The organism is Paenibacillus nanchangensis, assembly GCF_046543445.1.
Classification (GTDB): Bacteria; Bacillota; Bacilli; order Paenibacillales; family Paenibacillaceae; genus Paenibacillus_AQ; species Paenibacillus_AQ nanchangensis.
In genome coordinates this window covers 1-57,671 of the sequence record NZ_JBHOFD010000031.1, presented here as the reverse complement: position 1 = coordinate 57,671, position 57,671 = coordinate 1, and the positions used below count along the sequence as shown (strand labels likewise).

Sequence of the window (57,671 nt, the reverse complement as noted above, 5' to 3'; positions counted from 1 at the left end):
CCGGCCTCCGTGTGCTGAATTCGACACAGCAGGCTGGAATTAACCCGTTTGTGCTGGCCTTCCCGCAAAAAACAATCGACGCTAAAGGGGAAGCGATCCGCAATATGTATGCGGCATATGATGAAGCTGTGGAATATATGAAATCGCATGACCAGTCGGAATACATCGATGTCATCATCAAGGAAGTCGGTTATCCCGAGGACATGAAGGACCAAATCCAAGTGCCTGCCTACGTTCCAGCTTATCAGGCGGACGCGAAGGAAGTGGAGAGCGCTTTTGCCTGGGCGAAGGAAAAAGGGCTGCTGACCAAACCGCTGACGGCAAAAGACGTGCTTTCGGATGTCGCATTCGGCAACTGACGGCCTGCGGATTAACGGCCTGACCGTACGGTACGGAGAGGAACGTCCGGCGCTGAACGGTTTTGGGCTGCAGGTGCCGCCGCATGGCCTGTGCGCTGTGATCGGTCCTTCGGGCTGCGGCAAGTCCACGCTGCTGCGCGCCGTCGCCGGACTGCTTCCCCGCTATGAGGGGGATATCCGGTTTGGCGGTGTTCCGCTTGCGGACAGCAAGGCCGTCATCGGACTTGTCCCGCAGAACTACGGCCTGCTGCCGTGGCGGACGGTTGCGTCCAACCTGCGGATCGCGCTGAAGCTGTCCGGCCGGGCGGCGGCCCGCGAGGAGCAGAACCGGCGCATCGGCGAATGGCTGGATGCCATGGGCATCGGCAAGCTGGCGCGGCGGTACCCGCTTTCCTTAAGCGGGGGGCAGCAGCAGCGGGCGGCGATTGCCCGCGCTTTTGCGCTGGACCCCGATATTCTGCTGCTCGATGAGCCGTTTTCCGCATTGGATGCTTTGACGCGGGAAGGCCTTCAGCAGCTGTTCCTAGAGAACTGGCGGAGCCGTCCCAAGACGGCGCTGTTCGTGACGCATGATGTGGAGGAAGCCATCCTGCTGGGACAAACGATCCTGGTCATGTCCGCGCGTCCGGACGAGCCTGCCGAGCTGCTGGACAACCCGGTGTTTGCGCTCCCTGATCAGGATAAACGCACCAGCGAGGTCTTCCACAAACAGAGCAACGAGATCAGAAAGGTGATGCAAAGGAAATGGTAAATTCGCGTTCGCTGCGTCCCCTTCTTCGCGTGCTGCTCGTTATTGCCGGTCTTCACGTCCTTTGGATAGCGGCGCATGCGCTGTGGCCGCAGCCGATTTTGCCCGGACCGGGCGCGGTCTATGCCGCGTTGTTCGGGCTGGACGCCCAGGAGCTGGGGCTAAATGTGGGGTACAGCCTGCTGCGGATCGCCGCGGGCGTGTCGCTGGCGCTGCTGCTTGGACTTGCCATCGGCTTGGCGATGGGGCGGTCGCCGCTGTGGAACAAGCTGCTCGACCCCATTGTATATTTGGCTTATCCCGTGCCGAAAATTGCGCTGCTGCCGGTAGCCATGCTGTTTTTTGGCCTGGGTGAAGCGTCCAAAATCATCATGATCATGCTGATCCTGCTGTTCCAGATCATCATTTCCGTGCGGGACGGAGTTAAGGCGATCCCGCCCGGCACCTACGATGTCCTGACCAGCCTTGGCGCGGGCGCTTTCCCCAAGTTCCTGTACATCACGCTCCCTGGCGCGCTTTCCGTTATCCTCAGCACAATCCGGGTGTCGCTTGGAACGGCGATTTCGGTACTTTTTTTCACGGAGATTTACGGTACGGAACACGGCATGGGCTATTTCATCATGGATGCGTGGCAGCGGATTAATTATCCGGAGATGTATGCGGGCATTCTGCTGTTCAGCCTGGTGGGGTTTGTGCTGTTCCTGCTGGTGGACGCGCTGGATTACCGTTTTATGAAATGGAGACGGACGAGCTAACAGTGCCTATTGCAAACGCGGCGAGCTCCTTTTGGTTTTCACGCTTGGACTGGCAAAGTTACCGGCATGGAAAAGGGCGAAGCCTGTGATGTACGGGTACGGGGCGGCGGGCGGATACTTACGCTGCCCCTTTGATGCTAAGCTTTTAGAGTGCCGCATCGTTGAACACCGGCACAGGAATCGGGTTAGCTGCCTCAGAGCATACGGCCCGCCGCTTTGGCCCAGCCCCATTGTTGAGCTTCCAGCATAGAAAGCAGTGGACGCATCCGGGCAGCTGCGATCGCACTCTTTGGGCCGGCGTCTTTGTTGAACTTCCAGCATAGGAAGCGGAGGCGATCCGGAGGCGATTTGGAACTGTAGGAGCGAACGCGTTCGCCTTTGTTTTCGGATTTCTACCGCAGACAGGCGGTTATAATTGAAGAAATCCGAAAACAACAGCGACCGGAAGTCCAAATGCGCCGCAGGAGCGCTGGAGCCCTTCCTGTGCATCACTTGGTTCAACTTTGCTTTGCTTCAAAATGAGACGGAGGTTCCCAATGAGCTTCCGTTTCTTTTTTGTGCAGCGCCCCAGGTCTGGAAGCCGATGTCAATCCTGTAACTGTCCAAATTATGGAAGACGAATTATAATAAAAGAGTATGTGCCTTGCCAAGACGCAGGATACAGGAAGGATGGGACTCTTAAATGAAATCCGATTACCGTGTACTCCGCCGTGCGGCTGCCGCCGCGTGTTCCTCAATGTTAGCGTTTTCGATACTACCGGTGCTGCCCGCGTCAGCCGAAATGGTGACCGCAGTGGCGCCAAGCCCGGCAGAACGGGCCGCACTGCAGGCAGCCTCAGGCGATCCGAGCCCTGCCGCGGTACAGAAGCCAAATTCGGCTAAGGCCAAAATCAGCAAGGAACAAGCGGTGGCCAAAGTTAAGTCGCTGTTCCCGATCCTGGATAAAGCGAAAAACGGTTCGGCCGAGCTGAGAACCGATATGGATACGGGACCCGTATGGGATATTCAATGGAGTATTGAAGGCATAAATTCATCCTATGGCTTCAACAGCCAGGTGGATGCCACAACCGGAGATTTGACGAATGTGTACATACCCGACAGCATGTTTACGGACAAAGCCTACTATCCGCCGAAGCTGTCCAGGGAAGAAGCGCGGACAGCAGCGGAGCAATTTGCCGCCAAAGCAGCACCAGCCTTAATGAAGAAGAACGGCAAGCTGGAAGAATCGGAAATAGGGGTTGCCTCGCTGCGGCCGTTATTCGGGCCGTATGGGTACACCTTTGCGTTTGCGCTTCGCCATAACGGCGTTCCGATAGCGGGAAATTCGATTTTTATCAGCGTGGATTCGGAAGGCCGGGTCACACAGTTTGGCTACCGGTCGGATCAGCTGGAATACCCCGATTCGAAGCCTTCGATATCTTTGGAGCAAGCTAACCGGAAGCTGGACGAGGAGTTCAAAATGGAGCTGGGTTACCGGCCGCTTTACCGGAACGGAGGAATTGAATCGTGGGTGCTTAGCTGGAGTCCTTCATCCAGCTCGCTGCTGCCAATTGATGCGAAAAGCGGGAAACGGATTGGATATGACGGCAGCCAGGAAGCGGCGGGAGCGACCCGGTATGCCGACGTGCCGAAGCTGGGCAATGCGTTCCAAGGAAATGCTGGCGGGGAGCTGCAAGGGGAAGCGGCTGCCGAGCGTGTGGAGCAGGCCGGGTTCATTCCCCAAGGCCGCAAACTGAGTTCGGAATCCCTGCAGCAGAGGGGGAATTCGGCATTTTCCGGTAAAGAGTGGATGCTGCGCTGGTCAGACCCCGCCCAAAATAAACCCATGGCCGGACCACCCTCCGAGTCGTACGCGCGAGTCGATGCGGCCAGCGGGCAGGTCTATGAATTCCGCAGCGAGTGGTATTCGTATGGCAGTGAGAACACCAAACCGGCCGGCGGCAGCAAGCTTACGCCGGAAGCCCTGAAAGAGAAGGCCATCAAGCTGGTGAATCAGCTGTATCCCGAGGCGGCAAGCAGACTGAAGCTGAGTCTTCAGGACGAGCAGCCTTTAGGACCGGTCAGGACAAACGGGGAGCGTTTTGTGTTTGTTCCTCACTACCAAGGCCTGCCGCTGGACGGCGGTATTGTTACGGTGGTTATGGACGAAACGGGAAAAATGCTGGAGTACAGCGCGGTGCCTTATCCAACACCGGAACAGATTCGCGGGGACAAAAAGACGGCAATTTCCGAGCAGAAGGCGAAGCAAGAGTATCAGGACAAATTTAACGCGGAGCTGCAGTACATGACCTTCGGAGGCGCCGAAGGAAACGGAACAGCCGGCGGACCGCAGGCGAAACTGGTGTATGCCTCTGTTCCGGAACCCAAACACATCAGTGCGCAGATGCTGACTGCGGCGGGCGAATGGGTTATGCAGTATGAAACCTTTTCCGAAAGCCAGACGGGAACGCTAAAAGATGTGGAAGGTCATCCGGCCGCCGAAGCGCTGCGGATTCTGGCGGAGCATCGTGTCATCACCCCCGACGCTCAAGGGAATGTACAGCCGAACCGGGAGATTTCCGCCGGAGACTGGCTCAAAATGCTGGGGATGGCGGCCTACCCGCAGGAAACCATCGGAGGGCAGTATATGAACTCTTCGGATGCCAAGGCGGTAGCCGGAGTGAAGCCGGAGGATCCCTATTATCAAGCGGTGCGTACCGGTGTGGAGTTCCGCTGGATTGGGGAGGAAGAACGGCGGGACTGGAGTGCAGCCTTGAATCGGGATGATCTGGCGGTAATGCTTGTTTCCGTGCTGAATTACGGCAAGCTGTCCGGCTTCCTTGGACTGGAGGACGGAACCGCCCGCTTTACGGACGCATCGGCCATTAAGCATCCTGGCGCCGCGGCCCTCGCTGTGAAGCTGGGCCTGCTGGAGGCCGAGGGAGGCGCGTTTAAGCCGGAAGCCAAAGTAACGCTGGGTGAAGCCGCCAAAGCGATCGTGAAACTGGCGGAGCTGCAGGGCAAGGTGGACACGCCGATTGTCAGAGAGCGCTAAGGGCTGAGGCGTCCGGTGAACGGCTGCGTCTGCTGAATCCATGCGCACAAACGCAGGATGGTTTGAAGAGGCTGGCGGCATATGGAGCCGCCCGGTCAGCAGGCTGAATTTGCAGTACCTGCATGCCGGATTCTGAAATAAAATAAGGATCACCCCATAGGGCCGATAACGGAAGGCGCCCGCTGCGGCGGTGGAGCCTTCCGTTTTTTTGTGTGAAACGGCAAGTCGCCTTTTTGCTATTGAAATAAGCTGTCTATATTGTTTATGATAAGATCAATGATGATCATTAAACCTTGAGTAGGTAGATTATGAATTTAAATGACAACATATTAATCAAGATTCGTGAAATGAGGGACAGTTTTACTCCGGTTGAACGGCTGGTTGGGGATTATATTCTGGAGAATAAAGAAGAGATCCCTCATCTATCCATTAAGGAATTGGCCCAATCAAGTAAAACAAGTGATGCCTCGGTCCTGCGGTTCTGTAAAACGATGGGCTACAGCGGATACCGCAATTTTATTGTGAGTATATCAGCTTCTTTGGGTTCCCGTGATGAGGATGCAAAGACCCAGTATACAGATATTCAGCCGGGCGATGATCTTTCGACCATTATTTCAAATATTTCATTGAATAACATGAAGTCCATTGAGGACACCCTCAGTGTCGTTGACCGGAAAGAAATCGCAAGGGCTGTAGATGTACTGTGTCATAGTAAGAGAATTGTTTTCTTTGGGATCGGAGCTTCAGGAATCGTAGGTATGGACGGGGAACAGAAATTCTCACGAATTAACAAGATGTGTCATGCCTATACGGATGGTCATAGCCAGCTCACTGCAGCAACCTTACTCGGGGAAGATGATGTTGCCATTTTCATCTCTAATTCTGGTGCAACCAGTGATATTATTGATGCCCTGATCATTGCCCAAAAGAACAAAGCAACTTGTATTGCGATTACGAGATACAATAAAAGTGAGCTTGCAGTTCGGGCGGATATTGTTCTTAGCATATCTACACCTGAAATCACCATTCGCAGTGGCGCTATGGGTTCGCGTATTGCCATGCTTACGATTGTCGACATTTTATTTGCCGGTGTCGCAAGTGCGGAATATGAGCAGGTAAAAACCTCCTTAACCAAAACCCATAATATATTAAAGAAAAAGCTCAGATATTAGGCTCTAATACAATGGCTTTAAAGGAAGCATTGATCGATCATCGATCAATGCTTTTTTCTGCTGTGAACCGTGTTTTATATTTCTTTGGACATGTCAGATTATCTACATAACAAAAATCCGTTGCATTTATCCAGTCAAATATTTCACTTGCCAAAAATCCTGCAAAATTAATAACGTAAGCGCTTAAAAAATGCCATCTGCATATTGTAAGCGCTTTACAGATGTGATATAACTGTTTATACAAGGATTTGAAATAAAAAATCGTAATAATGTTCATTAATAAAATTTTATTTCAAAATCTATTGACGCTTTGCAACGAATATATTAGTATAAAAATTAATAAATGTATGGTATTCTAACATACAACGTAATGTAAATGTTAGAATAAACTGACAAGAAGGAGGATGGACATGAATGATTATCTTGCGGGATTAACAACTGAGGCTGTGAATCCAGACACCTTGTTGATAGATGAATGTACCACAGAACAAATGGTTCAGTTAATGAATCAACAAGATGCTCTGGTCTCCGGGGCCGTCGCTAAGGAAATTCCGCAGATTGCAAGGGCGGTTGATGTTCTGCACCACAGATTGTCTGCTGGTGGAAGAATGTTTTATATAGGAGCCGGCACATCGGGAAGATTAGGGGTTTTGGATGCTTCCGAATGTCCGCCTACCTTTGGTACAGATCCCTCCTTGGTACAGGGATATATCGCTGGGGGTGATATTGCATTACGGAGTGCGGTTGAAGGCTGTGAAGACGATGTGGATGAAGGGGTCGCTTTAATCGAAAGCATCGGGGTGACAGACAAAGATGTAGTAGTTGGCATTTCGGCAAGCGGCAGTGCAAAGTTTGTTATTGCAGCTTTATTGAAGGCGAAAGAGCTTGGGGCAGCAACGATCGGTGTATGCAACAACAAAGGCTCAAAGTTTGAACCCATTGTAGATATTTGCATTTCGCCTGTTGTGGGGCCGGAGGTTATTAGCGGCTCGACCCGGTTAAAGGCAGGAACGGCTCAAAAGCTGGTGCTTAATATGCTGACAACATGCACCATGGTCAAGTTAGGGAAAACATATAACAACTTAATGGTGGATTTAAAGGCAAGTAATGTTAAGCTGGTGGACCGCTCCATCCGTATTATCATGAATACGACGGGTGCAGATCCTTCAACTGCCGCAGAAACACTTGAAAAAGCAGGAATGAATAGTAAGCTAGCGATCATGATGATTAAAACGGGGTTAGATGCAAAGGCAGCAGAAGAAGTGCTTGAGGCAAATGGCGGACGGCTGAAACAGGCAATCTTATCATTAAATTAACGGCCGGAAGTGAAATGACCGGATGGATGCTTTGAAAATAAAGGAGGCTGCTATCAATGAAAAAAAGAAAAGGTTTAACTCTGTTGTTGTCAGCAATCATGATGGTATCCCTGTTATCCGCTTGTGGAGGGAAAACAAATAACACTGCGGATTCTGCAAACTCCGGAAGTGCAGGCAACAACAGCGGCGGTGCAAAAAAAGATACGATCACCGCATTATTACCGCCGGTATCGGCTAATTACCAGGCGCGTTTTGCAGATATGGAAAAAGAATTTAATACAAAGCATCCGAATTTGACGCTGAAAATCGAACCGGCGAGCTGGGAAGATATGACGCAAAAGCTTGATACTCAAGTCAATGCGGGTTCCCCTCCGGATATTGCCTGGATCGGTGCATCCGGACTTTCAAAATATGCAGCGCTGAATGTACTGATTGACCTCAACCCCGTCCTGTCTGACGAAGTAAAGGCAGATTATGACGAAGTTCCCATGAAATATTTTCAATTAGGTGACGCTCAATACGGCCTGCCGGCCTATATGGAAATCCACACGATTGGCGGGAACAAACAATTCCTTGAAGAAGCCGGGATTGATTGGAAAAGCATTCAGAAAAACGGCTGGACCTATGAAGAGTTCCGGGATGCCATCGCAAAAGGCGTTGTGAAAAATGATAAAGGGGAAACTACCCGTTACGGTTTCGTGTTCGCCACATCCGGTGTAGCCTCTAAAGACTATCTGGCCATTCTTGCCAAAACTGCAGGTCTGCCCGATTACTTCGATAAAGACCTTAAATACACCTATACAAGCAAAAAATTCATGAGTCTGCTGACAGCGATCCGTGAAATGATCGACGACGGTTCCATGCCTAAAGAACTGAGCTCCATTGATGCCGGCAAACGCTGGAATATGTTCCTGACCGGTCAGACGATGATCACGGGTAAAGGTTTATCGGCATTTGAAAATTCCGCCCGTCTGAACAATGAAAAGATTAAAGCAAACGATGGCTCCGCTGTTGCGAATTCGATTGAAGTGGATTACATTTCTCTTCCTGTTCCGACCTTCAACGGTGCCGATTATGTCCCTACTTCCATAGTAGATGGCTATATCGCACTGCGTGGTAAAAAAGAGCCTTCAGAAGAACATATCAAAAATATTGCCCTGGCGATGAACTTCCTGTCTTCCGGCTCCATTGCTGCTAACTATAGCAACGAGCTGTTCTTAACACCAATTACCGAGTCTGCGCGTAATGCGGAAGTACTTGAACAATTTCCCCGCAACGAAGATAACGTTGCTGCGGGTAAAGCAATGATGGCCAAAGCGCTTCCGGCCCGTACAGATATCCCTACGGATAAGGCTGCAGAAGCCCTCAAAATTGAAACAGAAGTGATTATTCCAAAACTGCAGGCCTTACTTGCAGATGAGATTACCCCGCAAGAGATGTATGAGGCAGTTAAAGCAGCTGCCGTCAAATCCTTTGGTGAAGACGGTGTTGTAGTTGACTAGATTGTCTTAGACAGGCAGGCGAAAGCTGTACGTTCCAGCTACGTACAGCTTTCCTTTTGAATTTAGTCAGCAGCTGGTATTTTTTTGAAGAAGAGAGGTGCGACCCAATGAATCAAATGGTAACCAAAAGAAAAAAATTGAAGCTCGAAAGTGACTCTGGTTGGGGATACGCGTTTATCGCAGTAGCACTTATTGCGTTTTCTTTATTTACCGCCTATCCGGTAATCAATGCATTTATCATCAGCCTGCAGGAATATGGTCCATTGGGGTCCACTTATGTCGGTCTGGAGAACTTCGTTAACTCCTTTTCAGATGAACTGTTCTGGAAAGCACTAAAAAATACATTAGTTTATACGCTGTTAACCGTTCCGTTTAATATTTTTTTGTCATTCCTGATTGCCATTTTGATTATGCCTTTCAAGAAAAAAACACAAACGATCTTTAAAGCAGTATATTATTTGCCGGCTGTAGCATCAGGTGTATCGCTTGCTGTTGTATGGCTGTGGATTTTTGATCCGTTAAAATCGGGTATTGCCAATCAGGTGGTAGGCTTTTTCGGAATCAGTAATCAGAACTGGCTTGGCTCCAGTGCAACTGCCATGTTTTCGCTTGTGTTAATGTCCTGGCTGTCAAGTCACGGCACAGCCATTATTATCTATCTGGCTGCATTGCTCGGCATTGATAACAGCTATTATGAAGCTGCAGACATTGACGGCGCGACTTTTTTGCAAAAGCTGTGGTTTATCGTCATCCCTTTCCTTAAGCCAACAACGCTATTCCTGCTGGTTACAGGGGTCATCGGTTCCTTCCAGGTGTTCCAGAACGCTTATCTTATGACTGGCGGCGGACCAGACCATGCAACAACAATGGTGGGATTGTTGATTTTTAACAATGCGTTCACATATTTTAAGTTTGGTGAGGCAGCGGCCCAGTCCTTACTTCTGGCAGCGGTGATTGCTTTGTTCTCATTCCTTCAATTTAAGGTTTTAGGTAAAGATATAGAATACTAGGAGAGGGGCAGAAACCTATGGGTTTGTTCAACAATAACTTAAGAAGCAAAGGGTCTCTGTTTGCCCGTAATTGTCTGATCATTACATTCCTGCTCCTGTTTGCCGCAGCGACCATTTTCCCGATATACTTTATGATCATTTCCTCGTTCGGTGATCCGGTAGAAGCCGGTGCAATGAGCTATTCGCTCCTCCCGCCGAAAATTTCGTTTGAGTCTTATAAATTCTTTTTTAACTTTAGCGCCCATTCATGGGATTGGTTAATAAATTCCTTTATCGTTGCAGCCTGTATTACGGTGTCGAACGTATTTTTTGCTACCCTTGCAGGCTATGCTTTTGCAAAAATGAGATTTAAAGGAAAAGGGATTTTGTTTGCTATTCTGCTGGGGTCTATGATGATTCCGACTCAGGTAACCCAAGTTCCGCTGTATATTTTGATCGTTAATATTTTTGAATTGCAAAATACGTACACAGCGTTGATTATGCCAAGCTTAGTCACCGTCTATAACATTTTCCTGGTTAAGCAGTTCATGTCTTCCATTCCGGTTGAAATTATTGAGTCTGCGAAAATCGAAGGTTGTTCTCAACCTAAAATCTTTTGGTATATCATTATGCCTTTATCCAAAACAGTAATGGCGGTCCTGGCGATCCTGACGTTTATGGCGGCATGGAATGACTTCTTCTGGCCGTTCCTGGTCACCAATACAATGGATATGCAGACGATTCAGGTGGGCCTCAAAAACTTCCGTTTTGCAAACACAACTTATTTTGCGCCCATGATGGCCGGTGCCACCATTTCTGCAGTTCCGATGTTTATCTTGTTCTTCAGCCTGCAAAAGTATTTCCTTGAAGGGGTAACCGTCGGAGCGGTGAAAGGGTAATGGGAAACCTATCGAAAGCCGATGTTACCTACCTGGTTGGTTTGATGTCCGGCACCTCGGTAGACGGTATTGATGCGGCGGTAATTAAATTGTCCTCTATACCGGAAAAAGAGTATGGGATCGAGGCGGAATTGCTGGCTTTTGAAAACACTCCGTTTCCGGAGCAGGTCAGAAGTTCGATATTCGAGCTGTTTGATCCATCTAAGGCAACCGTTGATAAAATAGGCGCAATGAACATGTGGCTGGGCGAATTATACGCCCAAGCTGCCTTGTCGGTGATCGGTAAATGCGGTCTTGCGCCATCGCAAATAGTTGCGATAGGATCACATGGCCAAACGATTTACCATGCCCCGGAAAAGAAGGTTGTGGACGGCTATAACCTGCATTGTACGGTTCAAATTGGCGAAGGTGCAGTTATTGCGAACCGTACAGGCATTCCTTGCATCTCCGACTTTCGGGTCGCTGACATGGCAGTGGATGGCCAAGGGGCGCCGCTGGTGCCTTTTACAGAATATTTATTGTTTAACCATCCGGAGAAAACCTCTCTTCTGCAGAACATTGGAGGGATAGGGAATGTGACCGTACTTCCTGCCAATGCTTCTCCGGAAGAAGTATATGCTTTCGATACAGGGCCCGGAAATATGATCATCGATGGTCTTGTATCGCAGTTATTTCCGTCAATGATGATGGATGCCGGCGGTGAAATTGCAGCGGGCGGCCAAGTCCTTGATGAGCTGTTGCAATGGATGCAGCAGGATGAATATTATACGATGCCTTTGCCGAAATCGACGGGCAGAGAACGATTTGGAGCGCATTATGTTGCGCAAATCTTGGAGTTGATGAAGGCGAATAACTGGAAAGCTGAGGATGTTATTGCCACAGCTACACGTTTGACGGCATGGAGTATTGCCGACAGCTATGAACGGTATATTGCGCCGAAGCATCAAGCTCAGCAGTTGTTGATTGGCGGCGGCGGGAGTTATAACCAAACGTTACTGCGTGATTTGCGGCAATTATTTGCACCTTACGGAGTGCAGGTGCTGACACAGGAGGATATTGGCGGCAACAGTGATGCCAAAGAAGCCGTTGCTTTTGCGGTACTGGCTTACCATACGATGAAACGACTGCCGAATAATGTTCCACAAGTTACCGGAGCTTCCCGGCAGGTAGTCATGGGCAAAATTTCTTGGCCCTATCCGCTGGCCAGGGAGGTTGAATAATGCAAATCAGACCCTTCTCTATGGAAGATCTTTCTGCAGTTGTAGCGCTCTGGAACCGGGAGGCTACCCGCTATGATTACAAGCCGCTTACCGAGCAGGAGTTTCAGGACACCTTCATTCATCATTCCTATTTCGATGCGGAGTGTATATGGGTAGGCTGTAATGAAACAGGTGTGGCTGGTTTTGCAGCCGGCTGCAGCGGGGAGGACCTCCCGCTTGGCGATGTGGCCGGTTATATTACGAGCGTTATTATCGATTCCGAAGCCGCTTCTATGGAACTGTATGATGCTTTTGTGCGGCGTATGGAAACAAGATTCCGGCAGCTTGGGAAAAAACAGGCGGAAGTGCTGTTCTTTAATCCTGTTAAGCTGAAATGGACGATTCCAAGCGCACCGCAGCATGAACACAATAATGCTCCGGGTATTAGTAAAGACCAGCCATTATATGAGGCTTTAATCGCCAGAGGGTATGCAGACCGGGCGACACAATGCGGCATGTACCTGAAGCTGGGCAGCTTTAGTGTTCCTGAAGATATTACCGGCAAAGAAAGCAAAGCAAGCAAAGAAGACTATCAGGTTACTCTTTACGCCCCCGCTGTTCATAAAGGCCTTGAAGCAACGCTTGCGGCCCTGGAAAATCCGCAGTGGGAAAAGGATGTAGCCGCGCATGTAAAAAATGGCGAACCTCTCGTGGTGGCGGTGTATGGCAATGAGGTGGTTGGTTTTGCAGGACCCATTATTTTAGAACCGGATGGCCGGGCGTTTTTTTGCGGGATTGGGGTGCACCCGGAGTATGAGGGTCATGGGCTCGGCAGCATATTGTTTTTCCGGATGGTCGAAGCTTTTCAGAATGCAGGCGGTCAATATATCTCTTTATTCACTGGCAGTAATAACCCGGCGCTTAGAATTTATCAAAAAGCAGGATTTAATATTGAAAAAAAATTTTCCATATTGCGAAGGGAGCTGTAAGGATGAGCGGAAAGTTGACCGTATTAGCAATTGGAGCGCATGTTGGTGATGTGGAATTGGCATCCGGCGGTGTACTGGCCAGCCACAGCTTGAAGGGAGACCGTATTGTAACCCTGGCTTTAACGGCAGGGGAAAGAGGCGTGCCGGCAGGACAGGATATGAACGAGTACCGTCAGCAAAAAGTGAAAGAGGCGGAAGTTTTTGCCGATATGCTGGGCGGTGAGGCGGTTGTATTTGATTATTGTGACGGAGAGCTGCCTGACAATCAGCAGATTCGTATGGAGGTCTGCGATGTCATTCGCCGCGTGAAACCCAACATTATCATAACCCATTGGAAAAACAGCATGCATAAGGATCATGCGCTGACCCATCATATCGTCAATGATGCAAGGTTTTTTGCAAGCCTGTCCTCCTTTGAGCGTGAACTTCCTGCCCACTTTGCAGCGAAGCTGTACTATTCGGAGAACTGGGAAGATGCAGTGGACTATGTTCCTTACGTCTACGTGGATTTTGATCAGGCGGCCTATGATTTATGGATTGAGGCTTTAAGCCACCATTGGTTTGTGACAAACAGCAAATCTTTTAAATATATGGATTACTATAAAGCCTTGGCCGTTGTCCGGGGCTGTGAAGCAAGAAAAACGTATGCCGAAGCTTTTATGGTGCCTGCTGAGACGATGAAGATCAGACAGTCGGGTCTTGAGTAATATGGTGTTAAACGGGATCGACTCCATTTCAAAATATCTTCATCTGTTTGAAGGTAAACGTGTAGGGTTAATTACAGCCCCGACAGGGCTCACCAGAGATTTCAGATCAACCATTACGATATTGCATGAAAACTGTAATCTTACCGCGATGTTTTCGCCTGAACATGGGGTTCGCGGTGATTTGGATGCGGGAGCATTAGTAGAGACGTATACGGACCCTTATACCAACGTTCCGGTTTACAGCCTGTACCGGAAAGACTCCAAACGTTTAACAAAAGAAATGTTGGACGAAATTGATATCCTTGTGTACGATATCCAGGATGTTGGCGTACGGTATTACACCTTCATCTATACGATGCTGTATGCCCTTGAGGATTGTGCAAAGGCCGGCGTGGAGTTTGTTATCCTTGATCGTGTAAATCCGCTGAACGGGGTAGATGTTGAAGGGAATATAGTAAAGCCTGAATTTAAATCTTTTGTCGGGAATTATGAGCTGGCTGTCCGGTATGGACTGACAGCAGGTGAAGTGGCCGTGATGGCAAATGATCAAATGAACTGGAAGGCATCGCTTCATATCGTGCGTCTGGAAGGCTGGGAACGGAGTATGTCCTTCCCGGATACAGCCTTAACCTGGGTTCATCCTTCACTTGGAATCCCCCGGTATGAAACAGCGTTGTTATATACAGGCACATGTTTATTTGAAGGTACCAACTGCTCCGAAGGACGGGGGACCTCGTTCCCCTTTGAAATGATTGGGGCTCCCTTCATTCAGGCGCAGCAGCTGGCAGACGAGATGAATGCCCGGCGAATGCCGGGTGTGTATTTCCGTCCTGTTCATTTCAAGCCAACGTCATCCAAGCATTCGGGAGGGTTATGCGGCGGCGTACAACTATATATTACAGATATCCAGGTGATCAAGCCGCTGGAGGTTGGCGTAACTTTATTATTTGCGGTAAGGGATTTGTATGAGCAATTTGCCTTTTTGCCTCCCGTAAAAGAGGGCTCACGCCCTTTTATCGATTTGCTGGGCGGAAGCAGCGTCTATCGTACGGAAGGTATTCAAGCAAAGCAGCTGCTCGAACAGTTTGCAGAGGAAAGCCGGCAATTTGCAGAAATGAAGCGGCAATATCATTTATATCACTAGCGGATGGTGAGCAATGGATGAAAACGATAGAGCAAATGAGCTTGCGCGAGAAAATCGGGCAGATGTTCGTAACAGGGTTTCCTTCAACGGAAATTTCCCCCGAGCTGAAGGAAGTTATTGAGCAGTATAAAATCGGCAACATTATTTTATTTTCACATAATGTCGACAATAAACATCAATTGGGCGGGCTAGTAGCAGAGCTGCAGCAATGGTTCACCACCCATACAGGCATCCCGGGGTTTATAACTATTGATCAGGAGGGCGGGCGGGTTACCCGAATGCCCAAGGACGCGACAAATGTAGCCGGAGCCATGGCAATTGCCGCTTCAGGACGCCCTGAAAATGCTTATGCAGCAGGCCGAATAACCGCCAGAGAATTAAAAGCATTAGGCATTAATTTCAATCTTGCGCCCGTGATGGACGTGAGCAATAATGCTTTGAATCCGGTGATTAACGTCCGTTCTTACGGGGATTCTGTTGAGACCGTAGCGCAGTACGGGATTCAAATGATGAAAGGTTTGCTCGATGGAGGGGTAATGTCCTCGCTGAAGCATTTTCCGGGTCATGGGGATACCAGTGTCGATTCGCATATAGGCTTGCCTGTGATTAATAAAACGGTTGAGGAATTAGAGCAGCTTGAGCTGCTGCCGTTTAAGGCTGCAATTGCGCAAGGTGCCCAGGCCATCATGAGCGCACATATTTTGTTTCCGCAAATCGATAAGTCCGGTGTGCCGGGAACGATGTCTTATCCGATTATTACAGAGCTGCTCAAAGAGAAAATGGGATATAACGGGCTGGTGGTATCGGATTGCTTGGAAATGGATGCGATTAAACGTTATTACGGGACCGCTCAAGGAGCATTGGGAGCCATTAAAGCAGGTATTGATCTGGTGTTCATCAGTCACACGCCTGCAGCGGTTAAAGAAGCGGTTCATTTCATAGAAGAAGCTGTGGCGTCCGGCGATTTGGATGAAGCGGTTATTGATGCGGCGGTGGCCAAAATTTTAGCCTATAAAGCGCGGTATGCGGTTATTGAGGAGCCGGATTACGAGGTGGTTGGCTGCGGGGTTCACCGCCGGGCGAACGAGCTGATGCGTACGGAAACGATTTGCCGTATTAAAGGTGAAATCGAGCCTGTTCAAACAGGTACCAAGCAGGTGCTGTTTATGGGCTCCCATTCCTATCGGACCGATCTTGCCTCCAGCAGCGTAAATCAAGAACTTAGTTTTCCCCAATATATGGGTGAGTATTTTGATACAGCGTATGAGATGATCGGTATTGATCCGGACGAGGAGCAAATTAACGCTGTCCTGCAAAAGGTTGAAGGGTACAAGCATGTTATAATCGGGCTGTTTAATGCGCGTGAAAATACAGGCCAGCTGGCGCTTGTACAGAAGCTGTTGGCAGCAGGCTGTAAAGTGACGGCTATTACATTAGGCCGGCCTTATGATTTAGCTTTAATCGAAGGCGAGTTCTGCGGCATTGCAGCATTTGAATATTCCCTGGAGGCATTTAAATCCCTTATTCCCATCCTGAATGGTGAGATAACACCGGCTGCCAGCATTACGATTCAGCTTTAGGGGGCATAAGTATGGCGTTTATTGTAGGAATTGACGGGGGCGGCACCAAAACAGCTGTTACCGTTGCTCAAGATGATCGGGAAGACGTTTTATTAACCTTTACGGTAGGGCCTATTAATTATAACGGCGGTCACGCTGAGGCTATTGCAGCCTCCTTTAAGGAGATTTTTAACCGAACAAAGCGCTGCTGCACCAATTTAGAGGAAGTTACTCATGTCTGTATCGGAGCGGCAGGAGTAAGCAATCCGGCAGTAGCCCGTTTTTTGGAGAAGCAGGTGAGAGATAACGGTTATATGGGGCCTTTAACGATTACCGGTGATCAGGAAACAGCATTGTATGGAGCACAAAATGCGATGCAGGGCATTATTCTTATTGCCGGTACAGGCTCCATTTGCTTTGGGGTGAATGAAAAGGGAGAACGGCATCGCACGGGAGGCTTTGGCCATTTGATTGACGATGAGGGAAGCGGATATAGCATTGGGCGTGATCTCTTGTCCATCCTGGTTCAGGCAGAGGACGGAAGAAAAGCGGATACGATGATTCCGGCGCTGGTATACGAACAGCTTGGGCTTGCCAGTGTGCAAGAAATCATTGGTTTTGTCTATCACAAAAACACAACAAAAAAAGATATTGCAGCGCTCGCCCCGGTTATGACGAAGGCATGCGAGTTGGGGGACGCCCTGGCGCTAAAGCTTGCGGAGCAATGCGCAGCCAGTCTGTTTGAGCTTGCGGCGCCTGTTATTGAACGGCTGAAATTATATGAAATCCCAATTGCAACTGCCGGAAGTGTACTGCAAAAGTCCCGTTTTGTAAGAGATGCATTAGAGCGGAAGCTTGCCCAAAGCTACCCGCAGACCAAGCTGATTATGCCTGTTCATAATGCAGCTTATGGTGCTGTTTTGCTTGGGAAATCAAAAATGATGAACGGGGAATCACTGGCATAAAGCAAAAGAAGGGTGTGTCATAAGTCCGGCAGTTTTGGACTTACGGCACACCCCTTTTTTATAAATAAAGCAGCTGCCGGCCGAAATGAACCGGTTTAGAACTTGTCGGTTAAATAAAACACGGCCTGCTGTTTCGGGAACAGGGCTTGCAAAATACCGGCATGTTCGGCCACATCTTCAGCTGTGCCTTCCCCAGGATAACCGAATAAGATATAGGTGATCAGATTACGTTCATCCACTTCGATCGAGACATAGGAGCCGGCAGGAATATCCCCGGAAACGGAAAGCCGCTTGTGACGGTAATCCAGGCAGATCCGGTCCTCTCCGCATTGCAGCACTATAACCAGCTCTTGATTTGCCGTCAAATCATTACCGTTTAGGCGGCACTCCAGTTCTGGCTGAAGCTTGCGGAATGTAGAATGCAGATTGATCATTTTCCACATCGCCATATGGATTGGAACGGGCTTCGCCTGATGCTGCTGATAATAGGAATATAACTTATGATCCTCCGGCAGCATCGCTAGGATTTGCTTGGCATTCGGGCGAAGCCGGCATAATTCATGAAACAAGTATTCAATACCATCCGCTGCTTCATCCAAATAGAGGAATTCGTTGATAAACACCTGCTCGGTGTCCTTTTTTTCAATAATGCCATAAGCCACAATTTTATTATTTTGCCGAAGCAGCAGACAGTCCGCTTTTTTCCATTCCGGCCAGTGTATCAGATCATTCCAGTAGGCTTCACTACGGACTACGGTATAGGTGCGATTTTGATTAAATTGTTCATAGATATAGCGGATATCCTCAAGATAACGGGGCTCAAAAGGAATCATTTCGTAACCGTCCGGCTGCTCGCCGCCCGGCTGTTTCTCTACAGCGTAAGCAGTCTCGGGAATAAGTCTCCAGCCGGCTTTCTCATAAAATGCATGTTTACTGGCCAGAAGTAAACTTATATCATAACCGGTTTCTTTCATATACTCCGTTTGTGCGGCAAGAATTTTGTGAGTAAGTCCCATGCCGCGATAATTTGGATCCGCAGCGACGCTGCCCATTGCACCCGTCTGCAAAACCGCTTGGCCTGCTCTGATGGAAAGCGGAAAGATTTGAACATTGGCAGCGATTTTGCCGTCGACCGCCGCAAACCATGTAGTAGCCGGATCATAGGTGCTGTCGAGGTCTAATCTTTCCTGGAAAAAAGCCCGTCCTACGGAAAAACATTCCCCTAAAATATCGTAAATTTTTTCAAGCTGATCTCTGGTGGGCCGGTTCGTTACGATGATGTTTCTGCCTGAAGCTGTTGTCATCTTTCATTTCCTCCTGCGTCGCCGTGTTAGGACAAATTTTAATGAGACGGATAAACGGGTGCATTAGGTTGAAATTTTTTATCACATATAGATCTTAATATTGAAAATAATTTTCGTCAATAAACCTCTATAATACCTAATCAGATCGCCAATAAAACTAAATCATGGGGCACTCCAAGTTAAAAAAGAAATGACAACCTGCAAATGAAAAAGGAAGACATCCCACCCGCGGATGTCTTCCGTTTTTTGTTGGGAAATAAATCAGCGGGTATGTGGCCGGTGATTCTTACAAGATGTAGATATCGGAGTAACAAAAAGGATGAAAGGCATTTTTCCAATTCTTATCACTATGAAGCTTTAATGAGCTAAAATATTGATATAAAGTATCAAATAATATATAGTTCCATTATGTAGAGGGAAGGGGATTGAAAATGGATAAGTCTAGAAGTGTTCTTAGCTTTAGGGAAATGGTGCCGGAGGATTACAAGTTTGCGGGAGGCAAAGGGGCGATGCTTGCCCGTTTATATCAGCAGGGTTATCCGGTGCCGGAAGGATTTGTTGTATTTCCGGTGGCGTTTGAAGGAGAAAATGTAGCAGCTCTAGCGTGGGATAAAGTGGTTGTCAAGCTGCAAGCCATCCGCAAAAAGCACGCCGGAGCGCTATTTGCAGTCCGTTCTTCGGGTCTCAGTGAGGATTCAGCGGCCGCCTCGTATGCCGGAGAGTTCGAGACAGTGTTGAATGTAGAGACCGACGAAGAAGTACGCCAGGCGCTTGGCACAGTCATTCAGTCTGTGCATACGGAAAGAGTACAAGTGTACAGTTTAGTTCAAGGCATGGATGCGGCGCACCGGATGGCAATTGTCGTGCAGCTGATGGTTCCGTCCGAAATCTCGGGTGTGCTGTTTACCGCTGATCCCATTACAGGCAGCCGTGCGGTTTTGCCGGGGAATTACGTATTGGGATTGGGAGAACAGCTGGTATCCGGTGAAAGCAATGCCAGTTCGTTTACCCTGACAAGACCAGGAGGAAGGTATAACGGGCCCCGGGAATTTAGACGATATGCCGCGCGGCTGTACAAGTACGCCTCAAAAATTGAGAAGGAACTGGGGTCTCCCCAAGATATGGAGTGGGCTGTTGCCGGAGGGAAGGTTTACCTTCTGCAGACAAGGCCGATTACGACTTTAAGTCCGGGCAACCGGGAAGTGTACGCCGTCAACGACTCCTTAACCGGAGATTATGTATGGACAAATTATAATGTGGGCGAATCCATAGCCGATGTATGTACTCCCTTGACCTGGTCGCTGCTGCGGTCTTTGGATACGGAGCACGGTATTCTGCCGGGACAATACATGTTCTCCGGAAATATTTGCGGACGAGTATACGCGAATGTTAGTCTGTCAGTATCGATGTTCTCCGCTTTAGGGCTCAGCATTAAGCCTATTCTTAAAAAAATGAGCCGTGTGTTTGGTGTGATCCCGGAAGGAATGAACGTGCCGGTTTACCCTTACTCCAAGCGGGAACTACTGAAGACTGTTTTGCCTAAAATGGTGTACAGCATGAAACGGACCAGGGAAGCGGTCCGGACGCTGCCGCAGCATTTGAAGGAGACGCCCGAATGGTGCGGAACAATGGATACCAGGCTGCGGGAGGCCAGATCGGCGGATGATCTGCTGCGCTTATGGAACGAGGAGCTGTGGCCGCGTAATATGCGGGCTATGTGGTCCGGACTGGAGGCGCATGCGGCAAAAATGCAGCAATCTGAGAAGTTCCTCAAGAAACTGAGCCGGCTCGTTGGCGAAGAGGACGCGCATACTCTGCTGTCCAATGCCGGAGGCGGCACGGAACTGGAGAGTTTGGGGCCAATGACTGGAATTTCCAGAGTCGTCAAAGGGAAAATGAGCCGAAGCGAATATATGCTGAGATACGGTCACCGCGGTCCGCATGAATTCGAATTGTCCATTCCGGGTCCGGCTGAAGACGAGTTGTGGCTGGATCAGCAGATTGCCGAGTACTGCAAAGCGCCGCTGAATGCGGAAGAGCTTCTGCAGCAGCAAATGGCGCGCGCCAAAGAGGCCTGGGAAAGGTTGAAACGCCGGTATCCGCAGAGAATCAAAAGGCTGGCCGGACAAATAACCGATGCTGCGGAGGGGCCCCGCGTGCGGGAGGCGGTCCGCTCGGAATGGACAAGAACGTTCCGGCTCAACCGGACTTTTGCGCTTAAGGCAGGAGAGCTCGCGGGAGTTGGGGACGATGTTTTTTTTCTGTATCTGGATGAAATCCTGGGTTGGCTTGCCGGAGGACCTCTGCCTTACGCAAAGGATCTCTCCATGCGAAAAGAAATGGTGATTAAGTATAAAGGGCTGCCGCCGCTGCCTTCCGTCATCCGGGGACGGTTTGATCCATGGACATGGGTAAAAGATCCTAACCGCAGGCTCGATTATTACGATGCTTCTGTGAAAACGGACGTTCCGGATGGCGATACCCTAAAAGGGTTTGCCGGTGCTGCCGGGCGGATTGAAGGCAAGGTTCGCGTTCTGGCTTGTCCGGAGGAAGGCCACCAGTTGCTGCCGGGGGAAATTTTGGTCGCCTCGACAACGAATGTAGGGTGGACGCCGCTGTTTCCCAGATCGGCCGCCATTATTACCGACATTGGCGCACCGCTGTCCCATGCCGCGATTGTTGCCCGGGAACTGGGTATCCCCGCGGTTGTGGGTTGTGGCACGGCCACCTCCAGACTGAAGACAGGGGATCATGTGCTGGTTGACGGCGGGCAGGGTCTTGTGTTAATTAGAAAGGATTGACGTCGCCAGAGAGGGAATATCCAAGAGAAAGGGGAGAGCTAGCCGATGGCTTCAGAAGACCGGCCAAAGCTGGGGCTGCGTGAACGCAAAAAAGCCAAGACGATGGCGGAGGTGCAAAAACACGCCTTGCGGCTGTTTCGCGAGCAGGGGTACAAGGCGACTACTGTGGAGCAGATCGCCGAAGCCGCGGAGATTTCATACAGCACTTTTTTTCGTTACTTTGCCAGCAAAGAAGAAGTATTGACGCATGACAACTATGATGCGCTGCTGATCAACACCTTTGAGAAGGAACCTTCCGGGATCAGCCCGCTTCAAGCGCTGAAACATGCGATGTTGTCCGAAATTGCCAATATGTCGGAGGAGGAGCTGGAAACTATGCGCGAGCGGAACCAGCTGATCCGCTCCATTCCGGAATTGTGGTCGAGGGCGGTTAATAACATGACTGGAATGATGCAGCTGCTTGCCGAGCTGATAGCCAAACGTACCGGACGGCAGCCTGATGATCTTATGGTTCGGGCGCTGGCTGGCGCCATAGTAGGCGTTAATATTTCGGTCATGCTCCATTATGCGGATCATCCGGAAGCCGATTTTGCTGCAGTGCTAGGGGAGGCGCTGACTGCGCTGGAGCAGGGCTTTCCGCTGTAAGACAGTCCGTATGAGAGACGTTTCGCTCAGCTGTTCCGTTAAACGCTGCTGATGCGGACGTGTAAAAACAAATAGGGTTTAGTAATGTGCCGTAATCCCATTGTTTGGATGAACTTGGGAGAACGGCACATTATTTATTCCCGGGGTCCCGGATTACGTTCATTGTGAATGCCAATAACATTAGGTAGGGTTATCTCTTCCGGCCCAGTCCTAAAGATTCCTTCAGGCGGAAGTTTGCGGTTTATAGCGAATCATCCGCAACCGCGTACTTTCTGCCGTTCCAAACTGCAGAATCCAAACTGTTCACTTAATAGCGCTTTCAAGTAAGATGGGTACATAACCAGCTGCGTTGCTTTACCCCGATACTAGTATCGAAAACGAGGGATATCATGAGGGAATACACCATAGTTCATCTGCTGCACCGGCGCAAAGTTCCCGTCAAAATGAACGAATTGACCGCGGAGCTCGGCTGTTCGGAACGGACGGCCCGGAGTGCAATCCGCGCCCTGGAGAAGACAGGCGGCAAGCACGGCTTCCGGATTCAAATGGTCCGCGGCCAAGGTTATCTGCTGGTGGTCGACCGGGAATCCGATTTTCAGGACTATCTGGAGCAAGGAACGGAGCGGCTCGAGCAGGTGGATCTCGATAACAAAACCTCCAGACAGCGCTACCTGCTCCGGACGCTCCTGCAATATGACAGTTATCAGCCGATGGACCGGCTGGCTGAAGAAATCGGCGTCAGCCGGTCCACGATCATCTCCGATTTGAAGGAGGTGGAGCAGCGGCTGGCGGCTTTCCGGCTGAACCTCAGCCGCAAGGCGCATTACGGGATGAAGGTGGAAGGGGACGAAAAGGATTTCCGCAAAGCGTTTTCCCACTTCGTGCTCCAGTCTTCCGGCGAACGGGGGCAGGCGCTGCAGCATACGGAGGATTTTCGGGCTTATGCCCGGGAGTTCGATACGGCGGGCCTCAAAAACTACCTGCTGGGTCTGCTGCGCGAAAAGGAATTGAAAATTACCGACGTGTTCCTGGACAACCTGGTCAATCACTTGTTCATTTTGCTCTACCGGGTGTCCAAGCGGAACTTCATTGTCTCCGGCCAGGCAATGGCCGCTGCCCCCGAACCGCTGTACCGGACCATCGCCTGTGGGATCGCGGAGTGGATCGAAGCCCGGTACGGAATCCAGCTGCCGGAAGACGAAATCAATTACCTGGCGGTGCACATCTCGGGCAAAACCGTCATGGAGCGCATGTCGGAGCAGACGAAAGCGCATTTGCGGTCGGGCATCGGTTCGATTCTGGAGCGGCTGGATGCGGAGTTCCTGACCCGGTTCAGCCAGGACGAGGAGCTGCGGGAAGCGCTGACGCTGCATATGTTCCCGCTGCTGAACCGGCTGTACTACAATCTCCAGCTCGGCAACCCGCTGGTGGAAGACGTGTACAGCCAATACGCCAACGTATTTCTCATTTCCTTCCGGTTCGCAGAAATCGTTGAAGAACGTTACGGCTTCCGGATGTCGCGGGACGAAGCGGGTTATGTCGCCTTGCATTTCGCCACTCATCTGGAGCGCATGCAGCAGCGGAACCTAGAGAGCTACAAGCGGATTGCTGTCATCTGCTCAACCGGGGCGGGCAGCGCGCATTTAATCCGGCTAAAGCTGGAGGCGCTGTTTCCCAAAGCATCGGTGATCACGGCATCTGCATCGGAGGTGCAGGAGATCGTTGCCCAGCCTGTGGATCTGATTCTGACGACTGTCCCGCTGGAGACGGAAATTGCCCGCAAGCCGGTCATCCACATCAAGCAGCTGCTGGACGACCAGGAGATTCAGCGGATCAAAGAGGTGCTGTCCCTGCAGATCAACCGCGAGCAGCCTTCTTTTAAACTGATGGATTTTATGGAGCTGTTCCGCGAGGAGCTGTTCCACTTGAGTGGACCGGACGATTATACGGAGCTGTTAATGCAGCGCTGCCGCGAAATTGTGAATCACGGATACGGCGCGGCCGATTTTCCCGAGCAGGTGCTGTTCCGCGAACATAAATTTACCACGATCTACAAAAACGGGGTTGCCGGCCCGCATCCGATGCGGATGAGCGCGATTCGGGACTGCATCAATGTGACACTGCTGAACAAACCGCTGCTGTATGAGGGGAAGCCGGTTCAGCTGATTTTTGTCATCAACCTGAAGCCAGGCCAGCTGTTTCTGCATAAGGAGATCAGCAAGCTGCTGCTGGTGCTCATGGAACGGGAAGAAAGCCGGAACCGGCTGCTGTCGGTGACCAGCTACGCCCAGTTTATTGAAGAGATCGGGAGGCTGCTGTGACCCCTGCGGTCCTGCGCTGCCGCTAATCTCGAAATGCGCAGGTTTGGCCCGCGTCTGCCGGTGATTTTTTAAATTCGACTCAACTAACTATACAAAAAAACAGAGATACGGAGTGGAGACAACCATGGATTATGAACAAACGGTCATGCAAATTATCGCAAGCAGCGGAGAAGCCCGCAGCCTCAGCCTCAAAGCGGTGCGCACGGCGCGCACAGGCGATCTGGAAGAAGCGGACAAGATGATCAAAAGCGCAAAAGAAAGCCTGACCAAGGCCCACAAGGTGCAAACCGGACTGATCCAGGCGGAAGGCCGCGGGGAAAAAACGGAGATCACGCTGCTGATGATTCATGCGCAGGATCATTTGATGAATGCCTTGACCGTGCGGGAAATGGCGGTCGAACTGATTGAAGAAATCAAGGAACGCAAAACGCTGGAGCAAACCCTGAAAGGATCGGTGAACTAAGATGAAGAAAATTTTGCTTGCCTGTGCAGGAGGCTTTTCGACAAGTATGCTCGTGGAACGGATGAAGGAGGCGGCCCGCGCCAAAGGAATTGAAGTGGTCATCGACGCGGCGGCCGAAAGCGATATCGCGGATCAAAAACCGTTTGACATTATTATGCTCGGCCCGCAAATGGGGCATGCGGAAGGCGAATTGGCCGCGGAGTATCCGGACATTCCGGTTACAACCATCGACATGGCGGATTACGGGATGATGGACGGAGATAAAGTGCTGGCGACAGCGCTGGATCTCATGGAGAAAAAGGGGGTCTAAATCATGGCAGGCGGCGCGGAGTGGAGAGCCAAGATTCAGAAAATAAGCACCAAAGTACAGAAAAACACCTATATCAGCGCAATTTCCAACGGATTGATGGCGCTCATGCCCATCCTGATCCTTGGAGCGATTTTTTCGCTGATCAATGCGCTGAAGCTGGAGCCGTACCAGAACTTTCTGGTCAGCTCCGGACTTAAAGACTACACCTCCCTTCCCGCAACGGTAACCACCGACGTCATTGCGCTGTATGCGGTATTTTCTATCGCTTACAATTTTGCGGTCCAGCATAAGCAGCAGGGCTTCTCCGCCGGCATTCTCGCGCTGATGAGCTTCCTGCTCGTCACGCCGAAAGGTATGCTGGATGATGGAGCAACCGTGGCGTACGGCTATTCCTGGCTGGGGGCGAAAGGACTGTTTGTCGCGATCATTCTCGCGCTTGTGGTTGGTAAAGTGTACACTTTTGTCCTGGAGAAAAAATTCTACATTAAAATGCCGAAGGGCGTTCCGCCAACTGTCGAAAAATCGTTTGCGGCGCTTACGCCGGGTTTTCTCGTAGCGGTCCTGATGCTGATCCTTGCGGCCCTCTTTTCGGCCACGAAATACGGCAACATGCACGAATTTGTGTTCTCGATTATTCAGTTGCCGCTTACAAGCCTTGGCGGCACATGGTGGGCGATGCTGATCTGTATTTTTGTCATCCATCTGCTCTGGTTCTTCGGCGTTCACGGCACACTGGTTGTCTATTCCGTAGTTGGACCGATCTGGGTAGCGCTTGGACTTGAAAATCTTGAGGCTTACCAGCGCGGAGGCGAAAGCATTCATATCATCGGTTCCCCGTTTTTCCCTGTATATGTGCTGCTTGGCGGGGCGGGGGCGACGCTTGGGCTGGTGATCGCGATGCTGTTCGCCAAATCGGCCCGTTACAAAACTCTTGGCAAACTGGCGTTTATCCCCAGCCTGATTGGCGTTAACGAACCGCTGATCTTCGGGATGCCGCTGGTGCTGAACGTCCGGCTGATGATTCCGTTTATCCTTGCGCCGCTCGTCAGCAGCGGTCTGGCGATCCTGCTCACCTCGCTCGGCATCTTGCCGGTGCTGCACGGTATTCAGGTGCCGCTCGGCATTCCCGTGCTGGTCAACGGCTGGATGAACGGAGGCTGGCGCGTCAGCGCATTCCAGCTTGTCATGATCGGCGCAAGCTTCTTGATTTATTACCCGTTCTTCAAAAAAGCGGATGCCGACGCCCTCGCACAGGAACGTCAGGCGGAAGAAAAAGCATCCGCGGCGGACAAAGGAGGGCTCGCCAATGCACAGCCCGTTTCCTGAGCATTTTTTATGGGGCGGCGCGGTTGCGGCCAATCAGGTGGAGGGGGCTTATAACGAAGACGGCAAAGGCCTCTCCACCGCCGATGTGGTGAAATACTGCCCGCCGGAAGAGCGTAAAGGCCTGGAGCAGCTGCTGGCAATGAGCGGACCACAGCTTGCGGCGGCAATCGAAGACCAAGGGGAAGGCAATTACCCGAAGCGGCGTGGCATCGATTTTTACCATCGGTACAAGGAGGATATCGCTTTGTTTGCGGAGATGGGCTTCAAAGTCTTCCGGCTGTCGATTTCCTGGCCGCGGATTTTTCCAAACGGAGACGATTCCGTTCCAAACGAAGCCGGACTGCGCTTCTATGATGAGGTGTTCGATGAGCTGCACAAACATGGCATTGAACCGCTGGTGACGTTGTCCCATTACGAAATGCCCGTGCATCTGACGACGAAGTATAACGGCTGGGAATCACGCGAGCTGGTCGGGCTGTTCGTCCGCTATGCGGAAACCGTGTTCGAGCGGTACCGGAATAAGGTGAAATATTGGCTGACTTTTAATGAAATCAACTGTACGCTGAAGGCGCCGTTCCTTGGGGCGGGTATTCTGCTGGACGGCAAGGACAATCCGAAGCAGGTGGCGTTCCAGGCGCTGCACCATCAATTTGTCGCCAGTGCGCTGACGGTTAAACGCGGACGGGAAATCAATCCCGGGTTCCAGATCGGCTGTATGCTGGCCCGTAAGCTGGTTTATCCGTATACGTGCCATCCAGCCGATGTGCTGAAGGCGCAGGAAGAAAACCAGATGGCCCAGTTCTGCTCCGATGTACAGGTAAGAGGTTATTATCCTTCCTACATCCGCCGCCACTTAGAGCGCTACGGCGTCCAAATCGAAATGCAGCCGGGTGACGAAGCGGTGCTGCGGGAACATGTCGTTGATTTCCTTTCTTTCAGCTATTACATGTCCTCCGCGGTCAGTGTAAAAGAGGAAGCGGGGGCGACGACGGAAGGCAACTTAACCAAAGGCCTTGTTAATCCTTATCTGGCATCCTCCGACTGGGGCTGGCAGATTGACCCGATCGGCTTACGGGTAGTGCTGAAAGAGATGTACGACCGGTATCAGATTCCGCTGTTCGTCGTGGAGAACGGTCTGGGCGCAGTCGATGCGCTGGAGCCTGATGGTACGATAAACGACGATTACCGGATCGACTATTTCGCCAAGCATATCGAGCAGATGGGCGAAGCGATCGCCGACGGGGTGGACCTGATGGGCTATACGAGCTGGGGCTGCATCGATTTGATCTCCGCATCGACTTCTGAGATGCGGAAGCGGTACGGCTTCATTTATGTCGACCAGGACGATGAAGGCGGAGGAACACTGCGGCGCATCCCCAAAAAAAGCTTCTACTGGTATCAAAAAGTGATCGCATCCGGCGGCGCGGATCTGAGTTATTAAAGCAGGCGCTGCCGGTAAATGCCGGCGCGGACGGCGGCGTGGCCAGTAATGATCGCGTGGTCAGTAAACGGCGGTGTATACAGCACATGCCAACGGATATAGCAAATGCCGGCGCGGACGGCAAAAGAGCCTTCCCAAGGTCGAATGACCCGGGAAGGCTCTTTGTCATGCATGCGGCTAAACGCCGGCTTATTTGCCGAGCTGCTTATCCACTTCTTTTACAGGATTTTCACCTTCATGCGATTTGTCCTTCTTGCCGCTCATAAACCAGCCGATCAGGGCAATCAGCACCAGGACAATGTAGAAGGTCGTCTTCCAAGGCGTACTGTGGGCAAACGATTCCGGAATTACGCCCAGGGAATGGTGCGCCAGCGTAATGACCGCGAGTTTGACGCCTACCCAGCCTACGATGACAAAGGCGGCAACTTCCAGACCCGGACGCTCATGCAGCAGCTTGACGAAAAACGAAGCCGCAAAACGCATGATGACAAGACCGATAAAACCGCCGGTGAAGATAACCAGGAACACGCCGCCGTCGAGACCGCCGATATTCGGCAGACCGCTTGGCGGAAGCGCGACAGCCAGAGCCACCGCGGCAAGGATGGAGTCGACGGCAAAAGCGATGTCCGCCAGCTCGACCTTCAGCACTGTCATCCAGAAGCCCGATTTTTTCTTATCCACGGCTGCTTGCGAGCCGCTTTCGGCGGCGTCTTCGGTGACTCCCTTGCGGGCCGCGACTACTTTGCGGATAATGTGGTTAAAGGCGATAAACAGCAGGTAAAGCGCGCCGATGGCCTGTACCTGCCAGATATCCACCAGGAAGGAAATAATAAAGAGCGAGCCGGCCCGGAAAATAAATGCTCCGAACAAACCGTAAAACAGCGCTTTCTTGCGCTCCGCATCCGGAAGATGCTTAACCATGATCGCGAGTACCAGCGCGTTATCGGCGGCAAGCAGGCCCTCCAGCCCGACAAGCACGACCACAACCCACAGGTATTCCATCAATAAACTGAAATCCATTGATTGTCCTCCCCAAAAATGTATTTTGCTACAAACGCGGTCGAGCTTCCCTTTAGGATGACCCAAATCTATATAAAAAAGACCTTTACCAAACAAATCAAAACCCTGAATACAAGGTTGATCTGAATGGTAAAGGTCTCGCTAACAATGGGTGATTGCCAATAAAGCCGGAGAATCTCGAGGGACGCTCGTATTGACGACTTTATTTAACAGCTACTCCCCTTTACGGGTATGAAATTATCCAAAGTGAAGACTCGCGAATTGCCTAGGAAGATCATATATTAGTTGATTTTAATTGTCAACAAATGAATTTGAAACCGGAACATCAGATAATCAGGATCTTTTTACCAAAAGTCCAAGCGGACGGTGCAGCCGTTCCTTGGACTTTTTTGTGTTGGAAACGGAAACATGGGATGTAAATGTAAGTAAAAGTTACATAAAAATTGACGGAAATGAAAACACGCTGCAAATCGGCTGAAAATGAGTGGAAACTTAATTGACGCTAAAGGCTGATAAAAATATGATGGGGATAAATCACAGCTTGATAAGAAATGTATGTGTTAGAAATAATTACATTAAAGTGCAGGGTGCTTGCCCGGCCGAATCAGGAGGTGGGAAACGAAACATGAGATCGCGTCAGCCTTTTCAATCACCGGATACGGCGGATGCCGTAAGCCGCCATCCTTGCTACAGCGAGGAAGCGCACCGGTATTTTGCCCGCATGCATCTGCCCGTCGCTCCCGCCTGCAACATTCAATGCAACTACTGCAACCGCAAGTTTGACTGCGTGAACGAAAGCAGGCCCGGCGTGGTCAGTGAAGTACTGACGCCGGCCGAGGCGGAACGCAAGGTAAAAGGCGTCGCGGCCCAGCTGCTGCAGCTGTCGGTGGTCGGAATTGCCGGGCCTGGTGATCCGCTGGCGAACAGCGAACGCACCTTTGAGACGTTCGAGCGGGTCAGGCGACACGTGCCGGATGTTATGCTGTGCCTCAGCACCAATGGCTTGACTGTTTACCGGCATGCTGACCGGATTGCAGAGCTCGGAATCGGCCATGTGACGCTCACGATTAACGCCGTTGATCCCGAAATCGGGCGCGAGATTTACCCTTGGGTCGTTGATGAGGGGAAACGGTATGAAGGAAAAGAGGCCGCGGAGCTGCTGCTCTCCCGTCAGCTTCAGGGACTTGAAGCGCTGGTTTCGCGGGGAGTGCTGGTCAAAATCAATTCCGTGCTGATCCCCGGCGTCAATGATAAACATCTTCCCGAAGTGTCGAAAGTGATCCGGAAACTCGGCGCGGCCGTCCACAATGTCACCCCGCTCATTATCGCGCCGGGCAGCCGCTATGAAGCGGAAGGGCGTAGGGCTCCCCGGCCCAAGGAGCTTTACCGCATTCAGGAGGAAATCGGCCGGGATGGCCTGCGGGTCATGCGGCACTGCCGGCAGTGCCGTGCGGATGCGGTCGGCCTGCTTGGCCAGGACCGGAGCGGCGACTTCACTTTGGCGGACCTCCCGGCGGATCCGCAGCCCGATCCGGACGCCCGGAGGAAATTCCAGGAGGACCTGGACACACGCATCCGCCAGCGGATTGCCGCCAGGCAGTCCCGCTGCGGACCGCTCCCGATGGAAGGGAAGCGGGCCCCAAGCATCGCCGCCACCCGCGTCGCCGTTGCCACCCGGGGCGGCGGCAAGGTGAACCGGCATTTCGGCCATGCGACCGAATTTCTTGTCTACGAGTCCGACGGTTCTTCCATAAAGCTGCTCGGCGTCCGGAAGATTCAGGCTTACTGCGTCGGCACCGCTGACTGCAACGGCGATAAGGAAGCGACGCTTCAGGAAATCTGTTCGCTGCTTGGCGACTGCCGGCTGCTGCTCTGCTCGGGCATAGGCGCCGCGCCGCGGGCCGCGCTGAACCGGGCGGGAATTCTGCCGCTCGTCCGCAAAGGCGAAATTGAAGAACAAGTGCTGGAATCCGTGAAGTACAACCGATATTTTGACCCCATTCCCGTATCGAAAGGATGATCCATTATGCGTCAAATCGCGTTTTACGGCAAAGGCGGCATCGGAAAATCAACCACGTCCCAGAATACGCTTGCTCAGCTGGCAACCAAGTTCGGCCAGGATATTATGATCGTGGGCTGCGATCCGAAGGCGGATTCTACCCGGCTTATTTTGAACACAAAAGCCCAACAGACGGTGCTTCATCTGGCCGCCGAACGCGGTACGGTCGAGGATTTGGAACTGGAGGACGTGGTGCAGCAGGGCTTCGGCGGCATCCTGAACGTCGAATGCGGCGGACCGGAGCCGGGAGTCGGCTGCGCGGGCCGGGGTATTATTACGGCGATTAATTTTTTGGAGCAGCAGGGGGCATATGAAGGCCGGGATTTCGTCTCCTACGATGTACTCGGCGACGTAGTTTGCGGCGGGTTCGCGATGCCGATCCGCGAGAACAAGGCCCAGGAAATCTATATCGTCTGCTCCGGCGAAATGATGGCGATGTACGCAGCCAACAATATCGCCCGCGGAATTCTGAAATACGCAAACAGCGGCGGCGTCCGGCTTGGCGGGCTGATTTGCAACAGCCGGAATACCGACCGGGAGGATGAGCTGATTACGGAGCTGGCCCGGCGGCTGAACACGCAGATGATTCATTTTGTGCCCCGCGACAATGTGGTGCAGCACGCGGAGCTCCGCCGCATGACGGTGGCCCAGTATAACCCGGATCACAAGCAGGCCAAGGAATACGAAATTCTGGCGGACAAAATCCTTCATAACGACATGCTGACCATCCCGACGCCGATTTCCATGGAGGAGCTGGAGGATCTGCTGATGGAGTTCGGCGTCATCGAAGACGAAGAAACGACGCTGCAGAAGCTGCAGGCTTCGGGGCAATAAAGTGGCGAAAGGATTGGACCGGGCGGTGTGCCGGACAGCCGGGCGGTTGGACACAGATATAAGCTGCTGCTGAAAAACAGGCCGGCCTCCGGGTTTGCCGCAAAGCCGCGCTGCCCGGGTCCGGTCGGCCGCAACAAAATGTCCGGGACCGGTTAACCGCACAAATGCCTGGGACCGGCCCGCCGCCACAAACACATGGATAAAGGAGGGATCACGATGGGACTGAATGTGGAAGCGAAGCAACAGCTGGTGGAGGACATCCTGGAAGCCTACCCCGAAAAAGCGCGCAAAGACCGTCAAAAGCATTATCAGATCAACACGGCCGAGTCCGTCAGCTGCGGCACCTGTACGCTGAAATCAAACATGAAATCCCGTCCGGGCGTCATGACCATCCGGGGCTGCGCCTATGCCGGCTCCAAAGGGGTGGTCTGGGGCCCGATCAAGGATATGGTGCATATCAGCCATGGCCCGGTCGGCTGCGGCCAATACAGCTGGGGCACGCGGCGCAACTATGCAAGCGGGACGCTTGGCATCGACAATTTTACCGCTATGCAGATTACAAGCGATTTTCAGGAAACGGACATCGTGTTTGGCGGAGACAAAAAGCTGGAGACGATCTGCCGGGAGATCAAAACGATGTTTCCGCTCGCCAAAGGCATCTCCATCCAATCGGAATGTCCGGTCGGCCTGATTGGCGACGATATCGAAGCAGTCGCAAAAAAAATGTCCAAAGAGCTGGACATTCCCATCGTTCCCGTGCGCTGCGAAGGCTTCCGCGGCGTCAGCCAGTCGCTTGGCCATCACATCGCCAATGATGCAATCCGCGATTTTCTTATGGGCAAAAAGGAGCTCGCCGATTCCGGCCCGTACGATGTGAACATTATCGGCGACTATAATATCGGCGGCGACGCTTGGGCCTCGCGGATTTTGCTGGAAGAGATGGGACTGCGCGTGATCGCACAGTGGTCGGGGGACGGCACAATCAATGAAGTGGAGATCGCCCACAAGGCGAAGCTGAATCTGATCCACTGCCACCGCTCCATGAACTATATGGTGACTACGATGGAGAAGGAATACGGGATTCCGTGGATGGAGTACAACTTTTTTGGACCAACCAAAACGATTGAAAGCCTGCGCGCCATCGCCGCCCGGTTCGACCGGACGATCCAGGACAACTGCGAGCGGGTGATCGCCAAATACAAACCCCGCATGGATGCGGTCATAGCCAAATACAAACCCCGGCTGGAGGGCAAAAAGGTGATGCTGCTGATCGGCGGGCTGCGCGCGCGGCATACCGTTGGCGCTTACGAGGATCTGGGGATGGAAATCGTCGCAACCGGCTACGAATTTGCCCATAAAGACGACTATGAACGGACATTCCGGGAACTGCCGGAAGGCACCATAATATACGACGATCCGTCCGCCTACGAGCTGGATGAATTGGCACAGCGCCTGGACATCGACCTGATGGGTTCGGGCGTCAAGGAAAAATACGTCTACCACAAAATGGGCATTCCGTTCCGGCAGATGCATTCCTGGGATTACAGCGGACCGTATCACGGTTTTGACGGTTTTCCCATCTTTGCAAGGGATATGGATATGACCGTAAGCAGTCCGGTCTGGAATCTGCTGAAGCCTGCTGAGGCTGGGGCGGCAGTGAAGGAGGCGGGAGCATGAGCGACAGACTGGAGATTCCCGACAGCGGCACCCTGTTCCGGCAGGAACAGTACACAGCCCAAAGGGAGAGCAAAAAGGCGTTTGAAGCTCCCTGCGCCGAAGAAGCGCTGGAGGAGGCGTTGGCGTATTCGAGGACTGCCGAATACCTCGAGCAGAACTTCGGCCGCAAGGCGGTGGTCATTAATCCGCACAAGGCGTGCCAGCCGCTTGGCGCGGTGATGGCGGCGCTTGGATTTGAGAAGACGCTGCCGTTTGTTCACGGTTCGCAGGGCTGCACAGCGTATTTCCGCAGCCACTTGAGCCGGCATTTCAAAGAGCCGACACCCGCTGTGTCCTCCTCCATGACCGAAGACGGCGCTGTATTTGGAGGCATGAGCAACCTGATCGACGGGCTGCAGAATGCCGTGGCGCTCTACAAACCGGAGATGGTCGCCGTCTCCACGACCTGTATGGCGGAGGTCATTGGGGACGATCTGCAGGCTTTTATCTCGAATGCCCGGCAAAAGGGTGCGGTTGCGCAGGAAATGCCGATTCCTTACGCCAACACGCCGAGCTTCGCGGGATCGCATATCTCTGGGTATGATGCCATGCTGAAGTCGATTCTCTCCACGCTGTTCGCCGCTGCCGGCCGGCAGGCTGTTCCGGGCGGCGGCGGACTGAGCGGGGAGAAGCTGAATGTGCTGATGGGGTTTGAGCCGTACACCGGCAACTATGCCGAAATGCGCAAAATCCTGGATGCATTTGATACCGGCTATACCTTCCTCGGCGATCACAGCGGGAACTTCGATTCCCCCGCGACGGGCGAATACCGCTATTACTACGGCGGGACGAAGCTGGACGATGTGCCGAAGGCGGCTTCGGCGCTGGGAACGCTGGCCTTGCAGAAATATACGCTGAAAAAAACGCTGGAATATACAGCCGGCGAGTGGAAGCAGCAGACGGCCGCGTTTTCGGCCCCGATCGGCATAACGGCGACGGACCGGCTGCTTGCAGCCATCGGAGAGCTGACCGGCCTGCCGGTTCCGCAGCAGCTGACCGAGGAGCGGGGGCGGGTGGTCGACGCGATGACCGACAGCCATCCGTACCTGCACGGCAAACGGGTGGCGCTGGCCGGCGATCCCGATCTGCTGATTGGACTGATCGGTTTTTGCCTGGAGCTGGGGATGGAGCCGGTCCACATCGTGTGCTCCAATCCGGAGAACGGCTTCAAGGAGGAAGCCGAAGCGCTGCTTGCCTCCAGTCCTTATGGCGCGGAAGGCAAAATTTATGCCGGCAGCGATCTGTGGCATATGCGTTCCCTGCTAATCATGGATCCGGTAGATTTTGCCCTTGGCAGCTCGCATTTGAAATTTGCGGCCAAAGACGCCGGCGTGGAGCTGGTCCGTATCGGGTTCCCATTGTTTGACCGCCATCACCTGCACCGCTATCCGGTCATCGGTTACCAGGGTGCGCTGAATCTGCTGACGGTTCTCGTCAATACCGTGCTGGACCGGCTGGATAAAGAAAACGACGGGTATAACTTCGATCTGGTGCGTTAGGCCGCTGAATCGTAAGCTGAAGTGAACATTTTTCGCAATAGGCGAAGGAGGGAGACGCCGCATGGATCCGATCCGAAAAGAACCGTATGACGCCGGAGTGTGCGCCAGCCCCGCCCCCAAATCCAAGCCCTGTCCCCGGCCGAAGCCCGGGGAGGCGGCCGGGGGCTGCTCCTTCGACGGCGCCCAGATCACGCTGCTGCCGATTATGGATGCGGCGCATCTCGTTCATGGGCCCGTTCCCTGCGCGGGAACAAGCTGGGAGAGCCGGGGAAGCTTGACCAGCGGAGCCGCGCTTTCCCGTTACGGCTTCACAACTGATCTGGCCGACAGCGACATTATCTTCGGCGGGGAAAAAAAATTAAAGGAAGCCGTCGAATATATCGCCGGGCGCTTTGCGCCTCCGGCGATCTTTGTCTATTCCACGTGCGTCACCGCTTTGACCGGCGAGGATATAGATGCGGTCTGTACGGAGAGCTCCGCACGTCTCGGGCTGCCTGTGGTGCCGGTGAACAGTCCGGGGTTCGTCGGCAGCAAAAACCTGGGCAACCGGCTGGCGGGCGATGCGCTGCTGCAGTACGTCATCGGCACGGGAAAGCCGGACCGCGAGCTTCCGCCGGGCGTCAATCTGATCGGCGAATATAACATCGCCGGCGAAATCTGGGACATTGAACGGCTGATGGGCCAGGCCGGCATTCCGGTCACGGCGCGGATTACCGGCGACAGCCGTTACCGGGAGCTGACCTGCGCACATCTGGCGCGCGTCAACATGGTCGTCTGCAGCCGGGCGCTGCTCGGGCTGGCCCGGGAGATGGAAACGAAATACGGCATTCCGTATTTCGAGGGGTCTTTTTACGGGGCCAGGGAGACGACGTATTCGCTGCGGCAGATGGCCTACCTGCTGAATGACCGGGAGCTGGAGCGGCGGGTGGACCGGCTGACGGAACGGGAGGAGAACCGGCTGGCCTATGCGCTGAAGCCGTACCGCAAAGCGCTGAAAGGCAAAAAAGCGGTCCTCTACACCGGCGGCGTCAAAAGCTGGTCGGTGATTTCCGCGCTGAAAGAGCTGGGCGTGCAGGTGGTCGGCGTGGGGACAAATAAATCGACGGCCGACGATGTAGTCCGGATTGCAGAACGGGTAGGAGACGACACGGAGTATATTGCGGAGGGCGGCGCCGGGCGGATTTTGAAAACCGTGCGTGAGCGCAAAGCGGATATTATGATCGCGGGTGGAAGAAACATGTACGTCGCGATGAAGGAACAGATTCCGTTTGTGGATATCAACCAGGAGCGGCACCGTGCTTATGCGGGGTATGAGGGGCTGCTGCGGCTGGCCAAGGAGCTTGTGCACGCCATCTCGCATCCGGTCTGGAAGCTGGCGGCGAATCCCGCGCCATGGGATAGGGAGGCGGACAGATGACGGTGAAAAAACTGACGAAACCCGTAACCGTGAACCCGCTTAAGGTCAGCCAGACGCTTGGCGCCGTCCTGGCGCTGCAGGGGTGTTACCGTTCGCTTCCGGTTATCCATGGTGCGCAGGGGTGCTCCGCGTTTTCCAAAGCGCTGCTTACCCGCCATTTTCGTGAACCCATTGCCGTTCAGACCTCTGCGCTTCAGGAAATGGACGTGATTTTCGACGCTAACCGGAATTTGGAGGAAGCACTAAATACGGTGCTGTCCAAACACCGGCCGGATCTAATAGGCGTCATTGGGACGGAACTGACCGAGGTGGCGGGTGTGGATTACCAGGCCATGCTGAAAACCTACAAGCGGGAGCGGAATCTCCGCGATGTGCTGCTGTTTCCGGTGCCGCTCGGGGATTTTCGCGGTTCGCTGGAAGCCGGTTTTGCCGCTGCGGCCGAGGCGCTGATTGACGAACTGATCGTGTTGTGCGGAAGCCGGGGGCCCAAAAGCGTAAACAACCGCCAGATCACCCTCCTTCCGGGGGCGATGCTGACTCCCGGCGATGTGATGGAGCTGAAAGAGCTGCTGGCTTCGTTTGGCTTTGAAGTGATTGCGCTGCCGGATTTGTCTACTTCGCTGTCCGGGCATCTGCTGACCGGTTTTTCGCCGCTTACACGCGGTGGCGTGCCGCTGGATTCCATGCTGCAGAGCCTGCAGTCCGGTCTTACTATCGCGGTAGGAAGCGGGATGGAACGGCCGGCCCGGCGGCTGCACAACGCACTTGGTACGCCGTATCAGGTGTTTCACGGATCGATGGGACTCGGGGCGTCCGATGAATGGATGGAGTTTTTGCGGCGGATTAGCGGGGAGCCGGTGCCGGTAAAATACCGCTGGCAGCGCGAAAATCTGCTGGATGCGCTGCTGGACGCGCATTTTCAGTTCGCTGGAGCTTCAGCGGTCGTAACGCTGGAGCCGGACCACCTGGTTTCCGTCTCAGGCTGGCTGAAGGAGCTTGGCATTCAGCCGAAAGCCCGGGTCGTACCGTGCGAATCGCCCGCTTTAACCGCCATGGAAGGCGAGATCTGGATCGGCGATCTGGACGATGCGGAAACGCTCGGCCAAGGCGCGGATTTGTGGATCGGCAGCTCTCATGGAGCCGCCTGCGCCGGGCGGATTGGCGCGGCGTTCCTCGCCGCAGGTTTTCCGGTATGGAGCGAGCTTGGAGCGCATCTCAACGTTTCCGTGGGCTACCGGGGCGCGATGGAGTGGGTAAACAAAACAGGCAATGCGCTGATGCGAAGGGAGGAGAACCGGCGTGAAAGTGGCGTTCGCAACAGATGACGGCGTGCGGGTCAATGCCCATTTTGGGCAAAGTCCCCGGTTCGCCGTGTATACGATCGGCAGGCAGGGAGCGAAGGATTATGAGCTGCGGGAGGTGCCGCGGGACGCCGACAGGGACGAAGGAAGCCGGATTGACTGCCGGATCACGTTGATTGAGGACTGTACGCTGATTTTTTTGATGCAGATCGGGGCTTCGGCGGCCGCGCGGGTAACCCGCCGCCGGATGATGCCGGTCAAGGTGCCGCCCGGCAGCCGGATCGACGAGCAGGTGAAACGGCTGACAGAGCTGCTGCAGGGGAAACCGCCGCTGTGGCTTGCCAAAGTAATGCAGGCCGAAGCAGATAAGGAGGGGGCCGGAGATGGAACCGGTGAGCAGCGGAGCCGTTAATCCCAGTAGCGGGAGAGAGGATTTGCGGGAACGCCTGGCGCGGAACAGACGGCCTGCGGGGGCCTTGTCCGGCCCGGATCGGGACAGCGGGATACGCCTGACCCAAGAACCGGGCACAGACAAAAGCGAACTGAAGGAGGCGTACATCAACCGGCTGTGCGGACTGCTTGATGCGTATGACCCATTCGGCAGTTATACATCCCTGCCGGCTGAAGACAAGATCGCCCGGCTGTTTCTTGTCTCGGCGGACGAGAAACGGCGGTCGGACACCGGCTGCATGGTGTCGCCGCGCACGGTCCGGCAGGCCGCGCTGCTGTTTCAGGCGGCGGCCGGTCTGCTTGAAGAGCGGAGCGGGCTGCAGATGCAAAGCGCCGCGGAGCTGAATGATGAGGGTTTTGGACGGGCGCTGATTTTTACCGGCCGGACCATCTTGGTGCTGAAAAGCATCCGGCCCGGCTTCCCGTTTCCCTTCGCCGGGGTTCGTGCGGCAGTAGATTATGGAGCCGGGTGTGCGGAAGAAGGGTTGGCTTTTTTGGATCAGCACAACCGCTGGGTCACGGTGCACGGAGCTTTGGCTTTGGAGGGCTAGAGGCTGACGGAGAAAGGAGGCGAAGGGGAATGGAGCGGTCGGGTCCGGCGTTAGAGGGGGCGGGGATAGGAGAAGCGGCGGTAGGGGGAGCAGCGAGTGGAGAGGCGATAGGTGGATTGGCGGCGGGAGAGGCGATGGCGGGAGCAGTAGGAGAAGTGGGGGCAGGTGGAGCAGGGAGAGCAGGAGTGGCACCGGCTGCAGCAACGACGGTAGAGGGAGCGGGGGAAGTGGCGGCGAGTCGAGGGGCAGCAGAAGTGGCGTCGGGGGGAGTTGCAGGGGCGGCAGGTGAAGCGCAGGCAATTGGAGCGGCGATAGCAGGAGGGACGACGGCGGGAGGGGCACCACGGGACCTCCCCGGCTCCCGCTACGCCCGTCAGCTGAAGCTGCTGGGGGAAGAAGGCCAGCATGCGCTCCGCAAGGCCTGCGTGTTTGTCGCCGGCGTCGGCGGCCTGGGCGGCACCGCAGCGCTGTATTTGGCGGCGGCGGGAATCGGCAAGCTGATTTTGGCGCATGAAGGCGTTGTTGCGGCTCCCGACCTGAACCGGCAAATCTTAATGGATACCGAACATCTCGGTGAAAAACGGATCGAAACGGCTGTCCTTCGCCTCCGCATGCTGAATCCCGAGGTCGAAATCGTGGGATATAACTCGCGAATTGATGATACTGCGCGCCCCTGGGTCGAAGCGGCCGATATGGTGATCGACGCCAGATACGATTTTCCGGAACGGTACGCCCTTAACCGCCTGTGCGTGGAAGCAGGAAAACCTATGATCGAAGCGGCCATGTACGGCTTTGAGGTTTCGCTGACCACCATCCTGCCCGGGTTGACCCCTTGTCTGGAATGCATCTACCCTGACCGCGGAGCGGAGTGGGAGCCGCTTGGTTTTCCAGTATTGGGAGCAACTTCCGGAATTGCGGGTTGTCTGGCGGCACTGGAAGCCGTAAAATGGATTACACGGGTAGGGACGGCTTATGCGGGCATAATGCATCGCTTTTCGACGATCGACTTTGCCTGTTACAGCGTGCACCTCACTCGTAATCCGAACTGCGCTTGCTGCGGAGAAGGAGGATGACAACCGTGAAACGTCTTAGGCTGTGTGACACGACACTTAGGGATGGCGAACAGGCGGCGGGAGTTTCTTTCACAAGGGCGGAAAAGCTGGAAATCGCAAGGATGCTGGCGGTATGCGGCGTAGAGCAGGCGGAGGTAGGGATTCCGGCCATGGGGCCAAAAGAGCAGGAGGACATTGCGGCGATTCTTTCGCTGGGTCTGCCGATGCGGCTGATGACCTGGAATCGGGCGGTTACGAGCGATATTGACAAAGCGTGGTCGACGGGCGTGGACTGGAGCCACATTTCCATTCCGGTATCGGAGATTCAGCTCCGGGGCAAGTTGGGCCTTACGCCTTCGGAGGGCTTGGACAAGCTCCGGCGGACGGTCGATTATGCGCTTCGTCTCGGCCTCACGGTCTCGGTGGGGATGGAGGATTCTTCGCGGGCGGATATGGATTTTGTGATCCGGACGGTAAATACGCTGTATCAGGACGGGGTACGCTGGTTTCGGTACGCCGATACGGTATCGGCCCACCATCCGGCCCAGATGGCCGAGCGAATCGGCACGCTGATTGAAGCGGTGCCGAAGACTGTGGAGATTGAGGTGCACTGTCATAACGATTTTGGTCTCGCTGCGGCTAACACGCTGAGCGGGATTGCCGCAGGCGCCGTCTGGGCGAGCACAACGGTTGCGGGGATCGGCGAACGGACAGGGAATGCGGCGATGGAAGAAGTGGTGCTGGCCTGGCGTTATCTCTATGGAGGGTACAGCGCGGTCAGAGCGGATGCGCTCCAGTCGCTTGCGGAGCTGGTGATTGCGGCTTCGGGGCGGACGGTCGGAGATGCCAAACCGATTGTAGGACCGCTGGCTTTTACCCATGAGTCGGGTATTCATGTCGATGGGCTGATGAAGGACCAGGCCACCTACCAGACCTTTGATCCGGGCGAGTTGGGCCGGGAGCACACGTTTGTGCTCGGCAAGCATTCCGGAAGCGGCGGTGTGGAATACGTGCTGCGGCAGCAAGGTGTGGAGATTTCGCCCGAGACGGCCGAGCGGCTGCTGATGCGGGTGCGGGAGTATGCGGAGCGGACCAAAGAGACCGTGCCGGAGGCGCTGCTGCTGCAGTGGCTGGGCGAGGAGGCGGAGCGGGACGCCGGGTAGGCTTTTGGCGGATGCAATAATAGACGGCTCAAGGGATACGGAATAAAGCTTTTAAGCCGGCGCTCTCCCGTTTGGGTGAGGTTGCCGGCTTTTGTTAGTGCGCCCGGCATGGACGATGACTTGGCGTTGAAAGGCCGATGGTATGAGCGATAACTTGGCGTTGAAAGGCCGCTGGTGTGAGCATACGCTTATAAAAAGATTGTTTTAGTAAAGGGGCTAGAGGATGAAAGCTGCAAAATGGGTAATCGCATTTGTTTTGTTTTTTTCTTCATCACTTGTTATGGGGGAGACTTTCAGCGCCCGAGCCAGTGGCCAAAATGCTCAGAAGACAAAACAGCTATTTAAATCCGTCCCTTATTTTGTAAAAAAATTCAACAGCTACGAAGGCGGATTTATCATTTCTGACTATAAAATAACTAAAGATCAAGAAACAAATTTATTTAGCGTGAAATTAGATGAGTCCTCGGCATTAACAGGGGTTCTGAATACAGACAACAGCATAAAAAGCTTAACCCTTCAAACCAAAGTGGAGTATTTGACTAAAGAAGAAAAAGAAGAATTGGATGAATACGGAATTGAAGGGGATATGGGAATCGAGAGGGCTATTTACGCTGCGCAAATTATTTACGCGATTTATAACGGAAATGAGTATTATGGTAGTGTTTCTTCCAAAATATCTGAACTTTTAAGCCATATCCCTATGGTAGACCCGGGAAAACAAAGAGTCTTTTCAAAAAAAATCACCATAGATGGAGTAACCTATAGTATGTACGTTTCCAAGTCAGATGTATTTACTTTGAAAATTCAAAATAAATAGGATCAGGCCTCGGATTTTTTGACCGTAATTTCCTGCCAGGCCGGTTTACCATAAGTTCGCCGCAGGCTGTAGCTTATGCCGCTTACCGCCGCCTATCGCCGCCTGCCGCCGCGTTACTTCGCGGCGGGTTTGGCGTTTTTTTTCTGCAAATAAACTCTCGCTTCATAAGGCCGGAGCTTCAGCTGACGCAGGTCGTCCGTTTTGCTTTCAGTGTAGTTGGAGATCAGCAGCTGCATGCCATCCCGCGTAAACTCCTCCGGCAGTTCAAATACCGGCTCCCGGTCAAAAAAGTTCAGGATCACCAGCAGCAGCTCATCCTCCAGCGTCCGCGTGTACGCATAAATTTCTTCATGCAGCGGGAGGATCAAACGGTATTCGCCATAGACGATTACCTTATGCTTACGGCGCAGCGCAATCAGCTTTTTATAGTAATGGTAAATGGAGTCCGGATCGTGCATCGCCTGCTCGGCGTTAATCTCCATGTAGTTGGAGTTCACCCGAATCCAGGGTGTGCCTGTGGTGAATCCTCCGTTGTCGCTTGTATCCCACTGCATTGGTGTGCGGGCGTTGTCCCGGCTTTTTTTGTGAATGGCGGCCATAATTTGATCTTCCGGCACCCCCGCCGCACGTTTCTCCTCATAATAATTCAGCGTCTCCACGTCCCGGTAATCCTCAATCGACTGGAACGCGATGTTGGTCATGCCGATCTCCTCGCCTTGGTAAATGTACGGCGTGCCCTCCAGCGTGTGGATGAAGGTTGCCAGCATTTTGGCCGACGGAATGCGGTAATACATATCGTTACCGAAGCGGGAGACGGACCGGGGCTGGTCGTGGTTGTTCAAATAGTTGGCGTTCCAGCCGCGGTTATGCAGGACGGTCTGCCAGTTGCCCATGATTTTTTTGAGCGAAAGCAGGTTCCAGGGCACCGTGTCCCATCTGCCGAGGCCCGGAGCCGCCGCATCCAGGTTCATATGCTCGAACTGGAACGTCATGTTCAGCTCGCGCCGTCCGTCGCCGACATAATCAAGCGCCTGCTCAGGGCCAAGCCCCGACGTTTCGCCGACCGTCATGATATCGTAGAAGTACAGCACGCTGTCGTGCAGGTTTTGCAGGAGGGTGTGCACATGATCCAGATTGGAAAACATCTCATATGCGCGTACGGTCGGCGTGCCGCCCGGGTTATGCGCATCCGGGTAACCTTCGGTTTTGACGATATGAGCGATGGCGTCGAACCGGAAACCGTCCACCCCTTTTTTTAGCCACCATTCCACCATCTCGTGCATTTTGGTGATGACTTCAGGATTTTCCCAGTTCAGATCGGGCTGGAATTTGGAATAAAGGTGGAGATAATATTCATCGGTTTCGGGGTCATATTGCCAGACCGAACCGCCGAAATAAGACTCCCAGTTGTTCGGGGGCCCGCCGTTTTTACCTTTTCGCCATATATAATAGTCCCGTTTCGGATTATCCTTTGATTTTCTCGATTCGATGAACCATGGATGCTGATGGGAGGAGTGATTCAGCACCAAATCCATCACCAGCTTGATTCCCCGCGCGTGCATTTCTCTCAGCATCAGGTCAAAATCCTTCATCGTGCCGAATTCCTTCATAATGTCGCAGTAGTCGCTGATATCGTAGCCGTTGTCATGGTTCGGCGATTTATAAATCGGGCACACCCACACGACGTCCACGCCGAGATCCTTCAAATAATCCAGCTTGGAAATAATCCCTTGGAGATCGCCAATTCCGTCGCCGTTTGCATCCATAAAGCTGATCGGGTAAATCTGATAGACAACGCTTTCCTTCCACCATTTCGGGTTCATCGCATAGTTCCTCCTTCAAAGACGGCTGGTTGCTGCAATGGCCCGGTTCTCCGCCGGACCTCCCCCGGCCAATCCGCTGGCTCCCGCCGGACGACGGGCAAGACGGGCAAGCTGGCCGGTTTGCGTGTAAAATCCGTTACTTTATTGATATCTTAACCAAACGGGATGAACTGAATAAACATTTTTTCATATAACGGCGCTTTGAGTTTGGATAAAAAGGCGGTACAATGGCGTTACCTTGACTGTATAGAGAGAGACAGGCGGGAGGAGCGACAAGCGATGAGCGAATGGTATGAGGAAAGTTTTGGAGAGGACTATCTGATCGTATACCGGCACCGTGATTTCGGCGGCGCGCAGCAGGAGGTCAAGCAGATGATTGGCTGGCTCGGTCTGCATCCGGGAGCGAAAGTGCTCGACTTGTGCTGCGGGATGGGCCGGCACTCGCTGGCGCTGCGGCGGGAAGGGTACGAGGTGACCGGCGTCGATTTGTCCGAGGTGCTGCTGCGCGAGGCAAGGAAACAGCCGGGTGCGGAGGAAGTGACCTGGGTGCGTTCCGACATGCGGGAACTGCCGCTGGAGGGTGGTTTCGATGCAGTCGTGAATTTGTTCACTTCATTTGGCTATTTTGAGCGGGATGAAGAGCAGTTGAAGGTGCTGCGGGAAATCTGGCGGATGCTGAAGCCGGGCGGACAGTTCATTATCGATTATTTGAACCCCGCTCATGTTGTGCGGCATCTCGTTCCGCATTCGACGCGGGAGGACGGGGATTGTCTGATTGACGAGCAGCGGCGGATCGAAGACGGTTACGTAAAAAAAGACATTCGCCTCACCTCCAGATCAGGAGGCGAACCCCGCCTGTATCATGAACGGGTGAAGCTGTATCCGCTGGAACAGTTCCGGCGGATGATCGAAGCGGCTGGATTGTCGCTGACCGCGGTGCACGGAAGCTACGAAGAAGACGCCTACAATCCTGAAGAGTCGCCCCGGATGATTTTTACGGGTGTTCGCGCGCAATGAGCGGTGGAAGCGGAGTGCGGCCGGATGGAGGCGGCGGGCGGGATACAGGTAAAGACCGGTTCGGGCAAATTGCGGGGAGACCCGGGAGAAGCTTCGCCCTGCCGGACATGCCGGCGGACGGCGTCTTGCGGGTAGCGGTGCCGATGCCGGGGCCGCTGCGTCAAGTGAACGCCTACGTCTTCCAGGAAGCGGACGGCATTTCGGTCGTTGATCCGGGCCCGCGCACCGAAGCCAACGAAGCCCTGTGGAACCATCTGCTGCAGGACTGGGGACTGGACTGGCGGCAGGTGCGGCAGGTTGTGGTCACCCACCATCATCCGGATCACTACGGATTGTCGGGCTGGATGCAGGCACAAGCCGGATGTCCGGTCCTTATGTCCCGCCGGGCGCTGGAGGAAGCGGGGCGGATGTGGGGACATACCGGCGCGGGTCCTAGCGGGACCGCCAACAGGACCGCTAGCGGCTCTGTTAGCAGCGGCCCAGTTAGCGGCCCGGCCAGCGGTTCCGGCGGCGGCTTGCGCGGGGAATCTGGCACCAGGCAGGCTCCGGAGGAGCGGGCGGAGCCGGAGCTGAACCGGACGCTGGGAACTTTTTTTGCGGCGCACGGCATGCCGCCGGAATGGACGTCGCAGCTGCCGGAGCATTTGCGGAGCTTCCTGCCGCAGACGTCGCCGCAGCCTGATGTCAGCATCGTGGAGAATGGCGGCACGGTCCGGCTCGGGGACCGGACCTGGCGCGCCATCCAGACGGGGGGCCACGCACCGGGCCACCTCTCCTTCTACGATGCGGAGCGGGAGCTGCTGCTGTGCGGGGACGCCGTGCTGCCGCTGGTGTCGCCGAACATCAGCCTGCTGCCCGGCAGCGATCCGCAGCCGCTGGCCTCGTTTCTGGACGGGCTGGTCCTGCTGCGGCGGCTTCCGGTGAAGACGGCTTATCCCGGGCACCGGGATAAGCTGACGGAGTTCGCCGCACGGATCGACCAGCTGCTCGTCCATCACGAGGAGCGGCTGGCGGAAACGGAGGCGCTGCTGGCCTCCGGGCCGCGGACCGGCTTCGAGCTGTGTCTCGGGCTGTTCGGCGGCCGCATCCGCGGCATCCACCAGATGCGCTTCGCGATGAGCGAAGCGCTGGCCCATGCGGCGGAGCTGGTCCGCCGGGGGCGGGCCCGGGAAGTGGCGGACGAAGCCGGCCTCCGGTTCGTCCTTGGCGAATAGCCGAAGGGCGGTGACGACTGGGCAGACGGCAGAGGACAGACTACAGCGGTTAGACCACAGAGAGACAGCGAGCAGGTTCAAGGCTTTTTTGGCGTTGATTTCGATGAGGTTATGGCTGAAGTAAGTTTGCTTACAGACTCTAGTCAGATTGCAGTACAATCACATTGCGCAATCTGTTCATCCGTATGAATGGAAAGAATGCCAAGTCGGGACTGGTGTGGCGAGGTCACCTGTTTATTGTCAGATCGATCTACGAATCCTCTCCTGTGACACACCCGCAACGGATTACCACAGAACGCGATACGGAGGTCTTTACAGAGGTCTTTACGGACCCAGCGGCCGTTATTTCTGAAATTCTTGGGCTTTTGTAGGCCTGGCGGACTCCAGTTCCGTTATTCGTACCAAAAACATACAAACTATGGCTTCTCCGCGTAAATAAGTGAATCTGAGTCCGTCACTTTGCCAAAACACGGAATAATCAGCAAATAAGGTTCCCTGTGTCCGTGAACTTGTACCCCTACTTTCTCTGGCGGCTACAAAAGGCGGGAATCTGGGATGAAATGCTGAAGCACGTTACCATTAAACCGGACTTTGGTTACCAATTGAGCCGGACTTTGAGCAGATGAGGATGGATACAACCATAGTCCGAGTTCATCAAGAATCGAGAAGTTTTGCCGTTCGGGCTTACGATACCGGTGCAATTATTGCCTTGTTAAAAAAACAAAACGCAACTCCCGTCATTCCGAACAAGCGAAACCGGCGAAAACGAGCTTACGACAAGGATACTTATACAGAACGGCATTTAATCGAATGCTTTTTTAATAAAATGAAAAATTATCGGCTGCCAACCCGCTATGACAAGACAGCGAGCATGTTCAAGGCTTTTTTTACGTTGATTTCGAAGAGGTTATGGCTGAAGTAAGTTTGCGTACAGACTCTGGTAAAAAGGCAAACAACGCAAACAACGCAAACAACGCAAACAACGCAAACAACGCAAACAACGCAAACAACGCAAACAACGCAAACAACGCAAACAACGCAAACAACCCAAACAACCCAAACAACCCAAACAACCCAAACAACCCAAACAACCCAAACAACCCAAAGCTGCGGACAAGGAAAACCTCCTTGCCTGCGGCTTTGGGTTGTTTTGTGCTTCCGTCATGGATAGCGGGGGAAGCGGATGCGCAATGGTGGTTAAAACCGCCGCAGCAACCGCAATTTAAACCTTTGGTTTCGGTCCCTCCAGGTTGTCCTCCGGTGCATGGGGCAGTCCCAGGCTGGTTTCCCGTTCCGCCTGCTTGCGGTGGGCGATCCGGCTGCTGGCAGCCGCGGCCACGGCTCCGACAATATCGTCCAGGAAGGTGTGGACCTGTCCCGAGGTTTTGTCGTTCAGCCGGTCCAATACGCCGGGCTTCAGCTTATCGACGTAGCCGTAGTTTGTAAATCCGATACTGCCGTAGACGTTCACGATGGAGAAGGCCAAAATCTCATCTACGCCGTACAGACCCTCGTCGTTCTGGATCATTTCCTGCAGCGGGGAAAACAATTTGCCCTCCTCCGTCAAAATGTCCAGCTGGATTCCCGTCAGCACCGCATTTTGTACCTCGCGTTTGCTCAGCACCATCTCGACATTGTGTACGCATTCTTCCATGGTCAGATTGGGATAGTATTTTTTCTGGAGCAGCATAACCAGTTCCGCGATTTCCAGCAGCGTGACTCCGCGCTTGCGCAGCCAATACCTGGTCGCTTCGGCAACCGCTTCGCTGTTCAGACTGTAAGGCAAATTCGCTTCAGCCAAGGTTCAGTCCTCCTGTTGGGTCGGTCGTTGGATTGGCGCCTTCCCGGATAAGGGCGGCGGTAGAACAATTGTACTGATCCTGGAAGCGTTTGTCCAGAAACCGGGCACAGCGCGAATCTTTGCCAATCTCCAACGGGTAAAGCGCAAGCTGCCAGAGGGCCAATCGCGGGCGCAGCATGCATCTTTACGGGCGATCCAACACCCTGAAACCGGATCAGAGAGCGTTGAGCGGGGATTTTTGAGCGGTCTTGGATAAGCCTTGTTATTTTTTGCGGACAGGGCTCGTATACATAGCATTACAAACGGTATCAACCATCGAAAGGGGAAATCAAGATGAAACAACGTTCCACCGTTCGCGGCGTTTCCGCGGCCTGTCTGCTTGCCGTACCGCTGGCGCTGTCCGGCTGCGGGTTGTTTGGATCAGAGTCTTCCGGCGCTATCGACCCGCCGCCCGCGGAAGTGGAGGCCCAAATGCTCAGTTATGCAGACGGCGGGCAGATGCTGCTTCCCGATCAGGCTGCCGTTGTGACCGAAACCGGGGAAACACCCGATCAGGCTGCGGCCAACACGGCCCCGCAAGGACCGCGCACTACAGTATTCCTGCAGGACGGCAGCGGCCTGCTGGCTCCGGTTGCCGTGCCCCTGCCCGAGGCAAAAGGCACCGATGCGATGGAGCAGGCCCTTGAGGCGCTTGTTGCGGACGGCCCCTATCAGAGTTCGCTTCCCTCCGGTTTTAGCGGCGTGCTGCCTAAGGGCACTGAAGTGAAGGCGGTCACGATGGATGAAGCCGAAGGGCTGGCGGTAGTGGAGCTTGGCGGAGCATTCTCCACATATCGGGCGGGAGATGAGCGCAAAATACTGGAGGCCTTAACTTGGACTCTCACCGGGCAGGAAGGCGTCCGGCAGGTCCAGCTCTGGGAAAATGGCAAAAAGCTGACGGAAATGCCTGTAAACCAAACTCCGCTGGCGTCCGGTCCGCTTGACCGCAGCCTGGGGATTAATTTGACTCAAAGCGGCGGACCGCATGATATGAATGCGGGGGCCGTAACGGTGTATTTTTCCGCGGCGACTCCCGAAGGGCTGCAGTATTACGTGCCAATCACCCGCTTTGTTGACTCCGGCAAAGACCGTCTGACGGCGGCGATTGATGAGCTCATTGAAGGACCGGAGGCAGGCGAGCCGCTGGAGCAGGTGATGACGTCGGGCACCACGCTGAAATCCGTGCAAAAAGAAGACGGCGGCATTGTCTCCGTCGCGCTTGACGATGAAATGTTTGAAGGCAGCGGCAAGGTGCCGGCCGAGCTGCTGAAGTCAGTGGTGCTGACGGTAGCCGGCAACACGGACGGCGAGCGGCCGCTGGTGAAGGTGTCGCTGAATGGCGGGGAGACAACCGGCACTGATAACGTCAACTACAGCAAGCCGGTATCCGCGCCGGAAGCGGTGAACCAGTTCCCGATGTAAGGCAGCGCTGCTGCGGGGCTGCTGCAGTTTCTGCAGCAGCTACAGTAGCCGCAGTATCATAGTAGGAGCAGTAGCCGTCAGCCACATACCAGTAGCTGCAATACCACAGGAGCCGCACTAGCCGCGACAGCTACAGTAGCCGTAGTATCACAGTAGGAGCACTAGCCACAGTAGAAGCACTAGCCACTATCACAGTAGGAGCAAAGGCCACGGCAGCCATAGTAGCCGCACCAGCCACTCATTGCCGTCATAGCCGCCGTGGCCGCCATTAGCCGTATGGCTGCTATAGCAGCCGTTTTTTATCCGCTGCTAATTTAGTACAAAGCCGCGCAGACCTGCAACCGCTTAAGGCCGAAGAAGGAAAGGGCGTTTGCCCGGATTCCAAAAAGATGCTTTTGTGCCTTCCGTTTGGTAGAATAAAGGATGCATTTCCGGCGGAGGCGCGCTGTGGAGCAGACGCCGGACACGATAATAATGGATGCATACGACTGTAGGAGGCAAACACATGAGAGCAAACGGGCGAAACGCCGATCAGCTTAGACCGCTGAAAATAACGACCCAAACGAATAAATACGCCGAGGGCTCCGTCCTCATTGAGATGGGCGACACGAAGGTTATTTGCACCGCAACTGTGGAGGAGAAGGTCCCGCCGTTTTTAAAAGGGCAGGGAAAAGGCTGGGTCACGGCCGAATATTCGATGCTGCCCCGGGCCACACAGCAGCGCAACCAGCGGGAAGCCGCACGCGGCAAGCTGACGGGCCGGACGATGGAGATTCAGCGGCTGATCGGACGGGCGCTTCGCTCCGTGGTCAACCTGCAGGCGCTTGGCGAGCGAAATATTACGCTTGACTGCGATGTTATTCAAGCCGACGGCGGAACGCGAACGGCTTCGATTACAGGCGCTTTTGTCGCGCTTGCGTTCGCTGTGAATAAAATCGCCCAGCAGCATAAGCTCAGCGTATTTCCGATCCAGGATTATTTGGCGGCCGTAAGTGTCGGGGTTGTAGGCGGGCAGCCGCTGCTAGACCTGAACTATGACGAGGACTCCAAAGCCAAAGTCGATATGAACGTTGTGATGACCGGCGCCGGGAAGTTTGTTGAACTGCAGGGCACGGGCGAAGAAAGCCCATTCTCCAGAGAAGAGCTGCAGGAGCTGCTGGCGCTCGGCGAAAAAGGCGTGCAAGAGTTGATCACCGCACAGCGGGAAGCGCTGGGAGCGATTGCCCTTCAAATCGGCGGCGGGGCCGGACAAGGGGTGTAAAATGGCAGACAAGGATCGGATGATTATTGTCGCCACCCGGAATCCGGGCAAAGTGAAGGAATTTCAGCATGCGTTTGCGCCGCTTGGGCTGACAGTCCGCAGCATGTTTGATTATCCTGATCTCCCCGAAGTTACGGAAGACGGCCGGACGTTTGCCGAAAATGCGCTCAAAAAATCGCGTACCGTCGCCGAAGCGCTGGGTCTGCCGGTGCTTGCAGACGATTCCGGACTGTGCGTCGATGCGCTGGACGGCAGGCCGGGAGTGTATTCGGCCCGCTATGCGGGGGAAGGCGCTTCGGATGCGGACAACAACCGGAAGCTGCTGGAGGAGCTGGAGGGGCAAAAAGCAGGCGAGGACACCCAGCAGCCGCTGCTCAGCACGGCCCGCTTCGTCTGCGCCTTGTCGCTTTACGATCCTGCTGACGCCCGGGAGACGACGGCGGAAGGCAGGGTCGAAGGCTGGATTACCTCGGAGCAGGCAGGCTGCGGAGGGTTCGGTTATGACCCGCTTTTTTACCTGCCGGAGTATGAGAAGACGATGGCGGAGCTCACACTTGAGGAAAAACAGGCAGTCAGCCACCGAGGTCAAGCGCTGCGTCTGTTGACGGAACGGCTTGCCGAGGAAGGCTGGAATAGCGCGGAATAACCGGCCGGTTGGGCGGTCCGCACAGATCGGATGGCGCAGCTGCGAGTCATTCGCCGCTGCGGCGAATGAGCTGCCGAAAACGGCAGTTAAACCGAAATCTGCCAAAGTGCAACGGTCCGGACAACGGCGAACTGCCGTCCGTCCGGGCCGTTTCATTATTTCTAAGCAGTTTTACAAGCCTCCCTGATTCCGGTACAGTAGGGATAGGCTGGATGGGCGGACGGTTTCAGGGACTTTTTTCTGAAGATGCAAATTGCAGTCAGATTACAGCCGCTGTCCACGGCATGCAGGTCCGCAAGTTGGATAATTAAGGATAAAGACCGGAAGAGACGGAGTTTTGGCAAGCAGGCCGCAAGTGCGCGGGGCCAAGTGCGCCCCTGCCGAAATCGTCTTGATCCGCGTCAAAAAGGAGAGAGAACATTGTCAGAGAAGCAGCTGTCGCCGTTTGTAGCCTCGCTTGGGCTGCAGCCTCATGTTGAGGGCGGCTGGTACAAGGAACTTTGGAAATCTTCATTTGTCATTCCCCAAGAGGTGCTGGGGGGAGCGTATACCGGTGTCAGAGCTTCGGCCTCTTCGATTTATTTTTTGCTCCACCCGGACGAGTTCTCGGAGTGGCATACGGTCCTGTCGGATGAGGTATGGATGTGGCACGCGGGAAGCCCGCTGCGCCTAAGCCTGGGCGGCGATGGAGAAGCGCCGGGAGAAGTTACCGACATCATTTTGGGACTGGACATTGCCGCGGGCCAGCAGCCGCAGGCGGTGGTTCCGGCCAAAGTCTGGCAGTCCGCTTACCCGCTGGGCGACGAGCCGGTGCTGGTATCCTGTATCGTTGCTCCGGCCTTTCACTATGACGATTTCCGGCTGATCCAAAAGTAATTCATTCTTAAAAAGTCTTAACCCAAACAGCCAGACCTCCGCGGGCGTGACGCGGGGGTTTGGCGTTTTTCAGTAGACCAACACCGCTTTGCTCTGGCGTAGTCTGTTTGCAGTGACCAACACCGCTTCGCTTGGCTTTGGCTGGTTGCTTTAGCCATCACCCCATTCCCCCATCACCCCATCACCCCGGCTTTGAACGGTTTGCTGCGGCCAACACCGCTTCACTACGGTGCCCACTATTCCGGCTATGCCACTTTTTACTAGGTAACAGAGGATCAAGCTCCGGCCCGCCGGCATTTTGGTAAAATCCGAGTCATCTGCTATACTTAATGTCGCAGCAAGTACAAATCCCATCCTTTGTGAACCGGAGGTATCGATTATGAGCTCATTAAATCAGCCGTTCAGCGGCGGACCGACGTTAAATGACGGCCGCACTATGCCTTGGCTTGGACTGGGCGTGTGGCAGACCAAAGAAGGGGAAGAGGTCATCAATGCCGTCAAATGGGCGGTGGAATACGGTTACCGCAGCATCGATACGGCGGCGGGCTATCAGAACGAAAACGGCGTCGGGCAGGCGATCCGCGAATGCGGCGTACCGCGGGACGAGCTGTTTATTACAACCAAGCTGTGGAACAAGGATCAAGGATACGAAACCACGCTAAAAGCATATGAAGAAAGCCGGAGCAAGCTGGGCCTTGACGTCATTGATTTGTACCTGATTCATTGGCCGGTGGCCGGCAAATACCGCGAGAGCTGGAAAGCGCTCGTGCACCTGCAAAAGGAAGGGTACGTCAAGTCGATTGGCGTCAGCAACTTCCAGATCCATCATCTGAAGGATATTATTGAGGATACCGGCGTGGTGCCGGCGGTAAACCAGGTGGAGTTCCACCCGCTGCTTACCCAGCGTGAGCTCCGCAAATACACGCGTGAGCAGGGGATCCAGCTGGAAGCGTGGAGCCCGCTGATGCAGGGCAACCTCGACCTGCCGCTGCTGAAAGAGCTTGCCGCCAAATACGGCAAGACGCCCGCCCAAATCATTCTCCGCTGGGACCTGCAGCAGGGCGTGGTTACCATTCCGAAATCGGTCCGCAAGGAACGCATTCAGGAAAATGCCGGTTTCTTCGATTTTACGCTCAGCGACGAGGATGTGGCTGCGCTTGAAGCACTGAATGAGAACCGCCGGTTTGGCCCGGACCCGGATAATTTCAACTTTTAAAAAAATTAATTAGGCCCGTTCTAGATTACGGATCGCTTATATGCAGCAAAAGCTGCCGCCAAGACACGGAATCGTGCCGGCGGCAGCTTTTTTGTACGAAGCAATAGGGGATTGCGCTGGTCAGCTGCTGTCGTTGCTTTACGGTGGAGCGATCCTGGCATCTACATCTGTCCGGTTTTGCTAAGCTTTAGACCGCAGGGTATCCCGGCCGCGAGTGTCCGCTTAATCCCTCCGCGCCAATCAGCCGATTTTCACATTATAAGTGCGCAGCCACAGGTCCACCTGGGAAAGGTACGCGAACAGCTGCGGACCGGACATCAGCTGCCCGAACCAGGGGAGATGGCTTGATGATTCGGGTGAGGCGGCAATCCCGCGGATGGCTTCGGCATCAATGAGCGGCAGGAGAGGCGAATCCGGATCGTCCAGAATGTCGAGCGTCCGCTGCCGGACCGCTTCCAAGTAGGCCGGATTGTGCGTTTTGGGATACGGGCTTTTTTTGCGGTACAGCACGTCATCCGGCAGCACGCCTTCCAGCGCTTTGCGGAGAATGCCTTTTTCACGGCCGCCTACGGTTTTGATTTCCCAGGGAATATTCCAGACGTACTGGACAAGACGGTGATCGCAGTAAGGAACGCGTACCTCCAGGCCCACGCCCATGCTCATCCGGTCTTTGCGGTCCAGCAGGGTTGGCATGAAGCGCGTGATGTTCAGGTAGGACATGACCCGCATTTGGGCGCGTTTGCCTGTTTCCCCCTCCAGTTTGGGCGCTTCCGCAACGGCGTCGCTGTACCGGTCCCCCAAATAATCCAGCGGACGGATCCATTCCCGGATTTCGGGAGAGAGCAGGCCGGCCCGCATTTTAGGCGCAACCGACCAGGGGAAAGTGCCCGAGTATAGCATTTCGTCCCGGTGGAACCAGGGATAACCGCCAAAAATCTCGTCCGCCGCTTCGCCGGAAATGGCAACGGTGGCGTTCTTTTTAATCTCACGGCAAAACAGATACAGCGAGGAGTCGACATCCGTCATCCCGGGCAGATCTCTGGCAAACAGAGCGTTATCGAGCGCCTGCACCAGTTCCGGGGTGTCAAAGGCGATATAGTGGTGCCGGGTGCCTAGCTCCTCTGTCATCCGCTTGATCCAGGGACCGTCCGCGCCGGGCTGAAACGAATGGCTGGTAAAATGTTTGTCATTGTCCACATAGTCGACGGAATACGTATCGACTTGGCCCTGCCCGGTCCGGCGGTAGTAATCGACGGCCAGTGCGGAGAGGGCGCTGGAATCCAGCCCCCCGGACAGCAGGGAGCACACGGGAACATCGGACACAAGCTGGCGTTCCAGCGTATCCGTCAGCAACTCGCGTACTTTTGCGGCGGTTTCGTCTTCATTGTCGTTATGGGGAGAAGCCTCCAGCTTCCAGTAAGCGTAGCTGCGCAGTCCTTCCCGGCTGTAAATCATGGCGTGGCCCGGCCGCAGCTCGGCGAGGTCTTTGTACACGCCCTGTCCCGGGGTGCGGGCGGGACCGATAATGAAAATTTCCGCCAGACCTTCCGGTCCGACCTCCGGACGAACCTTCGGATGCTTCAGCAGAGCTTTTGGCTCCGAACCGAAAACCAGGGTGTCCTCTTTCAAGCTATAAAAAAGCGGTTTGACGCCAAGCCGGTCCCGGGCGAAAAACACCCGTTCCTCGCGTCCGTCCCACACGGCGAAAGCAAAGATGCCGTTCAGGCGCTCCGTGCAGCCGGGTCCCCATTCCATATAGGCATGCAGCAGCACCTCGGTGTCGCAGGCCGTCCGAAAATGATGGCCCTGCCGCTTCAGTTCCGCTTTCAGTTCAGGCGCGTTATACAATTCTCCGTTATAAACAATGGCATACGTATGATCCCCCTGACGGGCAATCATCGGCTGAGCACCGTTCTCCGGATCAATGACGCTCAGACGCCGGTGGCCGAAAGCGCACGGTCCGGATATCCATGTTCCCGCCGCGTCCGGTCCGCGGTTCGCCAACGTCTCTGTCATCTGAACCAAAAGCTGCGAATGCTGCGTCAAGTCCCCGTGCCACTGGATAAAGCCTGTTATTCCGCACATGACGGTTCATCCTCTCCTTCGTGTATTTCGGCGTCCTCTCCGGCGGCTGCTCCAAGCATGCAAGGAAGCACCGATTCCTATAGATACGGCGTGCTGCTGACCCGGGTTAAGCAGGCTGGCACCCGTCCCCGCGGCCGCCCTGACGCCTTCGCCGCCAGACAAGCGGCCTCCCGGCGCAAAAAAAAGACGGCCCCGCCGTTCTTTTCGTCAAAGTAATACAGATATATGCCGAAGGGAGGCATAAAATGTATGTCCTTATCCTAACAATAAAGGGTGTGGGGACGATGCCAGGAAGGGATGGATGATGCATGTACTATATCAAGGACGCCAAAATAAGAAGAATGCTCGATTATGACGGGGCTCCCTGCGCCGAGGTGGGCGTGCTCCCGGGAGCGGCCGGTGATTTGCCGCTGCTTGTCTATATCGTGGAGGACCGGCGCGAAGACGGGTACGAGATTGTCCGCATCCTGACCAACGATGCCAGTACGGCCACCGACTGGTACGATAACAATATGCACGACGCGTTTGTGGATGTCACGGCGAGCGCGTTCACGGGGAGTCCCGTAATGACGCCCGAAGAGGAACGATCCAAATTTCAGCGCGAGCTGCTGATCTTCGAAGGGCTGAAAAAACAGCTGGAACGGCGGTTTCGCGAATACGCCGAGATCTGAACCGTTTCTGCCGTCCGGCAGGCGGAACGAACTTGACAGGAAAGCCGGTGTCAATCAAGGCATCTTCCCCCACAGTTTTTTAGCCGGAGTGTTACCGAAATTGACTCATTTTTGCCGCAGCCTCGGCCTTGATTAATTTGGTGGTTGCGGTATAATGTATAACGTTGCTGAATTTCATACATACCATGTCCCAGTAGCTCAGTTGGATAGAGCATGCGCCTTCTAAGCGCACGGTCGGGGGTTCGAATCCCTCCTGGGACGTCCAGCACTGAAGGCCCTGTTTGGGTCTTTTTTTATGCCTTCGCATTTTACTCCTTCCGTTTCCATTTCAGGTACAATTCCCATTCCGCAGTAAAATGAAAAAGCACAAAAGACAGGCCGCTGTAAATACACGCCAGGACAACGCCCGCGGCTGAAGGGGAAGTCAAACCCAGCAGCGCGTTGCCGGCCAGGCTGCCGATTCCGGCGAATGCCGCCCACGGCAAGCTTCTTCGGCTTGAGCTGACCGGGTTGCGGTTCTGCCCGCTCCGTGCCCCCCGTCTCCAATACCATCCCAGAGCCAGAGCATACAGGCAGAAGGACGACACGGCATAAAGCGGCGTGCGCAGCCCGATCCATTCGTACACGAATTTTTGGGCAGCCGTCAGCAGGCCGAGCGGCATAACAAGGCCAAACACCGCCCGGAACAGCAAAAAATTCAGCTTGAGCCGCTCCGGAAACAACGCAAGCATCAGCGCCCAGCTGTTCATCACCACGACTGGCGGGACGAGCAGCCATAAATACAGCGGTGCCGCAGGCTGCCCCGCCGCCGGGATAAGCAGAAACGGGTCCATGAAGATCAGGGTCAGGATCAGCGCATTCCCTCTGACTCCGCCGTATACATGGGAGCGGATATAGCGGTCCAGTGCGGATGCGCCGCCGCCTTGACTCGGGCGTTTTAAACCGGATTTATGGGGGTGAATGATACGTTTGTTATTGGTCATAAGCTCATTATACCAAGCGTTTGAGGGGGCTGCAGCCGGGCAGGGACGCCGCGTTTTCCCCGGTAAGGTCTCGTTTCTCCGGCTTGCCTGATTTACGGGTCTCTTTTATTCTATAAAGTGGACCTATGGTTTACGGAACGATTTTAGATAAAGATTGCAAATGGGGGAATGCGTGCAATGATATTGGTCAGCTCCTGCCTGGCAGGAATGAAGGTTCGTTATAACGGCACGGACAGTCTGGATGAGACCATCGGCCGGCTGGTAAGGGAACAAAAAGCGGTAACCGCCTGCCCTGAGCTGATGGGCGGATTCACGACGCCGCGCGAACCCGCCGAAATTATCGGAGGAACCGGCGAAGATGTACTGGATGGCCGGGCGGTTGTTGTGGAACGGTCCGGGCGCGAGGTCACGGAGCTTTATGTTCGGGGAGCTTATGCCGCGCTGGAGCTGGCAAAGTCTGTTCAAGCCACGCTAGTGGTTCTGAAAGAAAACAGCCCTTCCTGCGGATCCAAGCAGATCTACGACGGTTCCTTCAGCGCCCGCAAAATCGGCGGGCACGGTGTAACAGCCGCGCTGCTGCGGCGGGAAGGTTATCCCGTTATCTCCGAAGAGGAGCTGCCGGATTACCTGGAAGGACAGCTTAGCTAGACGCGTCCAATTCAGCCGGGTTCAGTCCAGGCGCGTCCGATCCAAGCGTGTTTAATATAGCCGGGTTCAATCCAGCCGCGGGCATTGTCATGTATACCTAAAAAGCGTTTCGGGTCACGGCACCCGGAGCGCTTTTTTTGCT

52 protein-coding genes and 1 tRNA gene (1 of these 53 running past the window's edge) are annotated in these 57,671 nt (G+C 54.1%); 46 read left to right on the top strand and 7 right to left on the bottom strand.

All coding sequences use genetic code 11. The features are described from left to right. The 16 genes from ACE6ED_RS22260 to ACE6ED_RS22185 all read left to right on the top strand — a co-directional run. Positions 1-359, top strand: the 3' portion of a protein-coding gene (locus ACE6ED_RS22260; RefSeq protein ID WP_410829620.1) for an ABC transporter substrate-binding protein. It extends 652 nt beyond the left edge of the window; only the last 359 of its 1,011 coding nucleotides appear in the window; its start codon lies off the left edge, out of view; the stop codon is at positions 357-359. Then, the gene (locus tag ACE6ED_RS22255; protein ID WP_410829619.1) at positions 340-1,110 is read left to right on the top strand and encodes an ABC transporter ATP-binding protein; all 771 of its coding nucleotides are present in this window, start codon (positions 340-342) and stop codon (positions 1,108-1,110) included. Before ACE6ED_RS22260 ends, ACE6ED_RS22255 begins: the two co-directional genes overlap by 20 nt. After that, positions 1,104-1,862: an ABC transporter permease gene (locus tag ACE6ED_RS22250; RefSeq protein WP_410829618.1), complete on the top strand. Its 759-nt coding sequence runs from the start codon at positions 1,104-1,106 to the stop codon at positions 1,860-1,862. The genes ACE6ED_RS22255 and ACE6ED_RS22250 overlap by 7 nt, the downstream gene beginning before the upstream one ends. 415 nt (positions 1,863-2,277) lie before the next feature. Next, a complete protein-coding gene (locus ACE6ED_RS22245; protein ID WP_410829617.1) occupies positions 2,278-2,460 on the top strand; it encodes a hypothetical protein in 183 nt (60 codons plus the stop codon). A gap of 84 nt (positions 2,461-2,544) precedes the next feature. Further along, on the top strand, positions 2,545-4,896 hold the full coding sequence (locus ACE6ED_RS22240) for a YcdB/YcdC domain-containing protein (RefSeq protein WP_410829616.1): 2,352 nt from the start codon (positions 2,545-2,547) through the stop codon (positions 4,894-4,896). A gap of 308 nt (positions 4,897-5,204) precedes the next feature. After that, positions 5,205-6,068, top strand: coding sequence for a MurR/RpiR family transcriptional regulator (locus ACE6ED_RS22235; protein ID WP_410829615.1), 864 nt, complete (start codon positions 5,205-5,207; stop codon positions 6,066-6,068). Positions 6,069-6,478: 410 nt separating this feature from the next. Continuing rightward, positions 6,479-7,384, top strand: a complete 906-nt coding sequence (murQ, locus tag ACE6ED_RS22230; RefSeq protein ID WP_410829614.1) for an N-acetylmuramic acid 6-phosphate etherase — start codon at positions 6,479-6,481, stop codon at positions 7,382-7,384. Between the two features lie 56 nt (positions 7,385-7,440). Further along, positions 7,441-8,886 carry an ABC transporter substrate-binding protein gene (locus tag ACE6ED_RS22225; protein ID WP_410829613.1) on the top strand — a complete coding sequence of 482 codons (1,446 nt, stop codon included), beginning with the start codon at positions 7,441-7,443 and terminating at the stop codon, positions 8,884-8,886. A gap of 107 nt (positions 8,887-8,993) precedes the next feature. Beyond that, positions 8,994-9,896, top strand: a complete 903-nt coding sequence (locus ACE6ED_RS22220) for a carbohydrate ABC transporter permease (RefSeq protein ID WP_410829612.1) — start codon at positions 8,994-8,996, stop codon at positions 9,894-9,896. A gap of 17 nt (positions 9,897-9,913) precedes the next feature. Then, positions 9,914-10,774 (top strand): carbohydrate ABC transporter permease, encoded by an 861-nt coding sequence (locus tag ACE6ED_RS22215; RefSeq protein WP_410829611.1) that lies wholly within the window; start codon positions 9,914-9,916, stop codon positions 10,772-10,774. After that, positions 10,774-11,994, top strand: coding sequence for an anhydro-N-acetylmuramic acid kinase (locus ACE6ED_RS22210; RefSeq protein ID WP_410829610.1), 1,221 nt, complete (start codon positions 10,774-10,776; stop codon positions 11,992-11,994). The genes ACE6ED_RS22215 and ACE6ED_RS22210 overlap by 1 nt, the downstream gene beginning before the upstream one ends. Next, positions 11,994-12,962 (top strand): GNAT family N-acetyltransferase, encoded by a 969-nt coding sequence (locus tag ACE6ED_RS22205; protein ID WP_410829609.1) that lies wholly within the window; start codon positions 11,994-11,996, stop codon positions 12,960-12,962. The genes ACE6ED_RS22210 and ACE6ED_RS22205 overlap by 1 nt, the downstream gene beginning before the upstream one ends. A gap of 2 nt (positions 12,963-12,964) precedes the next feature. Next, complete coding sequence (locus ACE6ED_RS22200; RefSeq protein WP_410829608.1) at positions 12,965-13,669, top strand: PIG-L deacetylase family protein; 705 nt, start codon at positions 12,965-12,967, stop codon at positions 13,667-13,669. A gap of 1 nt (position 13,670) precedes the next feature. Then, on the top strand, positions 13,671-14,813 hold the full coding sequence (locus tag ACE6ED_RS22195; RefSeq protein WP_410829641.1) for an exo-beta-N-acetylmuramidase NamZ family protein: 1,143 nt from the start codon (positions 13,671-13,673) through the stop codon (positions 14,811-14,813). A 17-nt stretch (positions 14,814-14,830) separates the two neighbouring features. Next, entirely contained in the window at positions 14,831-16,393 is a 1,563-nt protein-coding gene (locus ACE6ED_RS22190) for a glycoside hydrolase family 3 protein (protein WP_410829607.1), read from the top strand. Between the two features lie 11 nt (positions 16,394-16,404). Further along, positions 16,405-17,337, top strand: coding sequence for an N-acetylglucosamine kinase (locus ACE6ED_RS22185; RefSeq protein WP_410829606.1), 933 nt, complete (start codon positions 16,405-16,407; stop codon positions 17,335-17,337). 95 nt (positions 17,338-17,432) lie between these two features. Here ACE6ED_RS22185 and ACE6ED_RS22180 read toward each other — a convergent pair whose 3' ends face one another. Continuing rightward, a complete protein-coding gene (locus tag ACE6ED_RS22180; protein ID WP_410829605.1) occupies positions 17,433-18,641 on the bottom strand; it encodes a GNAT family N-acetyltransferase in 1,209 nt (402 codons plus the stop codon). 431 nt (positions 18,642-19,072) lie between these two features. Here ACE6ED_RS22180 and ACE6ED_RS22175 point away from each other — a divergent pair, with 431 nt between their 5' ends. The 7 genes from ACE6ED_RS22175 to ACE6ED_RS22145 all read left to right on the top strand — a co-directional run bounded on the left by ACE6ED_RS22175 (position 19,073) and on the right by ACE6ED_RS22145 (position 27,948). Then, complete coding sequence (locus tag ACE6ED_RS22175) at positions 19,073-21,442, top strand: PEP/pyruvate-binding domain-containing protein (RefSeq protein ID WP_410829604.1); 2,370 nt, start codon at positions 19,073-19,075, stop codon at positions 21,440-21,442. A gap of 45 nt (positions 21,443-21,487) precedes the next feature. Next, complete coding sequence (locus ACE6ED_RS22170; protein ID WP_410829603.1) at positions 21,488-22,087, top strand: acyl-CoA-like ligand-binding transcription factor; 600 nt, start codon at positions 21,488-21,490, stop codon at positions 22,085-22,087. 389 nt (positions 22,088-22,476) lie between these two features. Next, entirely contained in the window at positions 22,477-24,408 is a 1,932-nt protein-coding gene (locus tag ACE6ED_RS22165; RefSeq protein WP_410829602.1) for a BglG family transcription antiterminator, read from the top strand. 124 nt (positions 24,409-24,532) lie between these two features. Continuing rightward, on the top strand, positions 24,533-24,871 hold the full coding sequence (locus tag ACE6ED_RS22160; RefSeq protein WP_410829601.1) for a PTS lactose/cellobiose transporter subunit IIA: 339 nt from the start codon (positions 24,533-24,535) through the stop codon (positions 24,869-24,871). A gap of 1 nt (position 24,872) precedes the next feature. Next, complete coding sequence (locus ACE6ED_RS22155; protein ID WP_410829600.1) at positions 24,873-25,181, top strand: PTS sugar transporter subunit IIB; 309 nt, start codon at positions 24,873-24,875, stop codon at positions 25,179-25,181. Between the two features lie 3 nt (positions 25,182-25,184). Beyond that, a complete protein-coding gene (locus ACE6ED_RS22150) occupies positions 25,185-26,507 on the top strand; it encodes a PTS sugar transporter subunit IIC (RefSeq protein ID WP_410829599.1) in 1,323 nt (440 codons plus the stop codon). Further along, positions 26,488-27,948 carry a glycoside hydrolase family 1 protein gene (locus ACE6ED_RS22145; RefSeq protein WP_410829598.1) on the top strand — a complete coding sequence of 487 codons (1,461 nt, stop codon included), beginning with the start codon at positions 26,488-26,490 and terminating at the stop codon, positions 27,946-27,948. Before ACE6ED_RS22150 ends, ACE6ED_RS22145 begins: the two co-directional genes overlap by 20 nt. Here the strand turns inward: ACE6ED_RS22145 and ACE6ED_RS22140 are convergent. Together ACE6ED_RS22140 and ACE6ED_RS22135 are read right to left on the bottom strand one after the other, a co-directional pair. Continuing rightward, positions 27,945-28,121, bottom strand: a complete 177-nt coding sequence (locus ACE6ED_RS22140; protein ID WP_410829597.1) for a hypothetical protein — start codon at positions 28,119-28,121, stop codon at positions 27,945-27,947. The two genes, ACE6ED_RS22145 and ACE6ED_RS22140, sit on opposite strands and share 4 nt — an antisense overlap. A 16-nt stretch (positions 28,122-28,137) precedes the next feature. Beyond that, positions 28,138-28,968 (bottom strand): TerC family protein, encoded by an 831-nt coding sequence (locus ACE6ED_RS22135; RefSeq protein WP_410829596.1) that lies wholly within the window; start codon positions 28,966-28,968, stop codon positions 28,138-28,140. Positions 28,969-29,593: 625 nt separating this feature from the next. Between ACE6ED_RS22135 and nifB the strand changes: the two genes are divergently transcribed. The 11 genes from nifB to ACE6ED_RS22080 all read left to right on the top strand — a co-directional run bounded on the left by nifB (position 29,594) and on the right by ACE6ED_RS22080 (position 41,827). After that, positions 29,594-30,988, top strand: a complete 1,395-nt coding sequence (gene nifB / locus ACE6ED_RS22130; protein WP_410829595.1) for a nitrogenase cofactor biosynthesis protein NifB — start codon at positions 29,594-29,596, stop codon at positions 30,986-30,988. Positions 30,989-30,994: 6 nt separating this feature from the next. After that, on the top strand, positions 30,995-31,861 hold the full coding sequence (gene nifH / locus ACE6ED_RS22125) for a nitrogenase iron protein (protein WP_410829594.1): 867 nt from the start codon (positions 30,995-30,997) through the stop codon (positions 31,859-31,861). Positions 31,862-32,077: 216 nt separating this feature from the next. Further along, positions 32,078-33,538 carry a nitrogenase molybdenum-iron protein alpha chain gene (nifD, locus tag ACE6ED_RS22120; protein ID WP_410829593.1) on the top strand — a complete coding sequence of 487 codons (1,461 nt, stop codon included), beginning with the start codon at positions 32,078-32,080 and terminating at the stop codon, positions 33,536-33,538. Next, positions 33,535-35,076 (top strand): nitrogenase molybdenum-iron protein subunit beta, encoded by a 1,542-nt coding sequence (nifK, locus tag ACE6ED_RS22115; RefSeq protein ID WP_410829592.1) that lies wholly within the window; start codon positions 33,535-33,537, stop codon positions 35,074-35,076. Before nifD ends, nifK begins: the two co-directional genes overlap by 4 nt. A 61-nt stretch (positions 35,077-35,137) precedes the next feature. Further along, positions 35,138-36,493, top strand: a complete 1,356-nt coding sequence (gene nifE / locus ACE6ED_RS22110; protein ID WP_410829591.1) for a nitrogenase iron-molybdenum cofactor biosynthesis protein NifE — start codon at positions 35,138-35,140, stop codon at positions 36,491-36,493. After that, entirely contained in the window at positions 36,490-37,818 is a 1,329-nt protein-coding gene (gene nifN / locus ACE6ED_RS22105; protein WP_410829590.1) for a nitrogenase iron-molybdenum cofactor biosynthesis protein NifN, read from the top strand. Before nifE ends, nifN begins: the two co-directional genes overlap by 4 nt. Continuing rightward, complete coding sequence (locus ACE6ED_RS22100; protein ID WP_410829589.1) at positions 37,793-38,206, top strand: NifB/NifX family molybdenum-iron cluster-binding protein; 414 nt, start codon at positions 37,793-37,795, stop codon at positions 38,204-38,206. Before nifN ends, ACE6ED_RS22100 begins: the two co-directional genes overlap by 26 nt. Then, a complete protein-coding gene (locus ACE6ED_RS22095; RefSeq protein ID WP_410829588.1) occupies positions 38,178-38,795 on the top strand; it encodes a DUF269 domain-containing protein in 618 nt (205 codons plus the stop codon). The genes ACE6ED_RS22100 and ACE6ED_RS22095 overlap by 29 nt, the downstream gene beginning before the upstream one ends. A 29-nt stretch (positions 38,796-38,824) precedes the next feature. After that, a complete protein-coding gene (locus ACE6ED_RS22090; RefSeq protein ID WP_410829587.1) occupies positions 38,825-39,868 on the top strand; it encodes a HesA/MoeB/ThiF family protein in 1,044 nt (347 codons plus the stop codon). 5 nt (positions 39,869-39,873) lie between these two features. Continuing rightward, positions 39,874-41,010, top strand: coding sequence for a homocitrate synthase/isopropylmalate synthase family protein (locus tag ACE6ED_RS22085; protein WP_410829586.1), 1,137 nt, complete (start codon positions 39,874-39,876; stop codon positions 41,008-41,010). A 223-nt stretch (positions 41,011-41,233) separates the two neighbouring features. Continuing rightward, positions 41,234-41,827, top strand: a complete 594-nt coding sequence (locus ACE6ED_RS22080) for a hypothetical protein (RefSeq protein WP_410829585.1) — start codon at positions 41,234-41,236, stop codon at positions 41,825-41,827. 113 nt (positions 41,828-41,940) lie between these two features. On the opposite strand, the gene ACE6ED_RS22075 is transcribed toward ACE6ED_RS22080, so the two are convergent. Beyond that, complete coding sequence (locus ACE6ED_RS22075; protein ID WP_410829584.1) at positions 41,941-43,650, bottom strand: glycoside hydrolase family 13 protein; 1,710 nt, start codon at positions 43,648-43,650, stop codon at positions 41,941-41,943. 279 nt (positions 43,651-43,929) lie between these two features. Here ACE6ED_RS22075 and ACE6ED_RS22070 point away from each other — a divergent pair, with 279 nt between their 5' ends. The 3 genes from ACE6ED_RS22070 (at position 43,930) to ACE6ED_RS22060 (ending at position 46,803) form a co-directional block, all read left to right on the top strand. After that, positions 43,930-44,667: a class I SAM-dependent methyltransferase gene (locus tag ACE6ED_RS22070; RefSeq protein WP_410829583.1), complete on the top strand. Its 738-nt coding sequence runs from the start codon at positions 43,930-43,932 to the stop codon at positions 44,665-44,667. Further along, a complete protein-coding gene (locus ACE6ED_RS22065; protein ID WP_410829582.1) occupies positions 44,664-45,881 on the top strand; it encodes an MBL fold metallo-hydrolase in 1,218 nt (405 codons plus the stop codon). Before ACE6ED_RS22070 ends, ACE6ED_RS22065 begins: the two co-directional genes overlap by 4 nt. 628 nt (positions 45,882-46,509) lie before the next feature. Continuing rightward, positions 46,510-46,803, top strand: coding sequence for a hypothetical protein (locus ACE6ED_RS22060; RefSeq protein WP_410829581.1), 294 nt, complete (start codon positions 46,510-46,512; stop codon positions 46,801-46,803). Positions 46,804-47,103: 300 nt separating this feature from the next. Here ACE6ED_RS22060 and ACE6ED_RS22055 read toward each other — a convergent pair whose 3' ends face one another. Beyond that, a complete protein-coding gene (locus ACE6ED_RS22055) occupies positions 47,104-47,682 on the bottom strand; it encodes a phosphatidylglycerophosphatase A family protein (RefSeq protein WP_410829580.1) in 579 nt (192 codons plus the stop codon). Between the two features lie 333 nt (positions 47,683-48,015). On the opposite strand from ACE6ED_RS22055, the gene ACE6ED_RS22050 reads away from it, so the two are divergent. The 5 genes from ACE6ED_RS22050 to ACE6ED_RS22030 all read left to right on the top strand — a co-directional run bounded on the left by ACE6ED_RS22050 (position 48,016) and on the right by ACE6ED_RS22030 (position 53,142). Further along, positions 48,016-49,143: a GerMN domain-containing protein gene (locus tag ACE6ED_RS22050; RefSeq protein ID WP_410829579.1), complete on the top strand. Its 1,128-nt coding sequence runs from the start codon at positions 48,016-48,018 to the stop codon at positions 49,141-49,143. A 505-nt stretch (positions 49,144-49,648) separates the two neighbouring features. Next, positions 49,649-50,404 (top strand): ribonuclease PH, encoded by a 756-nt coding sequence (gene rph / locus ACE6ED_RS22045; RefSeq protein ID WP_410829578.1) that lies wholly within the window; start codon positions 49,649-49,651, stop codon positions 50,402-50,404. Between the two features lies 1 nt (position 50,405). Next, the gene (locus ACE6ED_RS22040) at positions 50,406-51,050 is read left to right on the top strand and encodes an XTP/dITP diphosphatase (protein WP_410829577.1); all 645 of its coding nucleotides are present in this window, start codon (positions 50,406-50,408) and stop codon (positions 51,048-51,050) included. 420 nt (positions 51,051-51,470) lie between these two features. Continuing rightward, complete coding sequence (locus ACE6ED_RS22035; RefSeq protein ID WP_410829576.1) at positions 51,471-51,926, top strand: cupin domain-containing protein; 456 nt, start codon at positions 51,471-51,473, stop codon at positions 51,924-51,926. A gap of 379 nt (positions 51,927-52,305) precedes the next feature. Beyond that, positions 52,306-53,142 carry an aldo/keto reductase gene (locus tag ACE6ED_RS22030; RefSeq protein ID WP_410829575.1) on the top strand — a complete coding sequence of 279 codons (837 nt, stop codon included), beginning with the start codon at positions 52,306-52,308 and terminating at the stop codon, positions 53,140-53,142. Between the two features lie 240 nt (positions 53,143-53,382). On the opposite strand, the gene asnB is transcribed toward ACE6ED_RS22030, so the two are convergent. After that, a complete protein-coding gene (asnB, locus tag ACE6ED_RS22025) occupies positions 53,383-55,227 on the bottom strand; it encodes an asparagine synthase (glutamine-hydrolyzing) (protein WP_410829574.1) in 1,845 nt (614 codons plus the stop codon). Positions 55,228-55,284: 57 nt separating this feature from the next. Between asnB and ACE6ED_RS22020 the strand changes: the two genes are divergently transcribed. The 3 genes from ACE6ED_RS22020 to ACE6ED_RS22010 all read left to right on the top strand — a co-directional run bounded on the left by ACE6ED_RS22020 (position 55,285) and on the right by ACE6ED_RS22010 (position 56,159). Beyond that, positions 55,285-55,443, top strand: coding sequence for a hypothetical protein (locus ACE6ED_RS22020; protein ID WP_410829573.1), 159 nt, complete (start codon positions 55,285-55,287; stop codon positions 55,441-55,443). 92 nt (positions 55,444-55,535) lie between these two features. Then, a complete protein-coding gene (locus tag ACE6ED_RS22015; RefSeq protein WP_410829572.1) occupies positions 55,536-55,898 on the top strand; it encodes a hypothetical protein in 363 nt (120 codons plus the stop codon). Between the two features lie 187 nt (positions 55,899-56,085). Continuing rightward, positions 56,086-56,159: transfer RNA gene (locus ACE6ED_RS22010), tRNA-Arg, on the top strand. Positions 56,160-56,206: 47 nt separating this feature from the next. Here ACE6ED_RS22010 and ACE6ED_RS22005 read toward each other — a convergent pair. Then, positions 56,207-56,881 carry a hypothetical protein gene (locus tag ACE6ED_RS22005; protein ID WP_410829571.1) on the bottom strand — a complete coding sequence of 225 codons (675 nt, stop codon included), beginning with the start codon at positions 56,879-56,881 and terminating at the stop codon, positions 56,207-56,209. A 177-nt stretch (positions 56,882-57,058) separates the two neighbouring features. Between ACE6ED_RS22005 and ACE6ED_RS22000 the strand changes: the two genes are divergently transcribed. After that, positions 57,059-57,529, top strand: coding sequence for a 2-thiouracil desulfurase family protein (locus tag ACE6ED_RS22000; protein ID WP_410829570.1), 471 nt, complete (start codon positions 57,059-57,061; stop codon positions 57,527-57,529). Positions 57,530-57,671: the final 142 nt, after the last annotated feature.

Excerpts from the sequence above, each read along its gene's own strand:
- ACE6ED_RS22255 (WP_410829619.1), top strand. The coding sequence starts at position 340 with ATGTCGCATTCGGCAACTGACGGCCTGCGGATTAACGGCCTGACCGTA.
- ACE6ED_RS22250 (WP_410829618.1), top strand. The coding sequence starts at position 1,104 with ATGGTAAATTCGCGTTCGCTGCGTCCCCTTCTTCGCGTGCTGCTCGTT.
- ACE6ED_RS22240 (WP_410829616.1), top strand. The coding sequence starts at position 2,545 with ATGAAATCCGATTACCGTGTACTCCGCCGTGCGGCTGCCGCCGCGTGT.
- ACE6ED_RS22235 (WP_410829615.1), top strand. The coding sequence starts at position 5,205 with ATGAATTTAAATGACAACATATTAATCAAGATTCGTGAAATGAGGGAC.
- murQ (WP_410829614.1), top strand. The coding sequence starts at position 6,479 with ATGAATGATTATCTTGCGGGATTAACAACTGAGGCTGTGAATCCAGAC.
- ACE6ED_RS22225 (WP_410829613.1), top strand. The coding sequence starts at position 7,441 with ATGAAAAAAAGAAAAGGTTTAACTCTGTTGTTGTCAGCAATCATGATG.
- ACE6ED_RS22220 (WP_410829612.1), top strand. The coding sequence starts at position 8,994 with ATGAATCAAATGGTAACCAAAAGAAAAAAATTGAAGCTCGAAAGTGAC.
- ACE6ED_RS22215 (WP_410829611.1), top strand. The coding sequence starts at position 9,914 with ATGGGTTTGTTCAACAATAACTTAAGAAGCAAAGGGTCTCTGTTTGCC.
- ACE6ED_RS22210 (WP_410829610.1), top strand. The coding sequence starts at position 10,774 with ATGGGAAACCTATCGAAAGCCGATGTTACCTACCTGGTTGGTTTGATG.
- ACE6ED_RS22205 (WP_410829609.1), top strand. The coding sequence starts at position 11,994 with ATGCAAATCAGACCCTTCTCTATGGAAGATCTTTCTGCAGTTGTAGCG.
- ACE6ED_RS22200 (WP_410829608.1), top strand. The coding sequence starts at position 12,965 with ATGAGCGGAAAGTTGACCGTATTAGCAATTGGAGCGCATGTTGGTGAT.
- ACE6ED_RS22195 (WP_410829641.1), top strand. The coding sequence starts at position 13,671 with ATGGTGTTAAACGGGATCGACTCCATTTCAAAATATCTTCATCTGTTT.
- ACE6ED_RS22190 (WP_410829607.1), top strand. The coding sequence starts at position 14,831 with ATGAAAACGATAGAGCAAATGAGCTTGCGCGAGAAAATCGGGCAGATG.
- ACE6ED_RS22185 (WP_410829606.1), top strand. The coding sequence starts at position 16,405 with ATGGCGTTTATTGTAGGAATTGACGGGGGCGGCACCAAAACAGCTGTT.
- ACE6ED_RS22180 (WP_410829605.1), bottom strand. The coding sequence starts at position 18,641 with ATGACAACAGCTTCAGGCAGAAACATCATCGTAACGAACCGGCCCACC.
- ACE6ED_RS22175 (WP_410829604.1), top strand. The coding sequence starts at position 19,073 with ATGGATAAGTCTAGAAGTGTTCTTAGCTTTAGGGAAATGGTGCCGGAG.
- ACE6ED_RS22170 (WP_410829603.1), top strand. The coding sequence starts at position 21,488 with ATGGCTTCAGAAGACCGGCCAAAGCTGGGGCTGCGTGAACGCAAAAAA.
- ACE6ED_RS22165 (WP_410829602.1), top strand. The coding sequence starts at position 22,477 with ATGAGGGAATACACCATAGTTCATCTGCTGCACCGGCGCAAAGTTCCC.
- ACE6ED_RS22160 (WP_410829601.1), top strand. The coding sequence starts at position 24,533 with ATGGATTATGAACAAACGGTCATGCAAATTATCGCAAGCAGCGGAGAA.
- ACE6ED_RS22155 (WP_410829600.1), top strand. The coding sequence starts at position 24,873 with ATGAAGAAAATTTTGCTTGCCTGTGCAGGAGGCTTTTCGACAAGTATG.
- ACE6ED_RS22150 (WP_410829599.1), top strand. The coding sequence starts at position 25,185 with ATGGCAGGCGGCGCGGAGTGGAGAGCCAAGATTCAGAAAATAAGCACC.
- ACE6ED_RS22145 (WP_410829598.1), top strand. The coding sequence starts at position 26,488 with ATGCACAGCCCGTTTCCTGAGCATTTTTTATGGGGCGGCGCGGTTGCG.
- ACE6ED_RS22140 (WP_410829597.1), bottom strand. The coding sequence starts at position 28,121 with ATGCATGACAAAGAGCCTTCCCGGGTCATTCGACCTTGGGAAGGCTCT.
- ACE6ED_RS22135 (WP_410829596.1), bottom strand. The coding sequence starts at position 28,968 with ATGGATTTCAGTTTATTGATGGAATACCTGTGGGTTGTGGTCGTGCTT.
- nifB (WP_410829595.1), top strand. The coding sequence starts at position 29,594 with ATGAGATCGCGTCAGCCTTTTCAATCACCGGATACGGCGGATGCCGTA.
- nifH (WP_410829594.1), top strand. The coding sequence starts at position 30,995 with ATGCGTCAAATCGCGTTTTACGGCAAAGGCGGCATCGGAAAATCAACC.
- nifD (WP_410829593.1), top strand. The coding sequence starts at position 32,078 with ATGGGACTGAATGTGGAAGCGAAGCAACAGCTGGTGGAGGACATCCTG.
- nifK (WP_410829592.1), top strand. The coding sequence starts at position 33,535 with ATGAGCGACAGACTGGAGATTCCCGACAGCGGCACCCTGTTCCGGCAG.
- nifE (WP_410829591.1), top strand. The coding sequence starts at position 35,138 with ATGGATCCGATCCGAAAAGAACCGTATGACGCCGGAGTGTGCGCCAGC.
- nifN (WP_410829590.1), top strand. The coding sequence starts at position 36,490 with ATGACGGTGAAAAAACTGACGAAACCCGTAACCGTGAACCCGCTTAAG.
- ACE6ED_RS22095 (WP_410829588.1), top strand. The coding sequence starts at position 38,178 with ATGGAACCGGTGAGCAGCGGAGCCGTTAATCCCAGTAGCGGGAGAGAG.
- ACE6ED_RS22090 (WP_410829587.1), top strand. The coding sequence starts at position 38,825 with ATGGAGCGGTCGGGTCCGGCGTTAGAGGGGGCGGGGATAGGAGAAGCG.
- ACE6ED_RS22080 (WP_410829585.1), top strand. The coding sequence starts at position 41,234 with ATGAAAGCTGCAAAATGGGTAATCGCATTTGTTTTGTTTTTTTCTTCA.
- ACE6ED_RS22075 (WP_410829584.1), bottom strand. The coding sequence starts at position 43,650 with ATGAACCCGAAATGGTGGAAGGAAAGCGTTGTCTATCAGATTTACCCG.
- ACE6ED_RS22070 (WP_410829583.1), top strand. The coding sequence starts at position 43,930 with ATGAGCGAATGGTATGAGGAAAGTTTTGGAGAGGACTATCTGATCGTA.
- ACE6ED_RS22065 (WP_410829582.1), top strand. The coding sequence starts at position 44,664 with ATGAGCGGTGGAAGCGGAGTGCGGCCGGATGGAGGCGGCGGGCGGGAT.
- ACE6ED_RS22060 (WP_410829581.1), top strand. The coding sequence starts at position 46,510 with ATGGATACAACCATAGTCCGAGTTCATCAAGAATCGAGAAGTTTTGCC.
- ACE6ED_RS22050 (WP_410829579.1), top strand. The coding sequence starts at position 48,016 with ATGAAACAACGTTCCACCGTTCGCGGCGTTTCCGCGGCCTGTCTGCTT.
- rph (WP_410829578.1), top strand. The coding sequence starts at position 49,649 with ATGAGAGCAAACGGGCGAAACGCCGATCAGCTTAGACCGCTGAAAATA.
- ACE6ED_RS22040 (WP_410829577.1), top strand. The coding sequence starts at position 50,406 with ATGGCAGACAAGGATCGGATGATTATTGTCGCCACCCGGAATCCGGGC.
- ACE6ED_RS22030 (WP_410829575.1), top strand. The coding sequence starts at position 52,306 with ATGAGCTCATTAAATCAGCCGTTCAGCGGCGGACCGACGTTAAATGAC.
- asnB (WP_410829574.1), bottom strand. The coding sequence starts at position 55,227 with ATGTGCGGAATAACAGGCTTTATCCAGTGGCACGGGGACTTGACGCAG.
- ACE6ED_RS22020 (WP_410829573.1), top strand. The coding sequence starts at position 55,285 with ATGCAAGGAAGCACCGATTCCTATAGATACGGCGTGCTGCTGACCCGG.
- ACE6ED_RS22015 (WP_410829572.1), top strand. The coding sequence starts at position 55,536 with ATGTACTATATCAAGGACGCCAAAATAAGAAGAATGCTCGATTATGAC.
- ACE6ED_RS22005 (WP_410829571.1), bottom strand. The coding sequence starts at position 56,881 with ATGACCAATAACAAACGTATCATTCACCCCCATAAATCCGGTTTAAAA.
- ACE6ED_RS22000 (WP_410829570.1), top strand. The coding sequence starts at position 57,059 with ATGATATTGGTCAGCTCCTGCCTGGCAGGAATGAAGGTTCGTTATAAC.